51 protein-coding genes are annotated in these 53,087 nt (G+C 69.7%); 21 read left to right on the top strand and 30 right to left on the bottom strand.

Annotated elements, in window-relative coordinates:
* The 4 genes from C464_RS00835 to C464_RS00820 all read left to right on the top strand — a co-directional run.
* A partial coding sequence (locus C464_RS00835) for a SufD family Fe-S cluster assembly protein (protein WP_006111575.1) occupies nucleotides 1-218 on the top strand: 218 nt, incomplete at its 5' end.
* Nucleotide 219: 1 nt separating this feature from the next.
* The gene (sufD, locus tag C464_RS00830; RefSeq protein WP_006111574.1) at nucleotides 220-1,449 is read left to right on the top strand and encodes a Fe-S cluster assembly protein SufD; all 1,230 of its coding nucleotides are present in this window, start codon (nucleotides 220-222) and stop codon (nucleotides 1,447-1,449) included.
* A gap of 140 nt (nucleotides 1,450-1,589) precedes the next feature.
* Nucleotides 1,590-2,075 (top strand): ferritin family protein, encoded by a 486-nt coding sequence (locus tag C464_RS00825; RefSeq protein ID WP_006111573.1) that lies wholly within the window; start codon nucleotides 1,590-1,592, stop codon nucleotides 2,073-2,075.
* A 43-nt stretch (nucleotides 2,076-2,118) separates the two neighbouring features.
* Nucleotides 2,119-2,562 carry a metal-dependent transcriptional regulator gene (locus tag C464_RS00820; RefSeq protein WP_006111572.1) on the top strand — a complete coding sequence of 148 codons (444 nt, stop codon included), beginning with the start codon at nucleotides 2,119-2,121 and terminating at the stop codon, nucleotides 2,560-2,562.
* Between the two features lie 27 nt (nucleotides 2,563-2,589).
* Here the strand turns inward: C464_RS00820 and prf1 are convergent, their stop codons facing one another.
* Both prf1 and argS read right to left on the bottom strand, forming a co-directional pair.
* A complete protein-coding gene (gene prf1, locus C464_RS00815) occupies nucleotides 2,590-3,840 on the bottom strand; it encodes a peptide chain release factor aRF-1 (protein ID WP_006111571.1) in 1,251 nt (416 codons plus the stop codon).
* A 75-nt stretch (nucleotides 3,841-3,915) separates the two neighbouring features.
* A complete protein-coding gene (gene argS, locus C464_RS00810; RefSeq protein WP_006111570.1) occupies nucleotides 3,916-5,724 on the bottom strand; it encodes an arginine--tRNA ligase in 1,809 nt (602 codons plus the stop codon).
* A gap of 472 nt (nucleotides 5,725-6,196) precedes the next feature.
* Here argS and C464_RS19070 point away from each other — a divergent pair, with 472 nt between their 5' ends.
* Nucleotides 6,197-6,517 (top strand): hypothetical protein, encoded by a 321-nt coding sequence (locus tag C464_RS19070; RefSeq protein WP_006111569.1) that lies wholly within the window; start codon nucleotides 6,197-6,199, stop codon nucleotides 6,515-6,517.
* A gap of 24 nt (nucleotides 6,518-6,541) precedes the next feature.
* On the opposite strand, the gene C464_RS00800 is transcribed toward C464_RS19070, so the two are convergent.
* The 4 genes from C464_RS00800 to C464_RS00785 all read right to left on the bottom strand — a co-directional run bounded on the left by C464_RS00800 (nucleotide 6,542) and on the right by C464_RS00785 (nucleotide 8,940).
* Nucleotides 6,542-7,477 (bottom strand): NAD-dependent epimerase/dehydratase family protein, encoded by a 936-nt coding sequence (locus C464_RS00800; RefSeq protein ID WP_006111568.1) that lies wholly within the window; start codon nucleotides 7,475-7,477, stop codon nucleotides 6,542-6,544.
* 49 nt (nucleotides 7,478-7,526) lie between these two features.
* Nucleotides 7,527-7,967, bottom strand: a complete 441-nt coding sequence (locus tag C464_RS00795) for a DUF302 domain-containing protein (RefSeq protein WP_006111567.1) — start codon at nucleotides 7,965-7,967, stop codon at nucleotides 7,527-7,529.
* A 152-nt stretch (nucleotides 7,968-8,119) separates the two neighbouring features.
* On the bottom strand, nucleotides 8,120-8,692 hold the full coding sequence (locus tag C464_RS00790) for a DsrE/DsrF/DrsH-like family protein (RefSeq protein ID WP_006111566.1): 573 nt from the start codon (nucleotides 8,690-8,692) through the stop codon (nucleotides 8,120-8,122).
* A gap of 2 nt (nucleotides 8,693-8,694) precedes the next feature.
* The gene (locus C464_RS00785) at nucleotides 8,695-8,940 is read right to left on the bottom strand and encodes a sulfurtransferase TusA family protein (protein ID WP_006111565.1); all 246 of its coding nucleotides are present in this window, start codon (nucleotides 8,938-8,940) and stop codon (nucleotides 8,695-8,697) included.
* 237 nt (nucleotides 8,941-9,177) lie between these two features.
* Here C464_RS00785 and C464_RS00780 point away from each other — a divergent pair, with 237 nt between their 5' ends.
* The 4 genes from C464_RS00780 to C464_RS00765 are packed head-to-tail and all read left to right on the top strand — an operon-like array spanning nucleotide 9,178 to nucleotide 12,584.
* Complete coding sequence (locus C464_RS00780; RefSeq protein WP_006111564.1) at nucleotides 9,178-10,371, top strand: MBL fold metallo-hydrolase; 1,194 nt, start codon at nucleotides 9,178-9,180, stop codon at nucleotides 10,369-10,371.
* A gap of 8 nt (nucleotides 10,372-10,379) precedes the next feature.
* Nucleotides 10,380-10,937, top strand: coding sequence for a YeeE/YedE family protein (locus C464_RS00775; protein ID WP_006111563.1), 558 nt, complete (start codon nucleotides 10,380-10,382; stop codon nucleotides 10,935-10,937).
* Nucleotides 10,938-11,396 carry a YeeE/YedE family protein gene (locus tag C464_RS00770; protein WP_006111562.1) on the top strand — a complete coding sequence of 153 codons (459 nt, stop codon included), beginning with the start codon at nucleotides 10,938-10,940 and terminating at the stop codon, nucleotides 11,394-11,396.
* Nucleotides 11,397-11,408: 12 nt separating this feature from the next.
* The gene (locus C464_RS00765; RefSeq protein ID WP_006111561.1) at nucleotides 11,409-12,584 is read left to right on the top strand and encodes an inorganic phosphate transporter; all 1,176 of its coding nucleotides are present in this window, start codon (nucleotides 11,409-11,411) and stop codon (nucleotides 12,582-12,584) included.
* Nucleotides 12,585-12,612: 28 nt separating this feature from the next.
* On the opposite strand, the gene C464_RS00760 is transcribed toward C464_RS00765, so the two are convergent.
* Complete coding sequence (locus tag C464_RS00760; RefSeq protein ID WP_006111560.1) at nucleotides 12,613-13,458, bottom strand: universal stress protein; 846 nt, start codon at nucleotides 13,456-13,458, stop codon at nucleotides 12,613-12,615.
* 259 nt (nucleotides 13,459-13,717) lie between these two features.
* Here C464_RS00760 and C464_RS19065 point away from each other — a divergent pair, with 259 nt between their 5' ends.
* Together C464_RS19065 and C464_RS00755 are read left to right on the top strand one after the other, a co-directional pair.
* Nucleotides 13,718-13,882 carry a DUF7512 family protein gene (locus tag C464_RS19065; RefSeq protein WP_006111559.1) on the top strand — a complete coding sequence of 55 codons (165 nt, stop codon included), beginning with the start codon at nucleotides 13,718-13,720 and terminating at the stop codon, nucleotides 13,880-13,882.
* Nucleotides 13,883-13,931: 49 nt separating this feature from the next.
* Entirely contained in the window at nucleotides 13,932-14,945 is a 1,014-nt protein-coding gene (locus tag C464_RS00755) for a sulfite exporter TauE/SafE family protein (protein ID WP_049910737.1), read from the top strand.
* A 118-nt stretch (nucleotides 14,946-15,063) separates the two neighbouring features.
* Here C464_RS00755 and C464_RS00750 read toward each other — a convergent pair whose 3' ends face one another.
* The gene (locus C464_RS00750) at nucleotides 15,064-16,674 is read right to left on the bottom strand and encodes an ABC transporter permease (protein WP_006111557.1); all 1,611 of its coding nucleotides are present in this window, start codon (nucleotides 16,672-16,674) and stop codon (nucleotides 15,064-15,066) included.
* A gap of 149 nt (nucleotides 16,675-16,823) precedes the next feature.
* Between C464_RS00750 and C464_RS00745 the strand changes: the two genes are divergently transcribed.
* The 3 genes from C464_RS00745 (at nucleotide 16,824) to C464_RS00735 (ending at nucleotide 19,899) form a co-directional block, all read left to right on the top strand.
* On the top strand, nucleotides 16,824-17,384 hold the full coding sequence (locus C464_RS00745; protein WP_006111556.1) for a gluconate 2-dehydrogenase subunit 3 family protein: 561 nt from the start codon (nucleotides 16,824-16,826) through the stop codon (nucleotides 17,382-17,384).
* Nucleotides 17,381-19,024 (top strand): GMC family oxidoreductase, encoded by a 1,644-nt coding sequence (locus C464_RS00740; RefSeq protein ID WP_006111555.1) that lies wholly within the window; start codon nucleotides 17,381-17,383, stop codon nucleotides 19,022-19,024. Before C464_RS00745 ends, C464_RS00740 begins: the two co-directional genes overlap by 4 nt.
* A gap of 221 nt (nucleotides 19,025-19,245) precedes the next feature.
* Nucleotides 19,246-19,899, top strand: coding sequence for a dolichyl-phosphate hexose transferase (locus tag C464_RS00735; protein ID WP_239640158.1), 654 nt, complete (start codon nucleotides 19,246-19,248; stop codon nucleotides 19,897-19,899).
* A gap of 219 nt (nucleotides 19,900-20,118) precedes the next feature.
* On the opposite strand, the gene C464_RS00730 is transcribed toward C464_RS00735, so the two are convergent.
* From C464_RS00730 to C464_RS00715, 4 genes are read right to left on the bottom strand one after another with little or no spacing between them, the layout of a single operon-like run.
* The gene (locus tag C464_RS00730) at nucleotides 20,119-22,371 is read right to left on the bottom strand and encodes an ArnT family glycosyltransferase (protein WP_006111553.1); all 2,253 of its coding nucleotides are present in this window, start codon (nucleotides 22,369-22,371) and stop codon (nucleotides 20,119-20,121) included.
* Between the two features lie 13 nt (nucleotides 22,372-22,384).
* Nucleotides 22,385-23,512: an extracellular solute-binding protein gene (locus tag C464_RS00725; RefSeq protein WP_006111552.1), complete on the bottom strand. Its 1,128-nt coding sequence runs from the start codon at nucleotides 23,510-23,512 to the stop codon at nucleotides 22,385-22,387.
* A 39-nt stretch (nucleotides 23,513-23,551) separates the two neighbouring features.
* A complete protein-coding gene (locus C464_RS00720) occupies nucleotides 23,552-24,733 on the bottom strand; it encodes a hypothetical protein (protein ID WP_006111551.1) in 1,182 nt (393 codons plus the stop codon).
* A 30-nt stretch (nucleotides 24,734-24,763) separates the two neighbouring features.
* Nucleotides 24,764-25,897: a lysylphosphatidylglycerol synthase transmembrane domain-containing protein gene (locus C464_RS00715; RefSeq protein ID WP_006111550.1), complete on the bottom strand. Its 1,134-nt coding sequence runs from the start codon at nucleotides 25,895-25,897 to the stop codon at nucleotides 24,764-24,766.
* Between the two features lie 122 nt (nucleotides 25,898-26,019).
* Here C464_RS00715 and C464_RS00710 point away from each other — a divergent pair, with 122 nt between their 5' ends.
* Nucleotides 26,020-26,310 carry a hypothetical protein gene (locus C464_RS00710; protein ID WP_006111549.1) on the top strand — a complete coding sequence of 97 codons (291 nt, stop codon included), beginning with the start codon at nucleotides 26,020-26,022 and terminating at the stop codon, nucleotides 26,308-26,310.
* A 71-nt stretch (nucleotides 26,311-26,381) separates the two neighbouring features.
* Nucleotides 26,382-26,942, top strand: coding sequence for a rhomboid family intramembrane serine protease (locus tag C464_RS00705; RefSeq protein WP_006111548.1), 561 nt, complete (start codon nucleotides 26,382-26,384; stop codon nucleotides 26,940-26,942).
* 113 nt (nucleotides 26,943-27,055) lie between these two features.
* Here the strand turns inward: C464_RS00705 and rpsJ are convergent, their stop codons facing one another.
* From rpsJ to C464_RS00685, 4 genes are all read right to left on the bottom strand, one after another.
* Nucleotides 27,056-27,364 (bottom strand): 30S ribosomal protein S10, encoded by a 309-nt coding sequence (gene rpsJ, locus C464_RS00700; protein ID WP_004048854.1) that lies wholly within the window; start codon nucleotides 27,362-27,364, stop codon nucleotides 27,056-27,058.
* Nucleotides 27,365-27,367: 3 nt separating this feature from the next.
* Entirely contained in the window at nucleotides 27,368-28,633 is a 1,266-nt protein-coding gene (tuf, locus tag C464_RS00695; RefSeq protein ID WP_006111547.1) for a translation elongation factor EF-1 subunit alpha, read from the bottom strand.
* 225 nt (nucleotides 28,634-28,858) lie between these two features.
* Entirely contained in the window at nucleotides 28,859-29,842 is a 984-nt protein-coding gene (locus C464_RS00690; RefSeq protein WP_006111546.1) for a homoserine dehydrogenase, read from the bottom strand.
* Nucleotides 29,839-30,444, bottom strand: a complete 606-nt coding sequence (locus C464_RS00685; protein ID WP_006111545.1) for a hypothetical protein — start codon at nucleotides 30,442-30,444, stop codon at nucleotides 29,839-29,841. Before C464_RS00685 ends, C464_RS00690 begins: the two co-directional genes overlap by 4 nt.
* A gap of 426 nt (nucleotides 30,445-30,870) precedes the next feature.
* Here C464_RS00685 and C464_RS00680 point away from each other — a divergent pair, with 426 nt between their 5' ends.
* On the top strand, nucleotides 30,871-31,353 hold the full coding sequence (locus C464_RS00680; protein ID WP_006111544.1) for a DUF3592 domain-containing protein: 483 nt from the start codon (nucleotides 30,871-30,873) through the stop codon (nucleotides 31,351-31,353).
* 92 nt (nucleotides 31,354-31,445) lie between these two features.
* Here the strand turns inward: C464_RS00680 and C464_RS00675 are convergent, their stop codons facing one another.
* Nucleotides 31,446-33,635: an elongation factor EF-2 gene (locus C464_RS00675; RefSeq protein ID WP_006111543.1), complete on the bottom strand. Its 2,190-nt coding sequence runs from the start codon at nucleotides 33,633-33,635 to the stop codon at nucleotides 31,446-31,448.
* Between the two features lie 193 nt (nucleotides 33,636-33,828).
* Between C464_RS00675 and C464_RS00670 the strand changes: the two genes are divergently transcribed.
* Nucleotides 33,829-34,473: a bifunctional 4-hydroxy-2-oxoglutarate aldolase/2-dehydro-3-deoxy-phosphogluconate aldolase gene (locus tag C464_RS00670; RefSeq protein WP_006111542.1), complete on the top strand. Its 645-nt coding sequence runs from the start codon at nucleotides 33,829-33,831 to the stop codon at nucleotides 34,471-34,473.
* A 114-nt stretch (nucleotides 34,474-34,587) separates the two neighbouring features.
* Nucleotides 34,588-34,740, top strand: coding sequence for a hypothetical protein (locus C464_RS18860; protein ID WP_161781653.1), 153 nt, complete (start codon nucleotides 34,588-34,590; stop codon nucleotides 34,738-34,740).
* A 36-nt stretch (nucleotides 34,741-34,776) separates the two neighbouring features.
* Here the strand turns inward: C464_RS18860 and C464_RS00665 are convergent, their stop codons facing one another.
* The 13 genes from C464_RS00665 to rnz all read right to left on the bottom strand — a co-directional run bounded on the left by C464_RS00665 (nucleotide 34,777) and on the right by rnz (nucleotide 51,435).
* Nucleotides 34,777-38,331 carry a DNA polymerase II large subunit gene (locus C464_RS00665; RefSeq protein ID WP_006111541.1) on the bottom strand — a complete coding sequence of 1,185 codons (3,555 nt, stop codon included), beginning with the start codon at nucleotides 38,329-38,331 and terminating at the stop codon, nucleotides 34,777-34,779.
* A gap of 40 nt (nucleotides 38,332-38,371) precedes the next feature.
* Nucleotides 38,372-38,791, bottom strand: coding sequence for a PPC domain-containing DNA-binding protein (locus tag C464_RS00660; protein ID WP_006111540.1), 420 nt, complete (start codon nucleotides 38,789-38,791; stop codon nucleotides 38,372-38,374).
* Between the two features lie 236 nt (nucleotides 38,792-39,027).
* The gene (locus C464_RS00655) at nucleotides 39,028-39,408 is read right to left on the bottom strand and encodes a NifU family protein (RefSeq protein ID WP_006111539.1); all 381 of its coding nucleotides are present in this window, start codon (nucleotides 39,406-39,408) and stop codon (nucleotides 39,028-39,030) included.
* 76 nt (nucleotides 39,409-39,484) lie between these two features.
* On the bottom strand, nucleotides 39,485-39,814 hold the full coding sequence (locus C464_RS00650) for a DUF5783 family protein (RefSeq protein WP_006111538.1): 330 nt from the start codon (nucleotides 39,812-39,814) through the stop codon (nucleotides 39,485-39,487).
* A 281-nt stretch (nucleotides 39,815-40,095) separates the two neighbouring features.
* Nucleotides 40,096-42,231: a catalase/peroxidase HPI gene (gene katG, locus C464_RS00645; protein ID WP_006111537.1), complete on the bottom strand. Its 2,136-nt coding sequence runs from the start codon at nucleotides 42,229-42,231 to the stop codon at nucleotides 40,096-40,098.
* Nucleotides 42,232-42,557: 326 nt separating this feature from the next.
* The gene (lpdA, locus tag C464_RS00640; protein WP_006111536.1) at nucleotides 42,558-43,985 is read right to left on the bottom strand and encodes a dihydrolipoyl dehydrogenase; all 1,428 of its coding nucleotides are present in this window, start codon (nucleotides 43,983-43,985) and stop codon (nucleotides 42,558-42,560) included.
* Nucleotides 43,985-45,646 (bottom strand): dihydrolipoamide acetyltransferase family protein, encoded by a 1,662-nt coding sequence (locus C464_RS00635; RefSeq protein ID WP_006111535.1) that lies wholly within the window; start codon nucleotides 45,644-45,646, stop codon nucleotides 43,985-43,987. Before C464_RS00635 ends, lpdA begins: the two co-directional genes overlap by 1 nt.
* A gap of 68 nt (nucleotides 45,647-45,714) precedes the next feature.
* Complete coding sequence (locus tag C464_RS00630) at nucleotides 45,715-46,701, bottom strand: alpha-ketoacid dehydrogenase subunit beta (protein ID WP_006111534.1); 987 nt, start codon at nucleotides 46,699-46,701, stop codon at nucleotides 45,715-45,717.
* A complete protein-coding gene (pdhA, locus tag C464_RS00625; protein ID WP_006111533.1) occupies nucleotides 46,702-47,805 on the bottom strand; it encodes a pyruvate dehydrogenase (acetyl-transferring) E1 component subunit alpha in 1,104 nt (367 codons plus the stop codon). It lies immediately after the preceding gene.
* Nucleotides 47,806-48,122: 317 nt separating this feature from the next.
* Nucleotides 48,123-48,527 (bottom strand): hypothetical protein, encoded by a 405-nt coding sequence (locus tag C464_RS00620; protein ID WP_006111532.1) that lies wholly within the window; start codon nucleotides 48,525-48,527, stop codon nucleotides 48,123-48,125.
* Nucleotides 48,528-48,651: 124 nt separating this feature from the next.
* Nucleotides 48,652-49,284 carry an RPA family protein gene (locus C464_RS00615; RefSeq protein ID WP_006111531.1) on the bottom strand — a complete coding sequence of 211 codons (633 nt, stop codon included), beginning with the start codon at nucleotides 49,282-49,284 and terminating at the stop codon, nucleotides 48,652-48,654.
* 1 nt (nucleotide 49,285) lies between these two features.
* Complete coding sequence (locus C464_RS00610; RefSeq protein WP_006111530.1) at nucleotides 49,286-50,212, bottom strand: replication factor A; 927 nt, start codon at nucleotides 50,210-50,212, stop codon at nucleotides 49,286-49,288.
* A gap of 290 nt (nucleotides 50,213-50,502) precedes the next feature.
* On the bottom strand, nucleotides 50,503-51,435 hold the full coding sequence (gene rnz, locus C464_RS00605; protein ID WP_006111529.1) for a ribonuclease Z: 933 nt from the start codon (nucleotides 51,433-51,435) through the stop codon (nucleotides 50,503-50,505).
* A 106-nt stretch (nucleotides 51,436-51,541) separates the two neighbouring features.
* Between rnz and C464_RS00600 the strand changes: the two genes are divergently transcribed.
* Complete coding sequence (locus C464_RS00600; protein WP_006111528.1) at nucleotides 51,542-51,820, top strand: DUF7538 family protein; 279 nt, start codon at nucleotides 51,542-51,544, stop codon at nucleotides 51,818-51,820.
* 196 nt (nucleotides 51,821-52,016) lie between these two features.
* Nucleotides 52,017-53,087: ABC transporter ATP-binding protein (locus tag C464_RS00595; protein WP_006111527.1), on the top strand; the 1,071-nt coding region annotated here is incomplete at its 3' end.

Raw genomic sequence — 53,087 nt, 5'->3', positions numbered from 1 at the left:
TCAACGAGTCGAAGGTCGACGTCGCCCACGAGGCGACCGTCGGCAAGATCGGCGACGAGGACATCTTCTACCTCCAGTCGCGCGGTCTCGATGACGACGACGCAAAGCAGATGATCGTCTCGGGGTTCATCGAGCCGATCACGGAGGAGCTGCCGATCGAGTACGCCGTCGAGCTGAACCGGCTCGTCGAACTCGAGATGGAGGGTTCGCTCGGATAACATGAGCACGCAAGCAATCGAGAGCCTCTCGGAGGACACGGTACGACGCATCGCCGACGAACGCGACGAGCCCGAGTGGCTCTTGGAGACCCGCCTGAACGCGCTGGCCGCCCTAGAGACCGCTGAGCTGCCCGACGTCATCCAGACGCCGGGCCGCCGCTGGACCGATCTCGAGGCGCTGGACTTCGAGGCGCTCGTCGACCCGCTGAACCAGGCGGACGAGACCGAGCGGAGCGCGGGCGACGACGAGGTCGTTGTCCTGCCGTTCACCGAGGCGATCGCCGAGTACGGCGACGTCATCGAGGCGAACTTCGGCTCCGTCCTCGACCCCGAACACAACTACCTCACGGCGCTTTCGGTCGCGCTGTTCACCACCGGCACGTTCGTCTACGTCCCGAAGGGCGTCGACGTCGAGGACGTGACGGTGCGCGCGGAGATGAACTCCCGCTCGCTGTTCAGCCAGACGCTCGTCGTCGCCGAGGAGTCGTCGTCGGTGACGATCCTCGAGTCGATCACGTCCGGTGACGGCGAGGCCGCCGCCCCGGAGGCGAGCGGCGACCGGTACTTCTCGAACCTCGTCGAGGTCGTCGCGGGCGAGAACTCGAACGTCCAGTTCGGCTCGCTCCAGAACCTCGACGACGACGCGTACACCTACTCGCTGAAGCGCGGCGTGACGGACACGTACGCGACGGTCGACTGGATCGAGAGCAACTTCGGCTCGAAGCTCACCCGCTCCGACATCGAGACCGAACTGAACGGCGACGGCTCCGAGAGCCAGATCGTCGGGACGTTCTTCGGGACGGACGACCAGCACTTCGACATCAACGCCCGCGTGTGGCACCAGGCGGAGCAGACGACCGCCGACCTCGTCACCCGCGGCGTGCTCGACGACGTCGCCCGCTCCGTCTACGAGGGCGTTCAGGACGTCGGCGGGGACGCGTGGAACACCTCCAGCTACCAGCGCGAGAACACGCTGATGCTGTCGGACGACGCCGAGGCGGACGCGTCGCCGAAGCTGATCATCCACAACCACGACACCGAGGCCTCCCACTCGGCGACGGTCGGACAGGTCGACGCCGAGGACCTGTTCTACCTGGAGAGCCGTTCGATCGACTCGCGGACCGCACGGAACATGCTCGTCGAGGGCTTCTTCGTGCCCGTCTTAGAGGAGATCGCCGTCGACGAGTTCCGCGACGACGTCGAGGAACTCGTCTTCGAACGGCTCCAGTAAGCCGTCGACACTGGAACGGATTTTTTCAGGCCCGCCCGTAATGGCCGAGCAGCCGGCGAGCGAGGGGAACCGCTTAAGACCGACGACGCCCGAGTCGTTCGTATGCGAACCCGCGTATCGTGCCGTCTCGGGTGGTCGCGGTGAGCGTGAGCCAGCGGGTCACCTCCGACGACCAACTCGCGCGGCTGCTCCAGATCGGAATCGTGCTCGAAGAAGTCGTCGAAGCGCGAGCGCACCGCCACTACCGGCAGCTGGACGCCGAACTCGACGAGGCGGTGGAGACGCTGCTCGCGGACGCGGCCGAGGAGTCGGCGGACCACCGCGAGCGGCTGGAGGCCATCATCGACGGGCTCGGCGTCGACAGCGTCCCGTTCGACGAGATCGAGTCGCTCGTCGACGCCCGCTACGGGCGGACGCGGCCGGAGGACTTCGACGACGTGTTGTACGACCAACTGTGTAACGAGGAGACGGCGTACAAGTTCTACGACGACCTCATCGAGGCGGTCGAGGGCTCCGACGCGGCGTTCTCGGTCGACCGCGAGGAGCTGATCGCGACCCTGACGACGATCCGCGACGAGGAGGCCGAGGGCGTGCGCGAGGTCACGGAGGTCATGGAACGACGATGAACCGGACAGACGAGCCGCCGACGAGCGTCGACGGAGGAGCACCGTGAACACCGCAGATCAGTACCTCAAGACCATATACGTCGTACAGGACAGCGAAGACGGTCCCGCCTCGACCGGATCGATAGCCGACGCGCTCGGCGTCAGCCCGGCCAGCGCCAACGAGATGATCGGCAAGCTCGAAGATCGGGGGCTCGCCGAACACGAGAAGTACAAGGGCGTCACGCTCACCGACGACGGCATCGTGCGGGCCCGAGACGCGCTCCAGACCTACTGTATCATCGAGCGCTTCCTCGCGAACGTCCTCGCGGTCGAGGACTTCCAGGCGGAGGCCCGCGAGCTGGAGGCCGTCATCGACGACACGGTCGCGGAGCGGCTCGACACGATCATCGACCGCCAGCCGGAGTGTCCGGACTGCTTCGACCCCGAGTCCGACGCCTGCGCGTGTCTCGAGATCGCGGCGACGCCGGTCGAGCCGGAACAGCAGTAGGAGCAGTCGAAGAGAGATTTCGGCCGCTTAGACGCCGGTCGAGTACCGAAGAATGCCGGCGATGCCGCCGAACGCGTCGAGCAGCTGTTCGCCCTTCTCGAAGTCCGTGGAGATGAACCGCGTCTCGGTGCCGCGCTGCTCCGCGATGGCCATCAGGTGTTCGATGACGTCCTCGCGCTCCTCGACCGCGGCCTCGTCGCCGCACTCGCTACACTCGTGGTCCGGCGTCGAGTGGCGGGCGTCGACGACCTCGTACTCCTCGTGGCCGTTCGGGCACTCGTACACGATGACGTCGGAGCGGAGGTCCTCGGAGATGAGCAGGCGGTCCACCGAGCCCATGATCAGGTTGCGGCGGGTCTGTTCGAACCCGTAGGTGGCCTCTTGGCCGGTGTTGAGCTTCTCGAAGAACTCCTCCATGTCGTTTTTGTCTTGGACGATCTCCTGGTCAGAGAGCGCCTCTTGGCCCGCGTCGACGAGGTCCTTCAGCCCGGACTCGTCGGTGTACGCGACGTCGAACTTGCCGAGGACCTTGTCCTGGAGCTCGTGGTGGAGGTAGTCGCCGTCGAGGAACTCGTCCTTCGTCGGGGAGGGGCCGCCGACCAGAATGCCGTCGATCTCGTGGCGCTTGTCGACGAAGAGGTCGTTCGCCATCCCCGCCACCTCCTGATAGAAGTTGTCGATGGCCTCCAACCGTAGGCGGGCGAACCGCTGTGCGGACTGGCCGCCTTTCCGCTGTTTGCCGGGCACGAGCGAGGAGGCGGACTTGACGGGGACGACGCGTTTCCCCTTCAGCCAGCCGACGTTCGCCTCGCGGCGGTCCAAGACGATGAGCCCGAACAGCCCGGAGTCTTCGAGCATGTGTTCGAGCGGCTCCGTGAGGAACTCCGAGTCGCAGTGGTAGCGGAACGACTGGACGGGCTGCGGGGGCGACTCCAGCGTCCGGGTGACCATGTCGGTCTGCCCGCCGCCGGTGTCGATGGCCCCGGAGAAGATCACGATCCCGTTGTCGGGCGGGAACGTGTCGTAGTAGCGCAGGCGGTCTTTGATCGACGTGAGCGCGTCCTGCACGGCGGTCCGCGTCTGCTTTGACTTGATGTTCGACGCCTCGCTGTGTTCCTGCGTGACGTGGGCCACCACGTCGGAGATCTGCCTGTCCTCGGGGATGTAGATGGTGACGAGCTGGGTACCGGAGCCCTCGTACTCCGTGAGTTCCTCGATGACCTTGCGGAACTCGTACTTCCGGCGGTCCGCGTTCGCCTCCTGTGCGTCGCTACTCATTGTTCCGAATACGGTCGCGTGCGTGTAAGTAATCTTTGACCTGTCGATACCGCCGGAAGCGTCCGTCTCCGCGGCTTACATCGACTCCGGGGCCTCGACGCCCAACACGTCGAGCGCGTTCGCCATCGTGTGTTTCGCGGCCGCGACGACCGCGAGCCGGGCGTCGCGCAGGTCCGCGGTCTCGGCGGTGACGACGGGGCACTCGCGGTAGAAGGCGTTGTACGCGTCCGCGAACTCGCGGGTGAACGTCGCGATCGTGTGCGGCTCCAAGTCGTCCGCGGCGGCCTCGATCGCCGCGGGGAAGCGCGCGACCTCGCGGAGGAGCTCGCGGGCCGCGTCGGTCTCCAAGGCGCTCGCGTCCACGTCGAGCGCATCGGGGTCGACGTCGCCGTCGGCGTCCGCCGTCACGCCCGGCACGTCGATCCCGGCGGCGGCGGCCTCGCCGAGGATGCCGGCGCAACGAGCGTGGACGTACTGGACGAACGGAGCCGACTGCGCCTCGAAGTCGAGCGCGTCCTCCCACTCGAAGGTAATCGCCTTCGCGGGCTGTTTCGAGACGATGTCGTACCGGACCGCGCCGATCCCGACCTGGTGGGCGATGCGCTCGACGTCCTCGTCGGTGAGGTCGTCGTCGCGGATGCGGTCGTCCATCCGCGACTCGACGGCGTCGCGGGCGCGGTCGATGGCCTCGTCTAACAGGTCGTCGAGCATCACGCCCGTCCCCCGCCGCGTCGACATCTTCCCGTCGGGGAGGTTGACGTACGAATAGATGACGTGGCCGAGCCGGTCGGCGTCGTTGCCGAGCAGTTCGAGGGTCGCGTCGAGCTGGTCGGCCTGGAGCTTGTGGTCCTCGCCGAGGACGGTGACCGCGCGGTCGTAGTTCGCGAACTTCCACTCGTGGTGCGCCAGGTCGCGGGTCGTGTAGAGGCTCGTGTCGTCCGACCGCAGGAAGACGAGGTTCTTGTCGATCCCCCACTCGTCGAGCTCCAGCTGCCAGGCGTCCTCCTCGTAGACCGCGTGGTCGGTCTCCTTGAGCCGGCCCGCGACGTCGTCGGTGGAGCCGTCGCGCATGAACCGCGTCTCCTTGACGAACTCGTCGAACTCGGCGGGGAGGCGGCCGAGGCACGCTTTCATCCCGCCGAGGACGGTGTCGACGACCTCGCCGACGCGCTCGTACGTCCCCTCGTCGCCCGCTTCGAGTCCCTGGAGGATCGACTGGATCTCGGCCTCCGCGGCCTCGACCGCGTCGTCGTCCGCCTCCTCCAAGAAGGCGTTCCCCTTGCGGTAGTAGCGCACGAGGTCGTACTCCGCGCGGTCGCGCGCGGGCTCCGAATCGAGGTCGGCCTCGTCGAAGCGCTCGTACGCCCACGTGAACACCGCCATCTGCCGGCCGGCGTCGTTGACGTAGTAGTGGCGGTCCACGTCGTAGCCGGCGTACGACAGGAGGTTCGCGACCGCGTCGCCGACGATCGGGTTGCGAGCGCGGCCGACGTGGACGGGGCCCGTCGGGTTCGCGCTGGTGTGTTCGACCACGACGCTCGTGTCGCGGTCGGGCAGCGCGCCGTAGTTCGCGTCGACCGCGGCCGCGTCGAGCGTGTCGGCGAGGTAGCGCTCGTTCGCGTGGAAGTTGACGTACGGCCCCGCGGTGTCGACGCTCGCCACGTAGTCCGCGTCGTCGACCGCGACCGCCTCGGCGACCGTCGCCGCGACGTTCGGCGGCGCGTCGCCGACCTCGCCCGCGAGTCGGAAGGCGACGCTGGAGGCGAGCGTCGCGTCCATGTCGTCGGGCGGGCGTTCGATGCCGAGGTCGTCGGTCGGGAGGTCGAGCGAGTCGAGCGCGTCCGCGAGCGTCGCCTCGACCTCCGACCGGAACTGCCGGAACATACCGTCCGTTCGACGGGCGGGTTAAAAGGCCCTTCCGAAGCGGCTCGGCGGCGAGAGCCGGTGACCCGGGGCGGAGCGACCGGCGGGCGGAGGGAGGCGGTGTGCCCCCGAGCGGCCGCGGAGCACGGGTCCCGTCCGCCGAGGGATCGCGCCCCGCACCGGAGCCTCCACGCGAAACGCAGCACGTTGTGCTCAATAGCGGTCCGTACCGCTCCGTCGACGCCGACGCAGTCGAGCGATTAGCGCCGGGGGTTCGGCGATCGCCTCGGTTCGGCCGCGTTCGGCAACCCCCCGAGTTCGCCTGCGGAGGCGGCGTCGGCCGGCCCCCCGACCGCGGTGCGGGCGGACCGATCGCGGCGATCTCGTCGGGGAGTCCGCGAGGCGAGCGGCATCCTCGGAAAACTGCGCCCTCGCAGCCCCTACTCGGTGCTGAGCCGAGAATACAAGTGCGCGTGTGCCCATTATTCAGTTGATGTTCGGTGGAAAACGCAAGTCCTGTCCGTTCAGCTCCGACGACGGCGACGATCGACCGACCGCTCGGACCGCGGCGAAGATCGGCGCGCGAGTCGGCGCGGCGGCCGGGTCGCGAGCCGGTCCCTTCGCCGCGGGGATCGCGTCCGGCCTCGGCGGCGCGACCGGGTACCTCGCCGGTGCCGTCGTCGACGACGTCGAAGCGAGCTTCGACGGCCCGAAGATGCTGCCCGACGGGGGACGACCGGTGGACGGCGCGGAGGCAGAACGGGAGCGGGTCGCCGTCCCGGTGACCGAGTCGGACGAACCGGTGGACAGCTGAGGGGGCGGCGCGCTCCGGGGTGCGCTACTCGACGATCTCATCGATCAGTTCGCGCGCGCTGCGTCTGACGGCCTCGTCGCTCTCGACCGACGGCTCCCAGCCGAGGTCGGCGAGCTTCCCGATCGACAGCCGCATCTTCGGCACGTCGCCGGTCCAGCCGCGGTCGCCGCCGGTGTAGGCGTACTCCGGGTCGACGCCGAGCTCCTCGCTCACGATGTCGGCAATGTCGGTGACGGAGGTCGTCGTCCGGGTCCCGAGGTTGTAGACGTTGTACGCGTTGTCCGCGCCCTCGACGACGTGCCGGATGGCGTCGACGCACTCCGAGACGTGCATGTACGACTTCTCTTGGCGGCCGTCGCCGAGGATCTCCAGTTCCGTCGGGTCGGCGTCTAGCTTCTCGATGAAGTCGGGGATCACGTTGCCGCGCTGGCGCGGCCCGACGATGTTCGCGAACCGGAACACCCACGACCGGATCCCGTACGAGTGGGCGTGCGTCGAGATGAGCGCCTCGTCCGCGAGCTTCGCGGAGCCGTACACCGAGATCGGTTCGAGCGGGCCGTAGTCCTCGGGCGTCGGACGGGGAGCCTCGCCGTACACCGTCGACGAGGAAGTGAACGCGAGGCGGTCGACGCCGACCTCGCGCATCCGGTCTAAGACGTTGTACGTCATCCCGGTGTTCTCCTCGAACAGCGTGCGGTCGTCGTCGTAGTTCGTGTCCGTGTACGCCGCGAAGTGGAAGACGATATCGAGGTCGTCGGTGACCGCGCGCGCCACGTCGTCGGCGTCGGTCATGTCCGCTTCGACGAACTCCGCGCCGCCGGGGACGCGGTCGCGGGTCCCCTTCGAGAGGTCGTCGGCGACGCGGATGGTCGCGCCGCGGTCGAGCAGGTCGGCCGCGAGGTGGCTCCCGACGAGCCCCGCGCCGCCGGTCACGAGGACGCGCATATCGGCGAGGTTCATATCGGTCCGTCGGCGGTCACGGATAAGTAGGTGTGGGCTCGGACCGCGACTAGAGGTTCTCGAACGCGGCGTCGACGAGCTCGCCGGTGTCGGCGATGATCGACGCCATCTCGTCGTCGTCCACCGACATGTCCAGGAGGCGGGCGATGCGCATGATCGAGACGTGGTAGACGCGCTGGCGACCGGGTTCCTCCTCCCAGATGACCACGTTACAGGCCATCAGCGCGCCGATCTTGTTGTCGGTCGCTTTGAGGGCGCGGTCGGCGACCTCGGGGTTACACGCGCCCAGCACGTAGTAGGGGTCGCGCCCGGCGTCGATCTTCTCGTTGAGCATCTCGGAGGGCGAGAACTCGACCGGCACCCCGAAGCCGGCGTCGGTGAAGACGTCTCGGACGTGTTCGATCGCCTCCTCGTGGCCCATCTCGAGGGTCGTCTGTGCCTCGCCGATGTCGTCGGGATCGATCTGGCTCGGGTCGATTGGAAGCACCATTGTGTACAGTATTGGGTGTGAAATAAAATGTCTTTGGGTACGGCGGCGAGAGACCGCGAATCGAGGGTCGACGTTCGGCTATCGATCGGCGTTCGGCCGTCGGTCGGTGTCCGGAATGACTGGATCCGTCGAGACGCTCGACGGGCGGGCGGTCACACCAGAAGCTGGATGTCCGCCTCGGCCATGTCCTGGAGGGCGGTCGCGGCTCCGACCCCGGTGGTCACGCCGTCGTAGAAGTCGTTCTCGTCGTAGTCCATCAGGTCGATGGTCATCTGGCAGGCCTGGAACTCCACGCCCATGTCCAGGCTGGTTTCGAGGAGCTCCTCGATGGTGGCGGTGTCGTTGTCCGCGATCCGCCGCTCCATCATCCTCGTCGTCACGCGGTCCATGCCGGGGAGCGCGGCGACGGCGTTCGGGACGGGCATGTTGGGGTTGCCGACGGAGCTGAGCTTGAGATCCTTCGAGCGCTCCTCGTGGAGGATGTCGAGCCCCCAGAACGTGTGGAAGACGGTCACCTCGTAGCCGAACGCGGCCGCGGTGCTGGCGAGGATGAGCGGCGGATACGCCATGTCGAGCGTGCCCTTCGTCGCGATGATGCTCATCTTCTTCCCGTCGTCCTCGTCGGTGGCCGCGGCGAGCGCGTCCTCGAGCTCGTCGATCCGCGCGGCCAGTTCCGCGCGCGAGGGAGCGTCGCCGGCCGGCGCGTCGGGCGTGTCCGTGCTCATCGTCACTCCGTCTTGCGGACGTAGTGTTTGTACACGTCGTCGCCCTCCTCTTGACCGAGGAGCTCGACGCCCGCGGTCCCGTCCGCCCAGCCGTCGAGGTCGCTCATGCTGCCCGGGTCGGTCGCCAGCACTTCGAGGACCGCACCCGCGTCGAGGTCGTCGATAGCGGACTTCGTCTTTACCACCGGCATGGGGCACGATGCGCCTTTCACGTCGAGCGTCTCCGCGATGTCGAATTCGGCACTCATTGTGTATCTGCTCCGTTGGTCGTATTGGAGCTATCACACAATATCCCGGCGAAGGTTAAAAGAATGTTGTTTCTTGGGTATACTGCGAAGAACCAGTATCACCGTACTTGCCTATAATCGCTCTATACACGTGTTTAGACCATTATATGCGCCTCGCTGTCGGTGCTATATTGCGTATTTGTTGAATTACTATCCGAACGTTTTTCTATATCCAACCGGTACGATGGGGTGTAGAAGATGGACGCCAACGACTTCCCGACGCCGGACGCCGACGTGGAAACGATCGCACCGGACGAACTGAAGAGTCGAATCGACGCGGGCGAGGACGTGACGCTCCTCGACACGCGGATGCGGTCCGACTACGAGGAGTGGCGCATCGACGGCGAGAACGTCACCTCGATCAACGTGCCGTACTTCGAGTTCCTCGAAGACGAGATCGACGACGACGTCCTCGACCGGATCCCCGACGACCGCGAGGTGACCGTCCTCTGCGCGAAGGGCGGTGCCAGCGAGTACGTCGCCGGGACCCTCGTCGAGCGGGGGTACGACGTCGACCACCTCGAAGACGGCATGAACGGCTGGGCGAGCATCTACGAGACCGTCGAGGTCGAGGACTACGACGGGGCGGGCACGCTCCTCCAGTACCAGCGCCCCTCCTCGGGCTGTCTCGGGTACCTCCTCTACGACGACGGGGAGGCCGCGATCGTCGACCCGCTCCGCGCGTTCACCGACCGCTACCTCGCCGACGCCGACGACCTCGGCGTCGACCTGAAGTACGCCCTCGACACCCACGTCCACGCCGACCACATCTCCGGCGTGCGCGACCTCGACGCGAACGGCGTCGAGGGGGTCATTCCGGCGGCCGCCGTCGACCGCGGCGTCACGTACGCCGACGACCTGACGACCGCCGCCGACGGCGACGCCTTCGCGGTCGGCGACGCGACGATCGAGACCGTCCACACGCCCGGCCACACGACCGGAATGACCTCGTACCTCGTCGACGAGAGCCTGCTCGCGACCGGCGACGGGCTGTTCATCGAGAGCGTCGCCCGTCCCGACCTCGAGGAGGGCGACGAGGGCGCGCCCGACGCCGCCCGTATGCTGTACGAGTCGCTCCAAGAGCGCGTCCTGACGCTCCCCGACGACACCCTGATCGGCGGCGCGCACTTCAGCGACGCCGCGGAGCCGGCCGCCGACGGGACTTACACGGCACCGATCGGCCGGCTCGTCGACGAGATGGACGCGCTCACCATGGACGAGGCGTCGTTCGTCGACCTGATCCTCTCGGACATGCCGCCGCGGCCGGCCAACTACGAGGAGATCATCGCGACGAACCTCGGTCAGAACGCCGTCGACGACGACGAGGCGTTCACCCTCGAGCTCGGCCCGAACAACTGCGCGGCCAGCCAAGAGTCGCTCGCGGGTGACTAACGTCCCCGATGGCGACTTCCCTCGTACTGCTTCAGGCGGTCGCCGAGCTGTTCCCCAACGGGATCAGCCGGTACGCCGTCGGCGGGCTGCTCGTCGGGCTCGGGACCGTCGTGATCTACGTCGGCACGGGCATCCCGGCGGGAGCGAGCACGTTCCTGGAATCGACGCTGTCGTACGTCTCCGATCAGTCGCGGTTCCAGCGGTACGTCGGCTCGCGGGACTGGCGGGTCGTGTTCACGGCCGGGATCGTCCTCGGCGGACTGGCGTTCGCCGCGACGGTCCAGTCGGGCGTCGTCACGACCTCGCTGTACGAGCCCGGAACGACCGGCACGCTGTACGAGGTCGCCGGCGTCACGCTGTGGGCAACCGACGTCCAGCCGTGGCGGCTGTTCTTCGGCGGGATCCTCGTCGGGATCGGGACCCGCATCGGGAAGGGGTGCACGTCCGGCCACGGCGTCTGCGGCGTCGGCTCGGCGTCGAAGACCTCGCTCGTCGGCGTCGCGACGTTCCTGACCGTGGCGATCGGGACGGCCCAAGTCGTCGCCGCGCTGGGGGTGAGCCCGTAAATGGCTGACCGACATCCCCTCTTCAAGCCGCTGGTGTTCGTCGGTGGGCTGATATTCGGGTTCGGGCTCGGCTTCAGCCACATGGCTCGTCCGGAGGTCGTGGTGAACTTCCTCCTGTTCGAGGACCTCGGGCTCCCGTTCGTCATGTTCGGGGCCGCGATCGTCTCCGGGGTCGCGTTCGCGCTGCTGCCGCGAATCCGGGACGCGGCCCCCCTCACGGGCGACCCGTACGAGCGCCGGCTGAAGCCGTTCGACCGGAACGTGCTCGTCGGCGGCGCGGTGTTCGGCGTCGGCTGGGGGCTCTCCGGCATCTGTCCGGGGGCCGCGTACGCCAGCCTCGGCGTCGGCAACGTCACGATCCTGTGGGCGCTCGGCGGCATGTTCCTCGGCGCGTACGCGCAGGGCTACTGGCGGAGCCGCAGTCGAGCCCCCGAGGCCGCCGCCGCGGGCGCGGACTGAGGCCTCGACGCGATGGACCCCGCTCTCGTCGCCCTCTTCGTCGGCGCAGCGCTCGCGAGCCTCTTCATGGCGTGGGTGATCGGTGCCGGGTCGAGCGGCGCGACCCCGTTCGCCCCCGCCGTCGGCGCGAACGCGATCGGGACGATGCGCGCCGCCCTCCTGGTCGGCGTCTTCGGCTTCGCCGGCGCGGTCACGCAGGGCAGCAACGTCTCCGAGGCCGTCGGGAGCGGCCTCGTGGGCGGCATCAGCCTCCCCGTCGCCGGCGTCATCCTCGTGCTCGTGCTGGGCGCGGGGCTGATGGCGGTCGGGATCACGACCGGGATCCCGATCGCGACCGCGTTCACCGTGACCGGCGCGGTGATCGGCGTCGGGCTCGCGCTCGGCGGGACGCCGGTCTGGGCGAAGTACCAGCAGGTCGCCGCCGTCTGGGCGCTGACGCCGCTCGTCGGCGGCGGACTCGCGTTCGGGATCGCGAGCGTCCTCCCGCGGCCCGGCGCGCCCGAGCGGTGCTGCGTCGCGGTGCTCGCCGGCCTCGTCGGTGCCGTCCTCGCGAACGTCCGGTTCAGTTTCCTCGGCGCGGGGAGCGCGTCCGGCACGGTCCGCGGGCTCGTACAGCGCGCCCTCGCGCTCGACGGCACCGCGTGGGGCGTCGCGGTCACCGCCGGCGCGGCGCTGGCGATTGGAGCCGTCGTCTGGTGGGACGTGCGCCGCGACGAGGCGGGCGGACTGCGGCGCGTGCTGCTCGCGCTCGGGTCGCTGGTGGCCTTCTCCGCGGGCGGGAGTCAGGTCGGGCTCGCCGTCGGGCCGCTGCTCCCGCTCCTCGACGAGGTGGGGATGGTGTCGACGACCGCGGTCCTCGTCGGCGGCGGGCTCGGGATGCTCGCCGGGTCGTGGACCGGCGCGCCCCGGATGATCAAGTCGCTCGCGCAGGACTACTCGTCGCTCGGCCCGCGGCGCTCCATCTCCGCGCTCGTCCCGTCCTTCTTGATCGCGCAGCTGGCGGTGCTGCTCGGCGTGCCGGTCTCGTTCAACGAGATCGTCGTCAGCGCGATCATCGGGAGCGGGGCCGCGGTGGGCGGGCGGAGCGCGGTGGACGCGCGGAAGATCGCCGTGACGGTCGGCGCGTGGGTGGGCTCGTTCGCCCTCTCGTTCGGGCTCGCGTACGCGATCGCCGCCCTCGTTTTATAAACGCCGCACGCCGCGACGTCGGCCGTTTTTAAATTGCGCGGGGCGGCGGGACGAGGAAGACGTTGGCCGTCGCGCGCGCGACCACGTCCTCCGAGACGCTACCCAGCAGGAGCCGCCGGATGCGGCTCCGTCTCTTCGACCCGACGAGGACCGTCGAGGGCGTCACCGCCGCCTCGACGGCGAGGATCTCCTCGGCGGGGTCGCCGCGACGGACCTCGATCTGCGTCTCGATCCCCCACGCTTCCAGCGTGTTCGCCCGCTCGGCCAACCGCTCTGCCGGGTCGACGCCGCCGGTCGACCCGTCGTCCTTCGGCGACCGGACGTGGACGAGCGTCGCCTCCTCGGCCGCGTGCCGGAGGTACGAGAAGGCGTCGAAGGCCCGGTCGGCGTGCTCGGAGAAGTCGGTCGCGAAGAGGATCCGCCGGAAGAGGTGTTCGCGGAGGACGTCCGGGTCGTCGGCCGCGCGCTCGACGCGGTTGACCAACAGCGGCACGACGGTGGTCCGCGCGAGGTTGCGCGCGGTCGAGCCGATCACCCGGTTCTCGAGCGGGCTCTGTCCCCGCGACCCGACGACCGACAGGTCGGCGCGGACCGTCTCGGCGAGGCCGTTGAGGCGTCGGTACGGCGTCCCGCGGACGACGTGCGTCTCGACGGCGAACCCTGCGTCCTCGATCACCGACCGGTACCTGTCGAGCCCCCGCCGCCGGCGCTCCTCGAAGTCGACGCCGGGCATCCCGGCGTGGACGTTCGCCGGGACGACCGTGACGAGGTGGATCGTCCGGACGCCGATGCGACCCAGACAGTCGAGACAGGTCTCGTTCTCGATCGTCGCCTCGCTGGCGGCCGACAGGTCGGTCGCACACAGGGCCCTCATACGGACACGTTCGTCGAGCGACGACAACACGGTTTTGTTCGGTGAGCGACACGTCCGGCGAGTCGGGCGTCGGCCGACCGATCAATCGGGATCGGACCGCGTACCTTCGCCGTAAGTTATCGGTACTCCGACCGAGGTTACCGGAATATAGTCTTGTACGACTAGCCCAAAACCGTTATACCCTCGAAGCAGGTAGAGAGAACTGAGCAGAAATGTGCCAAAGTCGAATTACCGCGCGCGGCAGTCGGAGGGTGAACCGATGGCAGGACTAGAGATTCCGACTTGGGACCCGGAGACGGCCCTCCTCATCGGAGTGATCCTCTTCGAGGCGTTCGTCCTCTACGCCGGCTACGGCGGCCTCGAACGGCTCGTCGGGCCGTACCTCATGGACCTCGTCGTCGGGGGTGAATCGAGTGCTCGATAGCGTTATCGGTGCCCTCGGCGGCCTCGGCATACTGGACACGAGCCCCGAGATGCTCGCGCTGTTCGTCGGGTTCGGCCTCGTCGTCGGGGTCCTGTTCGGGTTCTTCGGCATGGGCGGGTCGTTCCTCGTCACCCCGGCCCTGCTAATGTTAGACTACCCGGCGCCCGTCGCGGTCGGGAGCGGGATGGCGTTCGTCTTCGGGACGGCGGTCATCGCGACCCTGAAACACCACGACCTCGGGCAGGTCGACTACAAGCTCGGCGTGATCATGATCACCGGCACGACGATCGGCATCGAGGCCGGGCGCGCGAGCGTCTACTACCTCGAATCGATGGGGCTCGCCGGCGGGGTCATCAGCGTCGCCTACGTCGTCCTGCTCGGCGGCGTCGGCGCGATGGTCACCCGCGACGCGCTGAAGGGAGACGACGGCGACGGCGGCGGCGTCGACCACGAGGCGGCCGACAAGGACTTAGACGAGTACGAGATCCCGGAGGTCGCGAAGAAGATCCAGCGGACCGTCCGGATCCCGCCGATGGTGACGCTCCGCGGCGACGTCCGCGTGTCCGCGTGGGTCATCACGGCCGTCGCCTTTGCGACCGGCGTCCTGTCCGGGTTCCTCGGCGTCGGCGGCGGCTTCATCCGGATGCCGGCGATGATCTACGCGATCGGCGTGCCGGTGCCCGTCGCGGTCGGGACGGACCTGTTCGAGATCGTCTTCTCGGGCGGCCTCGGGAGCTACCTCTACGGGCAGGGCGGCGGCGTCGACCTCGGCATCGTCGCGCCGCTGCTGTTCGGCAGCGCGCTCGGCGCGCGCGTCGGCTCCGCCGCGACCGCGGTCGTCGACTCCGACGAGATCAAGGTGTACTTCGGCGGGATGCTGCTGGTCGGCTCCATCGCCGTGGGCATCGGCGAGGTCGGCTCCTTCCTGGGCAACTCGACGCTCGAACTGCTCGGACTGGTGCTCGTCATCGGCGCGGCGGTCGTCGTCGCCTTCGCGGTCCTCTACACGACGGTCACCTCGCTCCGCGTGACGCGTCGACAGCAGACGTCCGCGGCCGACTGACCGACGGTTCCGTCGGTTCGCGGCGCGATATTGTTCTTCCGTGGCAGTACGGTACACGAAGAGGCGATCGTCGCGGTGAGCCGCGTCGGACGATCGTCCAAGCGGTCGGGGCCTATCTTCACAGCCCCTCTTGACCGCCCTCCTGCGCGAGGAGGACGACCATCGAGAGCCCGGAGATGAGCAGGAGGATGAGCGTCGGCACCACGGCGTACTGGTACAGCGCCGACTCCTGCGCGCGCCAGATCTGCGTGACGATCGTCTCGAAGCCGGAGGGGCGGAGGATGAGCGTGACGGGCAGCTCCTTCATCGTCGTGAGGAAGACGAGCGCGGCGCCCGCGACGATCCCCGAGCGCGTGAGCGGGAGCGTGACGCGCTTGAACGTCCCCAGCGAGGACTCGCCGAGCGTCCGACCCGCCTCCACCAGCCGCGGGTCCACCTGGAGGATCGACGTCCGGCTCGACCCGACGGCCTGCGGGAGGAAGCGCACGACGTACGCGAAGACGAGCAGCGGCAGCGTCTGGTAGATCCACGGCAGATAGCCGGAGCCGAAGTAGACGAGCGCCAGCGCGAGGACGATGCCGGGCACCGCGAAGCCGACGTACGTCGCGCGCTCGAACAGCGTCGCGAGCCGGGAGTCGTGGTTGGCCGCGAAGTACGCGATGGGGATCGCCGCCAGCGCGGCGACGACGGCCGCGGCCGCGGAGACGGAGACGGAGTTGACGACGTAGATCGGCTCGAACGCCATCGAGGGGCGGCGGCCAGCCTCCGAGCGGACTAACCACAGGCCGAGGATCCACAGCGGCACGAGCAGCGCGGCCGCGGACACCCCCGCAGGCAGCAGCGTCGCCGGCCACCGCCACCGCCCCAGCGACACGCGGTCGTCGGTGCGGCCCGCGTCGTCGCCGTGCGAGGACGCGTCGGAGCGGACGAGCCACTCCAGCGCGAGGACGAACAGCACGACGACGAGCAGCTGGAGTGAGAGCAGCGCGGCGTAGTCGCTCCCGAACGAGCGGTACTCGACGTAGATCTGGCGGGTGAACACCGACAGCCGCATGATCGAGGGCGTCCCGAAGTCGGAGACCGCGTACAGCGCCGCGAGCAGCGAGCCGGCGGCGACGGCGGGCCGGATCGCGGGCAGCGTCACCTTCCGGAACGACGCGAGCCGCCCGTGGTTCAGCGTCCGAGCCGCCTCCAGCAGCGTGGTGTCGAACGACAGCAGCGCCGCCCGCGTCGTCAGGTAGACGTACGGGTACGTGTACAGCGTGATGACGAGTATCGACCCGGAGAGGCCGTATATCTCGGGGACCCGCTCGATGCCGAGCGGGGAGAGGATCTCGTGGAACTCGCCGCGGGGGCCGAACGCGGAGACGAACGAGAAGGCACCGACGTAGCTCGGCACGACGAGGGGGAGCGCGGCCGCGACCGCCCAGAACCGGCGGAACGGGAGGTCCGTCCGGGCGGTGAGGTACGCGAGCGGGACGCCGATCGCGATCGACAGCGCCGTGACGCCGAGCATCAACAGCAGGCTGTTGAGGACCGTCTCAGCGGTGCGGACGCTGAGGGTGAGGTCGATCGCGCGGGCGGGGTCGACGGTGACCGCCTCGATCACGAGCCACCCGAGCGGGAAGACGAGCGTCGCCGCTATCGCCGCGGAGAGCAGCGTCAGCCCCAGCGGTAGGCGGTCCTCTCCGTCGGTCAGCCGGTCGCGGATCCGGGATATCGGGCTCATGGTCCGGGCGTGGTCGCTTCGGTCGGAGGATGGTCGCAACCGCCGTTAGGGGTTCCGATCCGGCCGCGGGTCCGGTTCGAGGGTGCGCCCTCGGCGAGGGGCGACCGCGCTCCGACGGATATATTAGTTTAGGGTTGCCTAAAAAACGCATGGAACTGACGCGGCGCGACGCGGCGGCGGCGCTGGCCGCGCTCGGCGCGAGCGGCGGGGTCGCGCTCGGCGCGCGGGTCGCCGCCGACCGGAGCCGCGACGGCGATCCGGGCGAGGACCCCGAGGCGGACGGGACCGCGAGCGACGACGAGACCGTGCGCGAGACGCTGACCGCCGTCGCGTCGGTCGTCTACCCCTCCGACCTCGCCGGCGTCGACGCGTTCGTCGAGACCTTCCTCGCCGGGCGGCTGGACGACTCCGCGCACGCCGCGGGAGTCCGCGAGACGGTCGCGGAGCTGAACCACCTCGCGAACTCGTGGCACGGCGCGCCGGTCGCCGACCTCGACGCGGCCGACCGCGACCGGCTCCTCCGGGAGGTCGGGGCCGACGCCGCCGACGAGGACCCCGACGGGACGACGGCCGAGCGGGTCCGGTACTACGTCGTCAACGAACTGCTGCTCGCGCTGTACGCGTCGCCGACCGGGGGCGAGCTCGTCGGCATCGAGAACCCGCAGGGACACCCGGGCGGCGCGGAGAGCTACCAGCGGGGGCCACCGTGAGCGGCGCGGGGCTCGCCGGCGACGAGCGGTCGGACGTCGACGCGATCGACCGGACGCCCGTCCCCGACGCGGACGTCTGCGTCGTCGGTGCCGGGCCCGCGGGGGCGCTGGTCGCCGACCGGCTCGCGGGCGACCGCGACGTGGTGATCCTCGACGCGGGACCGCGGTTCGACCCGGCGGACCGCCTCGCCAGACAGGAGCGAGCGATCCGGCCGTCCTACGGCCGGCCGGACGTCTGGGACGTGGGCGGCGAGCGCGACGCCCACGAGAGCGCCGGCGACCGGTACTACCCGCTGAACCACGCCCGGGTGAAGGGGGTCGGCGGGTCGACGCTCCACTGGCAGGGGATGGTGATGCGGCTCCACGAGGACGACTTCAACTCCGGGAGCGAGCGCGGCGTCGGCCCCGACTGGCCGATCGACTACGCGGACCTGCGGCCGTACTACGCCGCGGCCGAACGCGAGCTGGGCGTCGCGGGCGCGTCGGACAACCCCTACGCGCCGCCCCGCGAGGAGCCCCACCCGATGCCGCCGTTCGAGCCCTCCTACAGCGACTCGCTGTTCGCCGAGGCCTGCGAGTCGCTGGGGATCGACATGCACTCCGTGCCGAACGCGCGCAACTCCGAGCCGTACGAGGGGCGGTCTCCCTGCGTCGGCTACGGGACCTGCCAGCCCGTCTGCCCGAGCGGCGCGAAGTACGACGCGACGGTCCACGTCGAGCGCGCCGAGGAGCGGGGAGCGACCGTGATCGACCGCGCGCCGGTCGAGCGCCTCGAACACGACGGCGACGACCGGGTGACCGCCGCCGTCTACGCGACGCCCGACGGGGAGCGACACCGGCAGACGGCCGACGCCTTCGTCGTCGCCGCGGGGGGCGTGGAGACGCCGCGGCTCCTCCTGCTGTCCGCCTCCGACCGGTACCCCGACGGGCTCGCCAACGGGAGCGGGCACGTCGGGGAGTTCTTCATGGACCACCTGTTCGCGGGGGCGGGCGGCACGCTCGACGAGCCGACGAGGCAGAACCACGTCGGCTTCTACACCAGCGCCTGCGACCAGTTCTACGACGAGGCCGACGAGTCGCGGGCCCCGTTCAAACTGGAGTTCTTCAACTACGCCGGCCCCTCGCCGGTCGAGTCGGCGCTGTCGGGCGACGACTGGGGCGATCCCCTCCGCGACCGGCTGCGTAGCGAGTACGGCAACCACGTCGCGATGGGCGGCCTCGTCGAGCAGCGCCCCGACGCCGACAGCCGCGTGACGCTCGCCGGCGACCGGACCGACGACCGCGGCAACCCGGTCCCGCGGATCGAGTGGACCGTCGGCGACCGCGCGCTCGACACGATCGAACGCGCGAACGAGATCCAGGTGTCGATCCTCGAAGAGCTCGGGGCCGACGTGGAGTGGGTCGCCGGGCCGGACGCGACCGGACCCGCCTACCACCACATGGGCACGACGCGGATGAGCGACGACCCCGACCGCGGCGTCGTCGACGCCGACTGTCGCACGCACGACCTCGGCAACTGCTGGATCGCCTCCAGCTCGGTGTTCCCGACGAGCGGCGCGATGAACCCGACGCTCACTATCGCCGCGCTCGCGCTCCGCGTCGCCGACGGCGTGGAGGCCCGCCTCTCGCGGGGGACGTGACGGCTCGCCGCCACTATTTTAGGCAAACCTAAAAACTCAAGTGCGTGCGAACGGAGATGCGGGTAATGAGCGACTCAGCACACGCGACGAACGGGTCCGCGAGCGCCGTGGACGCGGCAACGGACGAGGAGAGCGAGACCGCGATCACGGCGGACGGGGAGGCCGCGAGCGCGGCGGACGCCGAGAGCGAGGAGTACACCTTCGACGACCTCAGCGTCGTGATGGGGACGTACAACGAGGAGGAGGCGATCGCGACGGTCCTCGAAGACGTCGACGAGATCACCGACGGGAAGGCGGAGGTCGTCTGCGTCGACGGCTCCTCGGACCGTACGGCGGAGATCGCTCGCGAACACGGCGCGCGCGTCGTCGAACAGGAACCGCAGGGCTACGGCGTCGCCGTCCGCGAGGCGGTCTTGACGCCCGACCGCCCCGTGGTCGTCACGACCGACTGCGACGACACCTACCCGATGGAGGCGTTACCGGAGTTCCTCGCGGCGATCAACGACGGGGCCGACGTGGTGAGCGGCGACCGGCTCTACCACGGCGCGGACGCGATGCCCGCGTTCAACCGCTTCGGCAACCACGCGTTCGCGGCGGTCGCCTCCCTGCTGATGGGCGAGCGCGTCCACGACACCACCACCGGGATGCGCGCGTACCGGCGCGAGGTGGTCGAGGAGATCGGCTGGACCGAGAACACCGGCCTCTCCGCCGAGCTCCTGATCCGCCCGCTGATGCGCGGCTACGACGTGCGCGAGCGCCCGATCGCCTACGCCGAGCGACTCGGCGACACGAAGCTCGACCCGATCGGCGGCGGGGCCGCCATCGCGAAGTCGATCGTCACCGTCTGCCTCGAAGAGCAGCTCCGGCGGTTCTGAGGGCGCTTCTCTCCTCGACGCAGTCGTCGGACGGCGGTCCGGACGTATACTGTGGGCACAGTGGACCGCCGCCGGCGACGTTTTGATTTTGTGAGTGACGACGCCGATCGGTTACGAACAGACGACCACCGCGGCGGCGTGTGCGGACGAGCGCCTGCGCGACGCGAGTCGCACGCGCGAGGTTGTCGGGCGACGCCCGACTGTCAGAGAGAGCCCCGGTCACTCGCTGGAATCGCTCGCCTCGACTTCCGTCTCGAAGACCACCCACTCGGCGTGTTCGCCGGGGCGGTCGGGCAGGTACGTCCCCTCGCTCCCGCAGTCGGTGACGAGCCGGCACACCGACCGCTCCGGGGGCCAGACGACCTCGACGTCGCCGGCGCTCCCGGTCGCCTCGCCGTCCCCCACTGACTCGCCGCCTGCGGTCCGGATCGTCGCCTCCTGCCGGTAGGTGAACGTCGAGCCGTCGGGCGCGAACAGCGTCACGGTGAGGACCGCCACGTCGCCCGCGGGGTCGACGGACACCGACTCGTCGGGCGCGCCCGCGAGCCGGACCCCGTCCTCACCGATCGACCACTCGACCGCGAGCGGGTCGCCGGCCTCGGGGTCGGCCACGTCGTACGCCGCGCGGTCCTCGCCGCGGCGCGTCTCCAGTCGGATCCGGGCGCTCTCGACGCGCTCCGGGACCCCGACCGTCGTCTCGGCCGCGAGCCGCGAGCCGGAGCGCACGTCGATCGGTTCCAGCTTCGGCGTGACGCGCGACTCGGGGTCGGCGGTCCACGCGCCGCGGTAGCCGTAGCGGTAGAGCGTGCGGTTCGGGTAGGCGTCGAGGACCGCGAAGTCCTCGACCGGGTCGCGGTCGAGCGCGTACACCGCGTCGCCGTCGAGCCCGGGGCCGTTCCGGAGCCGCTGGAAGGGGTGCGCGAGCCACTCGCCGTACGGCGTCGGGACGAACACCAGCGCGTTCGCGAGCTCCGCCTCGTCGAACGGCGCGTACGCGGCCTCGTGTTTGGCGTCGATGGCCGCGTTGCGCTGGACCGGGTCCGCCGCGGTCGCGACAGCGGCACCGGAGGCGACGACGAGCGCGACGGCGACGGCGACGGCGACCGCGGCGCGCGCGTTTCGATCAGATCCGGTCTGCGCGGCGAGGCGGGCGCGGAGCCGCGGCAGCGCTCGAACCGCGGCCGCGACGGCGACCCCGCCGAACACCGACAGCGGCACGAGCAGGTCGAAGTGGTAGAACGGCCCGAACAGCGCGGCGAGCCCGTCGGTCGGGTCCGACAGCGTCGCGAGCGCGTTGTGCGTCCCCCAGAAGAACAGGTTCCCGACGGCGACCGAGACCGCGATTCCGGCGACGATCAGCGCCGCAGTCCGGCGGAACGCCGGCGAGCCGTCGGTCCGAGCGCTGGCCGCTCGGGGCGCGAGGTCGGCGCCGTCGCGCCACCGTCGGACCGCGACCGCGCCGCCGGCGGCGGCGAGCAGCGCCCCGAGCGGGCCGGCCGCGACCCAGCGGGTCGCCAGCTCCCACAGCGCGTACCCGTTCGATTCGAGCGCCAGCGCCGGGGTGTACTCCGCCGAGTGCCCCAGGATGCGTCGCTCGCCGAACCCCGGCCCGTCCGTCGGCGCGAAGGCCTGGTACGGGAACGTGAACGCGGACCCGGTTATCCGGAGGTTATACGCGAGCGTCACGCCGACGAACAGCATGCCGAACAGCGCCGTCAGCCCGTGTCTGCGGACCGGGTCCGGGAGCGACGAGGGGGACAGGCCCTCGGCCGCGACCGCCGACCCGATCCGCCACAGGGCGTGGAGGATGAACGGCGCGGCGAACAGCACCGCGGTGAACGGGCGCGCGAAGAAGGCGAGCCCGATAGCGACGCCGGCGACGCCCGCGGCCGCGGTCGACCCGTCGCGGACGCTTCGGAGGTACGCGACCGCGAACAAGAGGTTGAAGAAGGTCGTGGGCGCGTACGGGAGGAACGCCGCGCCGGTCAGGACCGCCATCGGCGACGCCGCGAACAGGACGGCCGCGGCGAGCCCGGCGCGACGCCCGGCGACGGTCCCGCCGAGCAGGTAGACGAGCGCGGCGTTGCCGGCGGCGATCGCGCCGAGCGTCACCCGCGGCTCGTCGAACAGCGCCATCGACACCGCGTACGTCGCCGCCGGGACCGGGCTGTACTTCGGGTAGAGCCGGCCGCCGTCCTCGACGAAGAACCACGGGTGGACGGCGTCGGCGAGCGCGCCGGCGTGGAACTCGAGCTGGCCGCCGAGCAGGAGCGCAGCCTGCGTGAGGTAGACGCCCTCGTCGTGGTTCGCGGAGTGGTGCGAGAAGACGGTCGCCGCGACCGCGAAGGTCAGCAGTCCCGCGGCCAGCGAGACGAAGACCGCGGCCGCGGCGGTCCGGTCCGCGCGAGCGAGGCGCTGACGGGACCGGGCCGCGAGCCGCGAGAGGATCGAGGGGTCAGAGCGGGACGACACGGGGCGGGGCGGATCAGACGTCGACGCCGGCCTCGCGCATCAGGTCGACGGTCGCCTCCAGGTCGGAGAGCTCCGTCAGGTCGACGTCCGGGACGTCGAGCTCGTCGATCGTCGGGAGGTCGCCGATCGGCTCCACGTCGGGGATGAGCGGGTACTCGAACGTCGAGCGCGCGAAGTAGTCCTGCGCCTCCGCGGACAGGAGGTGCCGGACGAAGTTACCGGCGAGCGTCGCGTCGGCGGCGGTGTCGACCACCGCGGCGCCCGCGACGTTGAACACCGCGCCGGCGTCGCCCTCGGTGAACCCGGTGTCGATCGTCGCGTCCGGACTCCCGTCGAGGACGCGCTGGATGTAGTAGTGGTTCGTGAACCCGGCGTCGACGCTCCCGTCGGCGATCTCCTCGCAGACGCGGAACTCGTTGTTGTACGCGGTCGCGCCGGAGGCGACGACGGCTTCGAGCCACTCGAGCGTGGCCTCGTCGCCCTCGAGGATCCGCATCGCGGTGACGAACGCCTGACAGGAGCCGTAGGAAGGGGCCCACGCGAGGTCGCCGTCGAACTCCTCGGGGAACGCCATGATGTCGCTCGGCACGTCCTCGGCGTCGTACTCGCCGCTGTCGTACGGGACCGTCCGCGCCCGGCCGGAGGTGCCGATCCACTGGTCGGTCCGGAACTCCTCGCGGACCAGTTCGGCGACGTCGTCGGGGACCGCCTGCGTGCGTCCCTCGCTCGCGAGGGCACCGAGCGACCCCGCGTTCACCGAGTAGAACACGTCCGCCGGCGACCCCTCCCCCTCGTTGAGGATCGCGTTCACGTGGTCGGTGGAGGAGGCGTACCGGACCGTCAGGTCGAGGTCGGGGTACTGCTCGTCGATGTACTCGACGAGCGGCCCGACGAGGAACTCGTTGCGGCCGGAGTACACCGTCAGCTCGCCAGACAGGTCGGGCATCTCGGAGATCGGCGTCCCGCCCGGGAGCCCGCGCCCCTCGCGGCCGGAGCCGATCTGTCCGATCGACGACTGCGCGTCGCCGTCGTCCGTCTCGTCGCCCGTACAGCCCGCGAGCGCGGCCGCGCCGACCGCGCCTGCGCCCGCGAGGAACCGTCTCCGGTTCACGTCCGTCTCTGTGAGATCGTGGTTCGTCATGTGTTTTAGGCTTACCTAAATAGGTTTAGTCGTGTCGGTTCAATCGTCCGCGACCGCCGGCGTCCGGCGGATCGCGTCGAGGCAGTCGAGCCAGTCGCGCATGTACTCGCCGCAGTGGTTGAGGAACGCGCCGTTGTTCCAGTCGGCGAAGTCGCCCTCCGCGAGCGCGTCGGCCATCGCGTCGAAGACGGCCGCGTACGAGTCGGCGTCGTCGCCCTCTCCATCAATTACCTCCCAGACGTGCTCGTTCAGCTCCAACCCCGCCACCTCGTTCGCGAGGTCGTCGAACGTCGACCGCGGGGCCTTGTTGTGTTCGCACAGCGGGTCGCCGTTGTAGATCCGCTTGCCCAGCACGTCGCAGGCGCGCTTCAAGAACAGGCCCGACCAGATGTCGTCGAACCGGCCCACGTCCCACTCGTTGTCGTCCATCGGCAGCTGGTAGAACGCCGGGATCACCTCGCGGCGGAACGCGAGGTTCATCGAGCAGACCGTGAGGTAGTTGCCGCGCGCGGCGACGAAATCGTCGCCGAAGTCGTCGGCGCTCGTCCGGGTCTGCGCCTGCCCCTCCAGGTCGCCGTCCATCAGGATCCGGACCGCGTCGAGGTCGGGCACGTTCGTCCACAGCCCCTGCGAGGCGACGACCTCGCCGGACTCGACGTCGACGGCGTCGGTCTCCACCGTCTCGTCCATCGCCGAGTAGGGGTAGCCGCGGGGGTAGAGCCCGTGCTCGTCGGCGTCGTCGTAGAGGACGTTCACCCAGTCCTCGTCGGAGCGCACGCGTTCGACCTCGCCCCCGAACGCGAGGTTCTCCATGTGGCGGCCGAAGTAGTCGACGTCGTCGTGCGGGAGCGTGTCGTCGTCGATGAACACGCCGTAGTCGAACGACTCGTCGGCCCACATGTACAGCAGGCCGAAGCTCGTCTCGGCGTGGCTCGCGGCGGGGACGACGTGGCCGTACTCCGCGACGCCGTTGGCCGCGTACCACGCCTCGCGGCGGCTGCCGTCGAACACCTCGCCGGAGACGTCGAGGTCGTCGAGCATCGCGCGCATCTCGTCGACGTCGCAGAAGTCCTCGGTGACGAGGACGAAGTGAAGCCGCGAGACGTCGAACCCGTGCTCGCGGGCGTTCGCGACGTACGCGCGGAGACACTCGTACTCACGTATCGTCGGGACGATGACGCAGACGTCGGGACCGTCGCGGTCCGAGGCTGTCGCATCCATACCCGCCATTTTTTAGGCTGGCCTAAAAGCTTAGCGGTCCGTCGTCGGCCGCGTCGCGGCCGCGTCCGGTTCCCGCTCCGCCTCGTCGGAAGCGCCCGTCAGCGAGAGGTCGAACGCGGCCGCGACGACGCCGCCGCCGACGAGCGTGACGGCGTTCTTGAGCGCGTGGTCGAGCGCCGCCGCCGCGAGCGCGACCTCCGCCGAGATCGGCGTGGCCGCGACGACGATGCCCGTGAAAGCCGCCTCGTACAGCCCGATGCCGCCCTGCGAGAGCGGCAGCACCTTCGCGAGGTTCCCGGCTGAGACGGCGAGCGTGCCGACGACGACGAGCGCGGCCGGGTCGACGGCTCCGCCGAACCCGCCGACGAGCGCCGCAAGGACGAAGACGGCCGTCACGACGTCGAGCGCCCACACGACCCCGCTCGCGAGCGACACCCGGACGACCGCGCCCGCGTCCGCCGCGACGACGCGGACGGCGGCGCCGAACCGGACCGCGGCGTCGACGACCCGCGAGAGCCGCGACCCGTCGGCCCGCTCGCGGAGGCCCGGTCCGAACCGCCGGTCGCCGCGAGCGACCGCGACGACGGCGACGGAACACAGCGCGGCGGCGAGCGCGGTTCCGGCGGCGGCCGCGGCCGCCCGCTCCGACCCGGCCGGGGCGACGGTCCGCCCGTCGGCGAGGAGGGCCGCGAGCGCGGCCCCGCCGAGCGCGCCGAGCGCGACCAGGTCGAAGGCGCGCTCGACCGCCAGCGACGCGACGCCCGTCGGATAGGGCACGCCGCGTCGGTCGTTCAGGAGGTACGCGCGCACCCCGTCGCCGGCCCGCGCGGGAACGATCAGGTTCGCCGTCTGGCTCGCGAACACGGCCGCCGTGAGGAACGCCGTGCGACACCGGTACCCCATCGGCGCGAGGACGTCGCCGTACCGCCGACCGCGGACGGGCCACGAGAGGAGGTACGCGACGAGCGCCGCGGCGAGCAGCGCCGGGTCCGCGGCGGCCGCCGCCGAGACGACGGCCCCGACGTCGAGCGTCCGCGTCAACACCGCGCCGCCGACCGCGAGGACGAGGACCGTCCCGGCGACCGCGAGCGACCCCCGAGGGAGGCGCTCGCGGAGCCCGAGGAAGCGCTTGCGGAGTCGAGCGGCGGCGACGCGCGGGTTCATGCGATTATTTAGGTCGCCCTAAAGAATATAACACTGGCGGTTCGGGGAGGCGAGGCGAGGGCGGAAGCGCGCTCGACACCGTCCCCGCAACGCGTTTGTTCGTAGCACGTGAATTACCACGCATGAACGCGAACGAGACCGCCGACGAGGACGTCCGGATGTGGCTCGTCGAGCGCACCTACTCCGACGACGAGCAGAACGTGGTGATCCTCACGTACGCGACGCCGGACGGCGAGCGCTACTTCCGCAAGGAGCGGGCGCTCACCTCCTTCACGGACGTGCGCGACACCACGGCGGCCGTCGACGCGGCGGCGTCGAACGTCGGGAGCGTCGACGATCCCGACGACCGCGAGCGGTACGCCGCGGAGGCGACGCGGATGTCGCGCGCCCACGACCCCGACGACGTCATCTGAGCCGCGCCGGCGGCGAGCCGCGAGCGACTCGGCCGCACAGCCTTTCACCGGCCGGCCCCAACGCTCGGCCGATGCGTGCCACCCTCGAAACGCTCGGAATCACCCTCCTCGTCGGCGTCGCGCAGGCCCTCCTCGGTGTCGTCGGCCTCGCCGGGCTGTTCGCGCTGTCGACCCCCGTCGCCGTCGCTCCGTGGACCCTCGTCACGAGCGTGTACGCGCACGGCTCCGTCGGTCACCTGTTGGCGAACGCCCTCGCGCTGCTGCTCGTCGGGCCCCTCGTCGAGCGCCGGACGACCCGTCCGCGCTTCCACGCGTTCGTGGTCACGACGGGCGCGCTCGCCGGCCTCGCGCAGGTGACGGTCGGCGGGCTGCTGGGTCCGCCGGCCGCGGTGTTGGGGATCAGCGGCGCGGTGTTCGCGCTCGGCGGCTACCTGCTCGCCGGCAACGTCGTGAGCGAGACGCTGTTCGGCCGCCTGCGCCTCCCGCCGCGGGCCCAACTGCTCCTGTTCGACCTCGTCGCCGTCGTCCTCACCGCGACGACGGCCGCGCCGGGCGTCGCGCTGATCGCGCACGCGACCGGCGCGTTCTGCGGTCTCGTGGCCGGCCGCGTCGGCCTGCTCGACGCGCACTGACCGAGAACGGATCGCACGGCAGACGGGAGTCGAGGGGACGCGAGACGCGACCGACGGAGCCGCGGCTAGGTGGGACGAAAAACGAAAGGGGTGAAAGAGAAACGCCCTAGCGCTCAGTCTTCGAGAACGATCTCGATGCTGACGTCGTTCGGCACTTGGACGCGCATGAGCTGGCGGAGCGCGCGTTCGTCGGCGTCGATGTCGATCAGACGCTTGTGGACGCGCATCTCCCAGTGCTCCCACGTCGCCGTCCCCTCACCGTCCGGGGACTTGCGCGACGGGATCTCGAGCGTCTTCGTCGGCAGCGGGATCGGGCCCGACAGGGCGACCCCCGTCGAGTCCGCGATCTCGCGGACGTCGTCGCAGATGTCGTCGAGGTCCTCGGGGCTCGTGCCGGCGAGGCGGACGCGTGCCTGCTGCATCGATTATCGCTCGTTAACGTCGAGCACCTTGCCGGCCGCGATGGTCTGACCCATGTCGCGGATGGCGAAGCTGCCGAGTTCCGGAATCTCGCCGGACGGCTCGATGCTGAGCGGCTTCTGGGGACGCACGGTGACGACCGCCGCGTCGCCGGACTTGATGAAGTCCGGGTTCTCCTCGGCGACCTCACCGGACGAGGGGTCGATCTTCTGATCGATGGACTCGATCGTACAGGCGACCTGCGCCGTGTGGGCGTGGAAGACCGGGGTGTAGCCGGCCGTGATGACCGACGGGTGCTGCATGACGACGACCTGGGCCTGGAACGTCTCGGCGACGCTCGGCGGGTCGTCGGCCGGGCCACAGACATCGCCGCGGCGGATGTCGTCCTTGCCGATGCCGCGGACGTTGAATCCGACGTTGTCGCCGGGCTCGGCCTTGGGCACCTCTTCGTGGTGCATCTCGACCGTCTTCACCTCGCCGCCCACGTCGGACGGCTGGAAGGAGACGTTGTCGCCGGTGTTGAGGATCCCGGTCTCGACGCGTCCCACGGGGACGGTCCCGATGCCGGAGATGGTGTAGACGTCCTGGATCGGCAGGCGGAGCGGCGCGTCCGTCGGCGGCTCGGCCTCCGGCAGGTTGTTAAGCGACTCCAGCAGGGTGGGGCCGTCGTACCACGACGTGTTCTCGGACTCCTCGGCGACGTTGTCGCCCTCGAAGGCCGAGATCGGCACGAACGTGGTGTCGTCGGTCGCGAAGCGGACCTGGTTGAGGAGGTCCTCGACCTCGCCGATGACCTCCTTGTAGGAGTCCTCGCTGTAGTCGACGATGTCCATCTTGTTGACGGCGATGATGAGCTCGTTGATCCCGAGCGTGCGGGCCAGGAACACGTGCTCACGCGTCTGGGGCGCGACGCCGTCGTCGGCCGCGACGACGAGCACCGCGTTGTCGGCCTGCGAGGCGCCCGTGATCATGTTCTTCACGAAGTCACGGTGGCCCGGACAGTCGACGATGGTGAAGTAGTACTCGTCGGTGTCGAACTCCTGGTGGGCGATGTCGATCGTGACGCCGCGCTCGCGCTCCTCGGCGAGGTTGTCCATCACGTAGGCGAACTCGAAGCCACCCTTGCCCTTCTCTTCGGCTTCCTCGCGGTGCTGCTCGATTACGTGCTCGGGGACGCTCCCCGTCTCGAAGAGGAGGCGACCCACGAGCGTACTCTTGCCGTGGTCGACGTGGCCGATAATGGCCAGGTTCTGGTGCGGTTTGTCACTCATGGGGTAATCACGCGCTAAGGCGCTCTGTGAGTAAGTTTCGGTAGATTCCACTAAAACGGTTTCGATACGGCCCACAGAGTATCGCACCGCCGTCCGGCGATTCTCGACAACGCGGGGCACGCCACGCCGGCGCACGGGTGGCGGGACCAAGCGGCGACGGACGTGACCGGTGAAAGACGGGGCGAAACACGCGGGCCGTCGGGAGGGCGTCGCCCGACGATCCGACTACTCCAAGCGGCCCACGTCGCCGAGGACCGCGCTGGCGGTCTCGGGGCCGCCGGCGCCGCGTCCGGAGATGTTGAGCCGGCCGGCGTGGGAGGTCTCGATCTGGACGATGTTCTGCGTCCCGGAGACCGCGAGCGTCCCGTTCTCGGGGACGAGCCGCGGCGCGACGCGAACGGTCTCGCCGGTCGCCTCGCCGATCAGCCGGACCGTCTGCCCGTCCTCGGCCGCGAGCCGGAGCGCGGAGCCGGGGACGTCGCGGATCCCGGCGACGTCGGCGTCGTCGAGCGTGAACTCCCGGGCGTCGGCGGGGTCGTCGGCCGCGCCGAACGAGAGCACGTTCGCGAGGATGACGCATTTCAGCGCCGCGTCGGTGCCGTCCACGTCGAACGAGGGGTCCGCCTCGGCGACGCCGAGGTCCTGCGCCTCCGCGAGCACGTGGTCGTAGTCTAACCCCTCCGCGGCCATCCGCGTCAGGATGAAGTTCGCCGTCCCGTTAAGGACGCCCCGGACCGCGGTGACGTGGCCGGGTTCGATGTCCTCGACGGTCGACACGGCCGGTATCGCGCCGCCGACCGTCGCCTCGAACCGGATCGCCCCGTCGCTGTCGTCGACCGCCGCCCGCAGGTCGCCGTAGCGCTCCGCGACCGGGCCCTTGTTCGCGAGGACGGCGTGGCGGTCGCGCTCCAGCGCGGTCGTCACGTGCGAGAAGCCGGGTTCGGCGTCGCCCAGCGTCGTCGGGGTCGCCTCCACGAGGACGTCGTAGTCGGCCGCCAGCGCGTCTTCGGGGTCGTCGTCGCCGACGATCCCCCGTTCGGCCTTCCGGGCCACGACCGCGTCCGGGTCGACGCCGACGGCGTCGCTCCCGCCGTCCGCGACGACCGCCGTCGAGGAGTCAGCGACCGCGACGACCTCGTGGCCGTGTTCGCCCGCCAGCTCGACGACGGAGCGCCCGACCGCGCCCGCGCCGATCACGGCGAGTCTCACGCCTCCACCCCCGTGAGCGGCTCGACGACGCGGAGGTCCTTCTCCGCGGCCAGGTCGCGGACCGCCGCGAGCGCCGCGTCCGTCTCGCCGGCGCGGGCTTCGAGCCGGAGGCGCGCGCTCGACACCTCCTCCGTGCCCTGCGGGGCCGCGAGCGACACGTCGGCGACCGACGCCGACTCGCAGGCCTCGATCCGCGAGAGCGTGTCGGAGAGGTCGGTGTCGATGAGGTGGCCGAAGAGGAGCAGCGTCACCTCCTCGGCGTACCGCTCCGTGCCCGCCTGCATCACGTTCACGCCCTCGCTGCGGAGCGCGTCGACGACCTCCTCGAAGCGCTCGGGGGTCGCCTCGAAGTCGACCTCGACCGGGATCCGCCCGCGGGGCGTCTTGTTCCCGCGCTCGTGGTAGATCGACAGCAGGTTCCCGCCGTTGTCGGCGATCGGGTGGAGCGCGGCGAGCAGCTGTCCGGGCTCGTCGACCAGCTCCAGCCGGACCGTGTGCGTCGAGGGAGTCGCGGCCGCGTGGCCGCCGTCCGGGGCGGTGCCGGCGTCCGCGTCGGCGTCGGCGAGCGAGGCCTCCGGCGTCCCGTCGCGGCGGTCGCTCACGCCGTCACCTCCGGCGTCTCGCCGCGGTCGGCCCCGTCGCGATCGGTACGACCGATCGCGCGCGGTCGGGGGCACGGTCCTGTCCCCGGCGTGGAGCGGTCGCTCGGTGGCTCCGTCGCGGTGCGCCGGGGGGGAGTCGTACCCGTTTGCATACCCGAACGGAGTCGGACGATCCGGTATAAGCCTTCGGCGGGGGCAGGCGTTGCCTCGCTCCCGCGCCTGTCAACGCGGCGCACGGTCCGCGGCGAGTCGTCACCGAGCGAGCGAGACCGGCCGACTCCGAGGTGCTAGCGCGCGGGGATGCCCGCACAGTTATGTGTCGGGGGGCTGTCGAGTCGGTGTGAACTCCCTCCCCGCCGTTCGACGACGGTCGCGACGACGCCGCCCGTTCGGAACCGGACCCCGCAGCCCCGCACCGAGGTAACGATGGGGGACGACGGACTCACCGTCAGCGGTCCGAAGACGAGGCGCGGTGCGGTGATCATGCTGCTGGTCGGGCTCGCGGCGACCGGCTACGGCGCGTACGACTACACCCAGCAGTCGAACGCCGTGGCCGACGCCGTTACGGTCGACGCCGAGATCACCGACCTCGCCGTGGAGTCGACCTCGTCCGGAAGCAGCACTGACGTCGACTACCGCCCGGTCGTGCGGTTCACCTACGAGTACGAGGGCACCGCGTACGCGAGCACTAACGTCTTTCCGGCGTCGATCTCGCCGACCTACGACACCGAGTCGGCGGCCCGGTCGGTGATCGAAGGGTACGCCGTCGGCGATCCGGCGACCGCCCACGTCGACCCGGCGGACCCGGACGGGGCGTTCCTGACGGACCGCACGTCGAACGCGCCGCTCGTCGCGGTCGCGGTCGGAGTGGCTTTCGTCCTCGTCGGCGGTCGGTCGGCGATCCGGTAGGGCCGTCGCTGTGGGGGCGAACGCGCCGAGAAGACAGAGAGACCGCAGTAGACCGCAGACGGCGACCGCGGGGCCGAGACCGCGTCGTCGACTTAGAAGTAGTCGATCGACTGCGGCAGTTCGAGCTTCATCCCCTTGCGCTCGCGGATCTCCATGATCTTCTCGCGCTGGAGGTTGTCGACGAGCACGCGGAAGCCCGCGTTCTCGGTGTTCCACGAGGCGCGGCCCTCGGTGGCCGAGCGGATGTCGGAGGAGAACCCGATCATCTCCTCGACGGGCGCGATGCCCTCGACGACCATCAGGTCGCCCTCCTGGTACATGTCGTCGACGCGACCGCGGCGGCCCTGGATCTCGCCGGAGGCCGCGCCCATGTGCTCCGAGGGGACGTCGATACGGACGTCCTGAATCGGTTCGAGCAGGCGGACCTCGCCGTCGATCAGCGAGCGGTGGACCGCGTCGCGGACCGCCGGGATGACCTGCGCCGGACCGCGGTGGATGGTGTCCTCGTGGAGCTTCGCGTCGTGGAGCCGGAACAGCGACCCCTGAACGGGCTCGGCGGCCAGCGGGCCGTCGTCGAGCGCTTCCTGAAGCCCTTCGAGGACGAGCTCCATCGTCTCGTTGAGGTGCTGAATCCCCTTCGTGTCGTCGATGAGGATGTTCGTCCGGTGGATGTCCTCGACGTTCTGGGAGGTGTCCTTGTCCATGCCGGCCTCCTGTAGCGCCTCGCGGCGCTCCAGTTCGGGCATGTCCATCGAGACCTCGCCGAGCTGGATGGCGTCGACGATATCCTGGGCCATCGGCTCGACGGTGATGTAGAACTTGTTGTGGCGGTTCGGCGACTGCCCCTCGACCTCGCGGGACGACTCCTGGGGCTGCTCGCGGAACACGACGATCGGCTCGCCGGTGATGACCGGGATGCCCTGGTTGTCGCGGATCCGCTGGGTGATCACTTCGAGGTGGAGCTCGCCCTGCCCGCTGATGAGGTGCTCGCCGGTGTCCTCGTTGATCTCGATCTGGATCGTCGGGTCCTCCTTGGCGACCTGCTGGAGCGTCTCGATGAGCTTCGGCAGGTCGTCCATGTTCTGGGCCTCGACGGACTTCGTGATGACCGGCTCGGAGATGTGCTCGATCGACTCGAACGGCGTCATCTCCACCGAGGAGACGGTGGAGCCGGCGATGGCGTCACGCAGTCCGGTGACCGACGCGATGTTCCCCGCCGGGACGCGGTCCACCTCCTCGCGCTCGGACCCCATGAAGAGGCCGACGCTCTGGATGCGGTTCTTGCCGGCGGTGCCGGAGACGTACAGCTCCTGCCCCTTCTCCAGCGTGCCGGAGAAGACGCGGCCCGTCGCGATCTCGCCCGCGTGCGGGTCCATCGAGATGTCGGTGACCATGAAGACGACCTCGCCGTCCTCGTTGACCATCCGCATCGTGTCGGCCAGCTCGCTCTCCGCGTCGCCGCGCCAGATGCGCGGGACACGGCGGGGCTGGGCATCGACCGGGTTCGGGAAGTGCTCGCAGACCATGTCGAGCACGACGTCCGACAGCGGCGTCCGCTCGTGGAGCTCCTCGCGCTTGTCGTTCTGCTCGAGCTCCATGATGTCGCCGAAGTCCATGCCGGTCCGCTGCATCGAGGGCATCGAGACGCCCCACTTGTACAGCGCGGAGCCGAAGCCGACCGTGCCGTCCTCGACGGAGACGGTCCAGTCCTCGGGGATGTCGTCCATGTTCTCGGCCATCCCGCGGATGAGCTCGTTGACGTCGGCGATGACCGACATCAGCCGCTCTTGCATCTCTTGGGGCCCCTCCTGGAGCTCGGAGATGAGGCGGTCGACCTTGTTGATGAACAGCGTCGGCTTCACGCCCTCGCGGAGCGCCTGCCGGAGCACCGTCTCGGTCTGGGGCATCGCGCCCTCGACGGCGTCGACGACCACCAGCGCGCCGTCGACCGCGCGCATCGCGCGGGTGACGTCGCCCCCGAAGTCCACGTGGCCCGGGGTGTCGATGAGGTTGATGAGGTGGTTGGTGTCCTCGTACTCGTGGGTCATCGAGACGTTCGCCGCGTCGATGGTGATCCCGCGCTCCTGCTCGTCCTCCTTCGTGTCCATCGCGAGCTGCTCGCCCGCGGTGTCCTCGGAGATCATGCCGGCACCGGCCAGCAGGTTGTCGGAGAGCGTCGTCTTCCCGTGGTCGACGTGGGCGGCGATGGCGATGTTCCGGATGTGCTCCGGGTTGTCCATCAGCCGCTCACATTCCTGAACGATCTTCTTGCGTCGGCCCATTATACCGAGTGTTACCGAAAGGAGGGTCAAAAGGGTAGTGTTTCGTCGCGGCCGATTCGCCGGGGATCACCCCCGATCGCCGCCGATTTCGTGTCGATCCGTGTCACGGAACGACCGCCGCGGTCGGGCGGGCGAGCCGCGAGCGGAGCGGGCATCGGCGCGGTTTTAAGGGCCGACTCGGGAAACGGGGAGTATGAACGAGACGCTCTCACGGCTCGTCGACAGCGGCGTCGTCGCGGTGCTGCGCGGGGTGCCCGCCGACCGGCTCATCGAGATCGCGGAGGCACTCCGCGAGGGCGGCGTCACCGCCGTCGAGATCACCGCGGACACGCCGAACGTCGCGGACCTCATCGGCGAGGTCGCCGGCTCCTTCGACGACGAACTGGTCGTCGGCACGGGGACGGTCCTCGACAGCGAGACGGCCCGGACGACGCTGATGGCCGGCGCGGAGTTCGTCGTCTCGCCGAGCCTCCACGAGGACGTCATCGAGACGTGCAACCGCTACGGCGCGGTCAGCGCGCCCGGCGTGATGACGCCAACCGAGGCGGTCCGCGGCTACGAGGCCGGCGCCGACTTCGTGAAGGTGTTCCCGGCGAAGACCGTCGGTCCGGACCACCTCGGCGCGATGAAGGGACCGCTCGGTCAGATCCCGATGATGCCGACCGGCGGCGTCAGCCCGGACAACGCCGCGGACTACGTCGACGCGGGCGCGTTCGCGGTCGGCGCGGGCGGGGCGCTCGTCGACTACGACGCGGCCGAGCGCGGCGACTACGAGGTCATCACCGAGACCGCCCGGGAGTTCACGCGCGTGGTCGAAGAGGCGCGCGGTGACGCGTAACGGGACCGAGCGCCCGGGATCGTTGCCCCGGTCCCGACCGGTCGGACGTGACAGCGAAACGTGAGTATCAGGTTATCTCGTCGGCCGACGTACGAAGGGTATGAGCATGATCCGATGACCGCCGGAGCGGGCGGCGTCTGCGTTCGCTGCGGGACCTCGACCGCGACGGACCTGCTCGTCGTCGTCAATTCGGTGGACGACCCCCTCCAAGTGTCCGAGTGCGCCGGCTGCGGTGCCGTCGTGCGGATCGCCGGTCACGACTGGTGAGACCGGGCGACAGATCGCCGCCCCCGCCGCAGCCGCTCACATGAAGTCCGCGATGCCAGACTGCTTGTTCGTGTCGTCCTCGAAGATCGACTCCAGCGACTGGTCTAACACCTTCAGCCGCTGTTTCGTGTAGGGGCGACAGTCGAACCGCTCCGCCACCTCGATGGCGGTGTCGACGTACTTGCTCACCGACCCCTCGTGGACCGTGAGGTTCACGCGGCCGCCGCACTCGCGGCACTCGCCCGTCAGCGGCATCCGCCGGTACTTCTCGCCGCAGTCGAGACAGCGCGTCTCCTGCCGCGAGAACGCCCGGAGGTTCCCGATGATGTCCGGCAGGAAGTGGTACTCGATCACCCGCTCGGCCACGTCGGTCTCGTCGACCGCGCGCAGCTTCCGGGCCAGCTCCAGCTGCGCGTCCATCTTCTCCATCATGTCTCCGAGCGTCTTGTACGCCGACAGGTCCGGCCCCATCGCGATGTCGGTCGTGTCGTGGGTGTGGTCGAACCCGTGGTACTCGTCGTCGGTCCCGAGCGTGTCCTCGCCGATCTGGATCAGCGCCTCGACCTCCTCCGGGTCCGCCAGCTCCCGCGACGCCTCGTACAGCTCCAGCGGGTACTCGCGCACGATGTCGACGTTGTGCGCCTCGTCGTCGATCTCCGAGGGGTCGATCCGCGAGGACATCACCAGCGGCGCGTCCATCCGGCCGCCTCGTTGGTCCGGCAGAAATTCTTTCGAGAAGTTGAGAAGGCCGTCCATGAGCAGCATTACGCAATCCTCGTCTCCGTCGCAGTTGCGCCTCTTGGCGGCGTGAAAGTACGGATGCGCGTATCCGACTGCGGCCGAGGTAAAACCTACCACTCTTCCGACAGTCGCGGCGCTCGTGTGGGGGGCCATCCCGAAGACGAGCTCGCCGACGAGGTCGTCGCGCTCGTTCACCTCGTAGAAGCGGTCGAGCCCGTAGAACTGTTCGAGCAGGTCGTCGACGAAGTCCGCGGTCTTGAGCATGTGCTCGGCCGCGCCGTCCGAGAGGACGATGTCCTGGACGCGGAGTTCGACCACCTGGTCGTCGTGGCGCAGCGGCTCGCCGTCGACGTCGGTCTCGTAGCCGAGCTCGCGGAAGTGGTCCGCGGTGACGTCGAGCTCCTCGGGCCGGACCGCGGTGACCGGGAGGTCGGTCATGTCGTAGCGCACCGTCCCGTCCTTGAACGACGTGACGCCGTTCTTCGCGCGGAGGACGCCCTTCTCGACTGGTTCCGGCGTCTTGTTCCGCGAGGTGAGCCCCTGAACGCCCTTCAGGATCTCGAAGGCGGACTCGCGCTCGCCGACCGTCTCCAGCGCGGAGCGGTACGCGTCGTTGACGTCGACCTCTTGGTACGTCGCGGCCGTCACCTCCCACTCGCAGTTCGGACACTCGACGCGGCCGGCCTCGTCGGGCTCGCAGACCGTGCCGCAGTCGTTACACTCGTAGTGCGGCTCCGTGTGCGTCTCGCAGTCGGGACACAGCGCGGCGTAGGTGTGCTCGCCGCAGTCGGGGCAGACGCGGTCGGAGACCTCCAGTTCGTGTCGCCCGCGGCGGCCCGTGTCGTCCATCACGTTCGCGGCCTCGGCGACGTCGCGCTGTGGTCCGCCCGCCTCGTTGATCGGGAAGAGCGTGTGGACCGCCGGCGAGAGGTCGCGGCTCTCCGACTTCTCGGGGCGGCCCATCCGGTTGCCGATCCGGGTCGGGGCGCGCTCGCGCACTTCGAACGGCGCGACCTCGTTGACCGCGCGGATCGCGTTCTCGCCGTCGGCGTACTCCCGGGCCGCCGCCGAGAGGTCGTCGGCGTCCCACTCCTTGCGGAGCCCGTCGTCGATCCCGAGCGACCGCGCGAGGGGCCGCCACGTGGAGATCCGGAGGGCGTCCGGGGTCGCGGCGTGTTCGATCAGCAGCGACTCCAACGCGTCCTGTACCGGGTCGGTGCGCTCGATCGCGAGGACGCCCTCGACGACGTCGCCCGCGGCGACCGCGTCCGCGAGCGCCGCGAAGGCGTCGACCGACACGTCGTGCCAGAGGTACGTGTACTCCGGATGGAGCGGACAGTCGTACTCGCGCGCCCACGAGAGCGCCCGGTCGACGCCGGGGTGTTCGAGGTCGACGTGCGGGTCGTCGCGGAGCGCGCGGACGTCGGCCCCGGCCGCCTCGAACTCTTGGACCCACCACTCGGGGGCGTACGACGCGGGCGCGAGCGGGTGGTTGTTCTCGACGAACTCCCCGTAGTTGACGAGGTACTCGCCCAAGTCGAGGACCTTCTCGACGCCGTTCCGGAGCTCCTTCGCCTCCTCGGGGTCGTCGATCCGGCGGACTTCGCCGTTCGCGAGGCGGACGGTCGGCCCCTCGATGGAGTCGACCGGGACGACGCCGTGGGCCTTCCCCGGCCGCTCGGTCTTGATCTGCGTGCCGGCCGCGAGGAAGTCGTCGACGATGTGCATCGTCGCGGGGTGGACGCCGCCGGTCGCGAAACCGTGGTTGCGGGCGCGACCGTACCGGAGCCGGAACCCACCCGCCTCGCTGGGGTGGGTGAACACCGGTCGACCGGCGATGAGGTCCCGGAGGAACTTCTGCGAGGGGTCGGCGCGGACCGGGCCGTCGACCCCGGTTTCGGCCGGGCCGTCGGCCTCCGGTTCGCTCTCCGGCGCGTCGGGGTCACCGTCCTCGTCCGCGCCGTCGGCGGGCTCGGCGTCCGGCTCGTCGCCGTCGCCCGCCCCGTCCTTCCCGATCGTCCCGTCGATCAGATCCTGGAGCCACGGCCAGTCGACCTCCTCGAGGTCGCGGGTGTAGCGCTGGATCTTCGGGGCCTTCAGCGCGATCCCCTCGGCGGCGACGAGGCACATCCCGCCGCGCGCGGAGTTGGTGTCGACGCGTTCGAGGTCGCGGAACCCAGAGACCTCTTCGTCGCTCGTCGCCTCCCCGTCGAGCATGACGGGGATGTGCTTGGCGATGAACTTCGACTCCTTGTCCTTCGGCGTGTACTGGAGGCCGGTGTCCTTGTCGTAGAGGGCGATCTCCTCGGCGTAGCGCTCGACCTCCACGTCGCGGGGCTTGTACTCGTCGACGTCGAGCAGCGCCCGGGCGTAGTCGGCGACGAGCACGGACAGCGCCTGCGCGGTCCCGCCGGCCGACCGGATCGGCCCGGCGTAGTAGACGTTGACGAACTCCGTGCCGTCGTCGTTCTCCAGCAGTTCGACGCGGTCGATCCCCTCGATCGGCGCGGCGACGACCCCCTCGGTGAGCAGCGCGACCGCGGTCCGGACCGCCCCCTCGATCTTCCCCTCGCGGGAGTCGTAGTCGCCGACGTTTCCGTCGACGAAGTCGGTGACCAGCTCCAGGGCCGCCTCCTCGCGGGACATCTCGCCCTCGAGGTCGCGGACGCGCTCCGCGACGCCGTCGATGCCGAGGATGTTCTCGACGCGGTCGGCCATGTCGCGGGCGATCGGGATCTCGATCTCCGGCTCCGGGTCCCGCCCCTGCCCTTTCGCCGTCTCCGCGACGTCCCACGCCTCGTCGAGCCGCTCTTCGATCCGCGCGAAGTAGCGCTCGTCGTCCGGTCTCATCGGGGCTCGGTCGCGGGGTTCGGACGGCGCGCTCGTCGGGTCACAGCCACAGGTCGAGGTCGGTAGCCTCGTCGTGCGAGCGCTCCAGCGGCTCGGCGAACGCGCGGAGGTGACACTCGCCGGCCCAGACGGTCGCCGAGTCGAGGTGGCCCGCGAGCGCCTGACCGCTCGGCCGGGAGAGAACGACGTGGGTGTGTGCGAAGACGTCGCCCTCTAAGAGCGAGACGTTGCCCACGCAGGCGGCCACCTCCAGCGGTTCGTCGAACGTGACCGAGCGGTACTCGGTCTCGTCCTGGTCGTAGAACCAGACGTCCGCGTCCTGAACCGCTCCGAGCGCCGTGAACCACCCGGCCTCGACGTCCTCAGCGCGGGCGAGGGACTCGATCTCCTCGCGCCAGTCGGCCCCCGTTTCGAACCGCGCGACGTACTCCGCCGTGGGTTCGACTTCGCGATGGTACATAGCAACGTGCCACGGCGGCCGGGGAGAAAAAGGCTTCAGTCGGACCGAGTTGGCCGGATGAATTGAATTCGATATAGCGCTATACGATACATTCAACGATCACAGGAGGAGGTTCGTGGAACGACGCTAGACGCGAGCGACGGCGTCTCCGCCGTCGAAACGGCGGATCAGCACAGAATGGCGTCGCGACTCGCGGAGCGGAAAGAGAGAGAGAAGGCCGGGTCGCCCGGATCAGCTCAGAACGGGGCCTGCGGGCCTTCGTCGTCGCCGCCGTCGTCGGTCGTCTCGCCGGGGAAGGAGGGGGACATCCCGCCGCCGCTGCTGGTGCCGCCGAGGTCGCCGTCCGCGCCGGCGGCCGCGCCGGTGTCGGCGTGGACCGTCTCGATCTCGGGGATCTCCTTGACCATCCGGGACTTGATCGCCTGAATCGTCATCGGGGAGATGCCGCAGCCGGAGCAGGCCCCACCGAGCTGGACCGTCACCTCGCCCTTCTCGCGGTCGAGGTGGGCGATGGCGGCGCTGCCGCCGTGCATCTGGATCTGCGGGAAGTTGCGCCGCAGGAAGTTCGTGATCCGCTCGCGGAGTTCGTTGTCCCCGTCAGCCGTGTCCGTGCTCATGCCCGCGAGTTGGCGGGCACCGGGCTTATGCCTTTGGTTCGGCCGGATCCGGCGGAGAGACGCGCGCCGCGTCGAGTCACTCCGGTCGGTCGACACCCAGTGTCCGGTACAGTTCGGACTCGATCCGGTCGACGTACTCCTCCAGCGTCTCCTCGAACGTCTCGTCGTCGACCGGGACCGCGCCGCGGATGCGCTCGCGCGGGTTCTCCGGGAGTTCGACGCGGAACTCGCCGTCCTCGTAGAACGGCTCCGACTCGTTGAGCACGGTCTGGTCGATGCCGTGGATCAGCTCCGAGTCGTACCGGTCGTTCATCTGGTTGAACGCGTTCTTGTACGCCCGTTGAAGCTCGTTGAAGTAGTGCGCGTACTTGTCCTCGAACTTCTCCGGGTCGAACTCGTCGGCCATGTCGCAAGCGTGGGCTCGGCGGGAAAAAAGCCGGTCGATCGCCGCCGAGACGCCGAAACGGACGGGACGTTCGGGATCGCGGTCAGCGGAGGAATTCGGGCGTGGAGGACAAAATAAACCACATGTCGCGATATAGAATCTGATCGGCGGGGTGATCGGACTCGAGGCGCGAGTCACGGGTTCGACGGCGAGAGACGCGAACCGCGAGCGACGGCGGATCGACGCACCGCCGCCCGCGTTCGGCGAAAACGGACAAAAAAGCCGGGAGGGCGGCGACCGCGTTACTCGAGGTCGAAGCGGTCGAGCTTCATGACCTCGCTCCACGTCGCGGCGAAGTCCTCGACGAACTGCTCCTCGTCACTGGCGTACACGTCGGCGATGGTGCGGAGGCGCGCGTTCGAGCCGAAGATGAGGTCGGCGCGCGTCGCTTCCCACGCGACCTCGCCGGTCTCGCGGTCGCGGATCTCGTAGACGTCCTCGTCTTCGGTGACCGCGTCCCACTCGTACTCCATGTCGAGCAGGTTCGCGAAGAAGTCGTTCGTGAGCGTGCCGGGCTCGTCGGTGAAGACGCCGCGGTCGGAGTCGCCGTAGGTCGCGCCGAGCGCGCGCAGGCCGCCGGCCAGTACGGTCATCTCGCTGGCCGTCAGGTTCAGCAGGTCGGCCTTGTCGACCATGAGGTCCTCGACGTCCTCGTCCGTGTCGCCGAGGTAGTTACGGAAGCCGTCGGCCTCGGGCTTGAGCGCCTCGAAGGAGTCGACGTCGGTCTGCTCCGCGGTGGCGTCGACGCGACCGGGCTCGAACGGCACCTCGACGTCGTACCCTGCGTCGGCCGCGGCCCGCTCGACGGCCGCGGTCCCGCCGAGGACGATGAGGTCGGCGAGCGAGACGCGGACGTCGTCGGAGCGCGACTCGTTGAAGTCGGCCTGAACGGCTTCGAGCGCGGAGAGGACGTCCGAGAGCCGCGCGGGCTCGTTGGCCTCCCAGCTCCGCTGCGGTTCGAGGCGGATGCGAGCGCCGTTCGCGCCGCCGCGCTTGTCGCTGTCGCGGTAGGTGGACGCCGCCGCCCACGCGGTCTTGACGAGCTCGTCGACCGACAGCTCGGAGTCGAGCAGTTCGGACTTGAGCTCGGCGACCTCCTCCTCGCCGACGACCTCGTAGTCGGCCTCCGGCAGGGGGTCCTGCCAGATCATCGTCTCCTCCGGGACCTCGGGACCGAGGAACCGCTCCGGCGGGCCCATGTCGCGGTGGATGAGCTTGTACCACGCCTTCGCGAACGTCTCCTGGAACTCGTCGGGGTCGTCGCGGAACTCCTCTAAGACAGCCCGGAAGTCGTCGTCGTACTTCAGGGCGACGTCCGTCGTGAGCATCATGACGTCCTCCGTGTCGTCGGGATCCGCGACGCCGGGCGCGGCGTCGTCAAGCTCGTCGTTCTCCGTGGTCCACTGCCACGCGCCGCCGGGGCCCTTCTCGGGCTCCCAGTCGTAGCTGAGCAGGTTGTTGACGTAGCTCATGTCCCAGACGGTCGGGGTCGCGTTCCACGGTCCCTCAATGCCGCTGGTGATCGCGTCGGGGCCCATCCCCTCGCCGAACTCGTTGTCCCAGCCGAGTCCCTGGAGGTCGATGGGTGCGTCCTCGGGCTCCGGACCGAGGTTGTCGCCGTCGTCCGCGCCGTGGACCTTCCCGAAGGTGTGGCCGCCGGCGATGAGGGCGACGGTCTCCTTGTCGTTCATCGCCATGCGGCTGAACGACTGCCGGATGTTCTTCGCGGAGCCCTCGAGGTCGGGCTCGCCGTTCGGGCCCTCCGGGTTCACGTAGATGAGGCCCATCACGGTGTTCCCGAGCGGCGCTTTGAGGTCGCCGTCCTCGTCGAAGCGCTCCTCGGAGGTCGTCTCGAACTCGCTTTCGGGGCCCCAGTCGACCGCGTCGTCGCCTCTGAAATCGTCCTCGCGGCCGCCCGCGAAGCCGAACGTCTCGAAGCCCATCGATTCGAGCGCGACGTTGCCGGCGAGGATAATGAGATCCGCCCACGAGAGCTTCTCGCCGTACTTCGTCTTCACCGGCTCCAGCAGCCGTCGGGCCTTGTCGAGGTTGACGTTGTCCGGCCAGCTGCTGATCGGGGGGAGCCGCTGGTGGCCGCCGGCCGCACCGCCGCGGCCGTCGAGCGAGCGGTACGTGCCCGCGCTGTGCCACGCCATCCGGATGAACAGCGGGCCGTAGTGCCCGTAGTCGGCGGGCCACCACTCCTTCGAGTCTGTCATCACGTCTTCGAGGTCGGACTTGACCGCCTCGAGGTCGAGCTCTTCGAACGCCTCCGCGTAGTCGAACTCAGAGCCGTACGGACCGATGTCGGCGGAGTTCCGGTCGAGCAACTCCAAGTCCAACTGGTCGGGCCACCACTCTTGAGTGTTACTAGCCATCAAAAAGTGGTGGCCCCTCGGTACTGATAATATTGTCCAATTCGGAGAGAGAATTATCGGTATAACGGAGGGTTTCTATCGAAATAATGAAGTTCTATTTGTTAATGTGCGAAGTCGGCGTCGCGGACCGCAGCGCCGCTCCACGGGGAGTTCGGAGTCGAACGGCGAGGGTCGAGCCGGCGACGCCTCGGCGTGCCGGGAGATCAGTGGTCGTGCGGGGAAGTCGCAGCCGCAGATCGCGGCGGCGCATCGGTTTGCGCCGCGGGGACCGCGCGTGACCGGAGAGCCGGGGTCGAGAGCGGCCCGGAGTCTCCGAGGGGAGGCGCTCAGCGGTTCAGCGTGTGGATCGCCTGTCCGCGCGCGTTCTCGGCCGCCTCCATCACGGCCTCCGCGAGGGTCGGGTGGGTGTGGACGGTGGCGGCCACGTCCTCGAGGGTCGCGCCCATCTCGATCGCCAGCGCGACCTCCGCGATCAGCTCCGACGCCTCAGGTCCGACGATCTGCCCGCCGAGGACGAACCCGGTCTCCTCGTCGGCGACGATCCGGACGAACCCCTCGGTGTGGCCGGTCGTCATCGCGCGACCGGAAGCGTTGAACGGCATCTCGCCGACGACGGCGTCGAAGCCGGCGTCCGCCGCCTCGTCCGCGGTCATCCCGACCGTGCCGATCTCGGGGTCGGTGAACACCGCAGCCGGGACCGCCTGCCGGTCGAGCGCGGCGGGTTCGCCGGCGATCACCTCGGCGGCGACGATCCCCTCGTTCGAGGCCGCGTGCGCGAGCATCGGGTCGCCGGCGACGTCGCCGACGGCGTGGATGTGCTCGACCGCCGTGCGGGTCCGGTCGTCCGTCTCGATGAAGCCGCGGTCGTCCGTCTCGATCCCCGCGTTCTCGACGTCGAGCCCGTCGGTAACGGGCTGGCGGCCGACGGCGACGAGGATCCTGTCGACGCCGTACGTCGACTCCTCGCCCTCCTCCGTCTCGGTGTGGAGAAGGTAGCCGCCGTCGGGGGCCTCGGCCCACTCGCTCGCGCCCTCGCCGAACTGGAACTCGACGCCCAGCTCCGCGGCGCGTTTGCGGACGACCCGCTTCACGTCGTCCTCGTAGGGGTCGAGGATGTCGTCGAGCATCTCGACGACCGTCACGTCGGCCCCGAGCTTGGCGTACGTGGTCGCCAGCTCCATGCCGATGTAGCCGCCGCCGACGATCCCGAGCCGGTCCGGGACGGTGTCGGCGTCGAGCGCGTCCGCGGAGCTCCAGACGTGGTCCTCGGCGAACTCGAAGCCCGGGATCTGGATCGGACGCGAACCGGTCGCGACGACCGCGTGTTCGAACGAGAGGGTCTCGGAGCCCTGCCCGTCGCCGCCGTGCGCGACCCGGACGGTGTCCTCGCCGACGAACGAGGCGGTGCCCTCGATCAGGTTCACGCCGTTCGCCTTACAGAGCTTCTCGACGCCGCCAGTCAGCCGGTCGACGACGCCGTCCTTCCACTCGACCATCTTCCCCATGTCGACGGCGGGGTCCGCGTGGACGCCCATGAACTCCGCGTTGCCCGCCTCGTGCGCGAGCCCGCTGCCGGTGATGAGCGCCTTCGAGGGGATGCAGCCGCGGTTGAGACACGCGCCGCCGTAGGCGTCCTTCTCGACCAGCGTCGTGTCGAGCCCCTCCTGTGCGGCGCGGATGGCGGCGACGTAGCCGCCCGGCCCCGCGCCGATGACCAGTACCTCCGTTCCCGTGGTGACGTCTCCGACGACCATTATTGGTTGAGTAGCAGCAGCGGGTTTTCTAAGTGTTCCATGACGGTGTTCGCGAACCGGGCCGCGACCGCGCCGTCGACGACCCGGTGGTCGATCGACAGCGACAGCGGCAGCGTCGGAGCCGGAACGACCTCGCTCGCGCCGTCGCGCTCGCGCACGACCGGGCGCTCCTCGATGGCCCCGAGCCCGAGGATCGCGGTCTCGGGGTAGTTGATGATCGGCGTCGCGTACTCGCCGCCGATGGCGCCGAAGTTGGTGATCGAGAAGGTCCCGCCCTTCATCTCCGCGGGTTTGAGCTTGCGCTCGCGGGCGCGGGCGGCGAGGTCGTTCACCTCGTCGGCCAGCTCGAAGAGCCCCTTCTCGTCGACGTTCTCGACGACGGGAACCATGAGGCCGGCGTCGGTCGCGACGGCGATGCCGAGGTTGTACTCGCCCTTCAGGACGATCTCCTCGTCCTCCTCGCGGAGCTCGCTGTTGAGGTACGGGTACTCCTTCAGCCCCGCGACGATGGCCTTCATCACGAACGGCATGTACGTGAGCTTCACGTCCCGCGCCTCGGCCGTCGGCTTCAGCTCCTCGCGCGCCTCCACGAGCGCGTCGACCTCGGCGGTGTCGTGGTGGGTGACGTGCGGGGCGGTGTACTTCGACCGCTCCATCTGCTTGCCGATGGTCCGCCTGACGCCGCGGTAGGGGACGGTCTCGTCGCCGTCTGCGGGCGCCTCCGTCTCCGACGCGTCGGCGGTAGTGCCGGCGGCGGTCGAACCGTCGGCGGCGTCGGAGACGGCGGGTTCCGTCCCCGCGCCCACGTCGACCGGCTCCGGGTCGGGCGTCGGTTCGGCGGCCGACTCGAGCGCGTCGGCGTACGCGTCCACGGCCTCGGCCGTGACGAACGCCTCGCCGTCGCGGGTCTCGTCGGTCGGCACGTCGTCGACGTCGACGCCGCGCTCGCGCGCGGCCTTCCGGGTCGCGGGCGTCGCGAGCGTCGTGTCNCCGCCCGCCGCGGATCCGGCGGACGCCGTCGCACCGTCCCCGTTCCGCTTGCTGACCGCGACCTTGCGGTCGCCGGAACCGGCGTCGGTCGGCGTCGGCGCGGGACGCGGCTCGGGGGCGTCGTCGTCGCCGCTCGCGTCGGCGGACCCCGCGCCGCCCTCGGCGTGCGCCCGGACGTCCGACTCGCTCACGCGGCCGCCCGGGCCGCTCCCGTCGACGGCCGCGACGTCGACGCCGAGCTCGCGGGCGAGCCGGCGGGCCGACGGCGGCGCGAAGGTGCGCCCCGAGGGCGTGTCTGGCTCGGCGTCGGCGGCCTCGGCGTCGGCCTCCTCGGCGACCGGCTCCGCCGCCGACTCGTCGGCCGAGTCGGGCTCCGGTGCCGTTTCGGTTCCCGCGTCGTCGGCGGCGGCCGCCTCGGCGTCGCCCTCCTCGTCGACGCGGAAGGAGATGATTACGTCGCCGACGGGGACCATCTCCCCCTCCTCGGCGAACAGCTTCTCGACGACGCCGTCGTAGCTCGACGGCACCTCGACGAGCGCCTTGTCGGTCTCGACCTCGGCGACGGGCTGGTCCTCCTCGACGCGGTCGCCGGGGGCGACCAGCCAGCTGACCAGCTCGCCCTCCGCGACGCCCTCGCCGACGTCCGGCAGCTTGAACTCCTCGACGGTCATGCGCTCTCCTCCTCGGCGGTCATGCGTCGGCCTCCGCGACTGTCATGAGTGTATCTCCGGCGGTCATCTTAAAATTCGACCGCCTCCAGGATGCCGTCCTCGATGCGCGCCGCAGACGGGAGGTAGTAGTCCTCCAGCGCGTACAGGGGGTACGGCACGTCGAACCCGGCGACGCGGCCGATCGGCGCTTCCTGGTACAACAGCGCCTCCTCTTGGAGGATCGCGGTGATCTCGCCCGCGAGGCCGCCGGTCTTCGGGGCCTCGTGGACGACGACCGCGCGGCCCGTCTTCTCGAACGCCTCGACGATCGCCTCGCGGTCGAGCGGGGAGACCGTGCGGAGGTCGACGACCTCGCACTCGATCCCCTCCTCGCCGAGCGTCTCGGCCGCCTCCAGCGTGGGACGGGTCATCGCGCCGTAGGTGAACACGGCGACGTCGTCGCCCTCGCGCCGCGTGGCCGCCTCGCCGATGGGGACGGTGTACGGCTCCTCGGGGACCTGCTCGCGGAACGCCCGGTAGATCAGCTTCGGTTCGAGGAAGACCACCGGGTCGGGGTCGCGGATCGACGCCGCGAGCAGTCCCTTCGCCTCGTAGGGCGTCGAGGGGATGACGACCTTCAGCCCGGCCTCGTGGGCGTAGAACGCCTCCTTCGACTCGGAGTGGTGTTCCGGCGCGCGGATGCCGCCGCCGTAGGGGGCGCGCAGCGTCATGGGGAGCGTGAACCGCCCGCGGCTGCGGGTCCGGAACCGCGCCATGTGCGAGACGATCTGGTCGAATCCGGGGTACATGAACCCGGAGAACTGGATCTCCGGGACCGGCCGCATCCCCATCGCCGCCATGCCGACCGCGGTGCCGACGATGCCGGACTCGGCCAGCGGCGTGTCGATCACCCGGTCGCCGCCGAACTCGTCGTACAGGCCCTCGGTCGCGCGGAAGACGCCGCCGTTCTTCCCGACGTCTTGGCCCATCACGACGACGTCGTCGTCCTCGCGCAGTTCGGAGTGTAGTCCGTCTCGTACCGCCTGTACCAGCGTGAGATTCTGTGTGTCAGTCATTCAGTCCTCCAGGAACGCGGCGTCGCCGCGCTCGTCGCGCAGCGCGGCGAACTCCTCGTACTGTCGCTCCAGTTCGGGCGGGAGCTCCGCGTAGGCGTGTTCGAACAGCTCCCGCGGGTCGGGGCGCGCCATCGACTCCGCCGCGTCGATCGCGTCCGCGACCTGCCCCTCGACCGACGACTCGATCTCGGCGACGCGCTCGTCGTCGAGGATCCCCTCGCCGCGGAGGTACGACTCCAGCCGGTCGATCGGGTCCTTCCGCTTCCAGCGCTCGACCTCGTCGTCGTCGCGGTAGACGGTCGGGTCGTCGGCGGTCGTGTGCGCGCCGAACCGGTACTGGACCGCCTCGATGAGCGTCGGTCGCGGGCGGTCGGCGTCGGGGTCGCGCGCCTTCTCTAAGGCGGCCGTCGTGACGCTGTACACCGCGAGCGGGTCCATCCCGTCGACCTGGACGCCGTCGATCCCGTACGCCTCCGCCTTCTGCGCCAGCGTGGCGCTCCGGGTCTGCCGCTCGCGGGGGACCGAGATCGCCCACTGGTTGTTGTTACAGAAGAAGACGGTCGGCGTGTCGAACACGCCGGCGAAGTTGACCCCCTCGTGGAAGTCGCCCTCGCTCGTCGCGCCGTCGCCGAAGTAACAGAGAAACGCGTCGTCCTCGCCGCGGAGCTTCGAGGCCCACGCGGCGCCCGTGGCGTGGGGGATCTGCGACGCGATGGGGACGGCGACGGGGAAGACGTTGACGTCCGGCGGCGCGTTGTTGCCGTCCTCGTGGCCCATCCAGTAGAGCAGCGTCTGTTTCAGCGGGAGCCCGTGGACGAGGGCCGCGCCGTGCTCGCGGTACGACGGGACCATCCAGTCGTCGTCGTCGAGCGCGTACGCCGACCCGATCTGGGCCCCCTCCTGGCCGGAGAGCGGGGGGTACGTCCCCATCCGCCCCTGTCGTTGGAGGCTCACGGCGCGCCCGTCGAAGTGACGCGCCAGCCGCATGTGCCTGTACATCTCGACGAGCGACTCGTCGTCGAGGTCGGGGACGTCGCCGACGGCCTCCCCGTCCTCGTCGAGGACGCGAACCGTATCGTCGTACGCCCTGTCGAACACGCTCACGGTCGAACCCACCTTCGCATGTCCGATCCGTCCAGCGCCCGGGTAATATCGTTTTCGTAAATAATTTAGTATACCCAGAAATAGCGGCTTCGCGATGAGAAACCGTCCATCAGACGGGGAGAGAATCGGACATTTTTGAACAAACTCGGAGTGGTACGGCAATATTTTCGTCAAGATGGGCGTTTCACCGGTCAGTAACGGACGAACAGGAAGGTTTTCGCGCGCGAGTCGGCCGGGCGACTGCGGGGCGAGGGTCGCGGCGGCGCGACTGAGCGGTGAAGCGGACGCCGAACCGAGAAAGGGGCGAAGTCGAGCCGCTATCCGAGTCGGAAGGACGGCTCGTCGGGCTCGCCGTCGAGGTCTTCGAGGTGGATCACGTCGTCGTCGTCGCCCTCGTCGAGCTGTTCGCGGAGGTAGTTGACGTACCGTTTGTGCTCTTCGAGCTGTTCGCGGAGGTGTTCGGCCTCGAGTTCCAGCCGCTCGTGCTCGCGGACGAAGCTCTTCGGGACCTCGATCGTCGGGGGGAACGGCTCGTCGTCGTCGGCCCCGGCCAGTTCCGACTCCGGAACGACCCGGACCTGACCGTCGTGGGCAACGAGCGCCTCCACGTAGTCACGGAAGACCGCCGACAGCGAGATGTCGCGCTCCTCGGCGATGTCGCGGAGCGCCTCGAAGGCGTCCTCGTTGACGCGGAACGAGATCGTCTTGTTCTTGTTGCCCATCACCCGAGCGGTCCGCGCGCGAGTTACTTAAGCGTTTGTCAGACGGTCGCAAGAAACGGCGAAAAGTCGGTCGTTGCGGGGTGACGCGCCCGTTCGGTTCACCGGAACTGCCGAGCGTCGCCGGTTAGGGCTCGGGCGTCCCGGCCGGGTCCGGCTCGTCGCCGGCGTCACCGGCGAGCTCGTCGCCGCTCTCGTCGAGGTCCGCTAACGCCGACAGCGCGGCGGACTTGTACGTCTCGGGGTCGAGGTCGTACTCCTCGCGGGCCATCCGCGCGTACTCGTTGCCCTCGTCGTCGAACGCGGCGACGCGCTCGACGGTGCGGCGGGCGGTCTCCGCGACCCAGCGGTCGCGGGTGGCGGCGTCGACCTCGGTGATCGACTCGGGGCGGACGGAGACACGGACCGTACCGTCGTCGGTCTCGTAGGTCCGGGGTTTCCCCACGACTGCGACGTACGCCGGGGGCTCCAAGTCGCGGAGTTTGGAAGCGGCCTCGGGCTGGTACTGACCGGCGTACACGAAGAACGTGCCCGTCGGGTCGACGATGCGGCCGCGCCAGTACTCGCTGTCCTCGCCGACGTCCTCCTTCTCCGTGAGCGTCCCCACGAAGAACACGCGGTTCGAGGACTCGCCCGTCGGCAACAGCGCGTAGACGGGGGCTCGCTCGTCGTCGGACTCGGTGAACGTGTAGCCGGCGTCGTTGAACTCGCTCGCGAACACGCGCCGGGCGACTTCTCGGGTGGGTGCGGACTGGCTCATGTTAGATCGACCTCGCTTCGATCAGCGCGCTTTCGACGTCGACTGTGCCGGGGTCCTCCATCTCGTCGACCAGGACGTACCGGCCGAAGGTGGGCCCGGTGACGCGGTAGTAGCGCCCGAGCACGTCCTCGCCCATCTCCTCGGCGACGACGGTGGTGTCGAGCGCGTCCATCGCCATGTCCTTGGCCTCCTCGAGGGTCATGCCGGTGAGGTCCTCGGTGGCCTCGCGGTCGAAGATGACCTCGGTGACGGTCTCGCCGTCGTCTAAGACGCCCTTGATCCGCAGGTCGAACTCGCCCTCGACCTGGCCGTGTTCGGAGCAGCGCCCGTTCTGGAGGACGCGCGTACAGTCCTCCTCGGGGCAGCGCTTGATCAGCCCGGAGCCGGACTGGATGTCGACCAGCGCGCCCTCGACGGTGTCGGCGTTGTCGCCGACCTCGATCTCCTCGTCGATCTCGGTGATTCCGGTGGTCCGGTTGAGCTTCACCGAGTAGCTCCCCTCGTACTCGTCGGTGACGACGTTCGAGAGCTCGTACGCCTGCCCCTCGGTCAGCTCGGGGAGGTCGGAGGTCTCGAAGGCGACGAACTTGATCGTGCCCGACTCGTCGCCGAGGAGGCCGACCTGCGAGATGGAGTCGCTGCGGGGCTCCCACAGGTCGACTAGCTCCACGCGCAGGTCGACCCACTGCTCGTCCTCGTCGATGTCGTTGACGAGGACCTCCTCGCTGCCGCCGCGGCCGAGTTCGTCGCGCTCCATCCCGGCGTCTTCGAGGTAGCTGTTGGTGACGCTCCGACTCGCCTCGTCGAGCGGCACGCGGTACTCGTCGACGAGTGTCGTCAGCCGCTCCTCGACGTCGTCGGGATCGACGTCCGTGTGGTCCGAGAACTGTTCCGCTATCGCTTCCGCTTCCTGTCGCAGTTCGCTCATGGGGTGTCTCCGCCTCCGGTCTTGTTTCACTGGGAGGCGTACGAGGGTTGGTTCCTCACCGTATTAAAACGCCCGTGACCGCGGTGAAAGTGAACGGATCCGGCGGGAGCGCACCGCTTCCCGTATTTCGGTGGATCGGCACGGGATCGGATCGCGGGCGAGGACGGGACGCCGGCGACCGCGTCAGACTCGCGTCAGCCGTGCGCGGGCTTCGTTTCGAGTGGAACGCTCCCACGGTTCGAGGTGCCACGGGTCGATCCGAGGGTGAGAAGGGGAGACGCTCGGGGAGCTCAGTCGTCGGCGTCGGGGAACGGCACCTCGATCAGGTCGCCGTCGTCCGGGAGCAGGCACTCGCCGTCGAACGCCTCGCGGGCGTCGCGGCGGATCGGGCGCGGGTCGGCGGCGTACCGCGAGGAGATGTGGACCAAGGCGAGCCGCTTCGCGTTCGCGCGGTCGGCGATCGACCCCGCCTCGCGGCCGGTCGAGTGGGCCGTGTCGCGGGCGCGGTCGGCCATGTCGTCGGCGAACGTGGCGTCGTGGATCAGCAGGTCGGCGTCCGCGGCGGCGTCGACGGTGGCCTCTCGCGGCCGCGTGTCCGCGGTGTACGCCAGCTTGCGGCCGGGGCGCGGCGGACCGACGACCTGTTCCGGTTCGACGACCGTTCCGTCTTCGGCCTCGACCGTCTCCCCCTCGTGGAGCCGACCGAACTTCGGGCCGACGGGGACGCCGAGCTCCTCCGCCCTCGGGCGGTCGAACCGGCCGGGCCGGTCGGCCTCCTCCAAGACGTACCCCTGCGAGACGGTGCGGTGTTCCGTCTCGAACGCCCGGACCTCGTACTCGTCGGTCTCGAAGGCGACCGCGCCGGGTTCGACCGGCTCGACCCGGACCGGAAACGCGGGGTCGTGGCCGACCGCGTGGACGAGGTCGTGGAGCTGTCCGCCGGTTCCGGGCGGGCAGTGGATCGTCAGGGGGTCGGTGCGGTCGTTGAAGCCGAGCGTCTGGACGAGCCCGGGGATGCCGAGGACGTGGTCGCCGTGGAGGTGCGAGACGAACACCCGGTCGACGGCGAACCCGGTGCCGCTGCGCATCATCTCGCGCTGGGTGCCCTCGCCGCAGTCGAAGAGGAAGCGGTCGCCCTCGCGGTTGACGAAGACGGCGCTCGCCGCGCGCTCGACGGTCGGAACGGCCCCGCCCGTCCCGAGGAACGTGACGCGAAGAGACATGGCGAGTGCTCGGGGCGGCGGTTGTAAACCGGTGTCGATGCGGGTGAGCGGAGCGGCCCCGCCCCGCTGCCGACACTCACATCAGGCCGGGGGCCCGAACCCGGCCATGCGAGAGCCGATCGCCGCCTTGGTTCGACAGGAGGGGTGGCGCGCCGAGGGCGCGGCCGCCCGCGTCCACTACGAAGGGGGCAACGACCGGTACGCGGTGGAGTTCTACGCGGACAGCGCCCGCGTCCTCTACTGGTCCGTTCCGACCGACGACGACGAGGGCGGGACGGCCGCGCCGGTCCCGCGCGACGACGTTCCGGATCCGCTCCGGCGGCGCGTCCGGGGCGACCTCGACGAGGCCGGGATCGACACCGGCGTGGAGCGACGCGAACTCTGAACCCGGCGCGCGGTCGGCGGGGCCGAGGTCGCCGTGCGCGCCGGACTGATCGTCCGGTCGACCGGGGCGCTGACGCCGGTGACCGCGGTCGTCGCGGGAGAGATCACCCGATCGAACGGGTGTTACCGGTGTTTTCTGCCGATGTATTTCGGTTCGAAGGAAACCTATTTGCCCGCCTACCTGATACGAATGCGTGATGAGTGGCGTCGAATGGGAGGACGACGATCCCTTCGAAGAGCAGCGGGACAAGATCGAGAATCCGATGAAGCGGCTGTTCGTGGAGTACGGCCGCGACTACGTCCCGCAGGTGACGGTGGGAGTGTTCGCGAGCGTCTTCGCGCGGCTGCTCGACCTGCTACCGCCGCTGATGCTCGGGATCGCCATCGACGCCGTGTTCTACGAGGACGCCCTGTTCAGCGAGCAGATCCCGCTGGTCGTCCTCCCCGACGCGTGGCTACCGGCGGGACAGACCGAGCAGTTCTGGTTCACGATCGCCGTCATCGGGGGTGCGTTCGGGCTCGGCGCCGGCTTCCACTGGATCCGCAACTGGGGGTTCAACGCCTTCGCCCAGAACATCCAGCACGACGTTCGGACGGACACCTACGACAAGATGCAGCGGCTCAACATGGAGTTCTTCTCGGACAAGCAGACCGGGGAGATGATGTCCATCCTCTCGAACGACGTGAACCGGCTCGAACGGTTCCTCAACGACGGGATGAACTCCCTGTTCCGGCTGTCGGTGATGGTCGTCGGGATCGGCGTCCTCCTCTTCTGGATCAACTGGCAGCTCGCTTTGGTCGCGCTGCTGCCGGTCCCGATCATCGGCGGGTTCACCTATCTGTTCATCAGGATCATCCAGCCGAAGTACGCCGAGGTGCGCTCGTCGGTCGGGAAGATGAACTCCCGGCTGGAGAACAACCTCGGCGGCATTCAGGTGATCAAGTCGTCGAACACGGAGCCGTACGAGTCGGACCGCGTCGACGACGTCTCGATGGACTACTTCGACGCCAACTGGGACGCGATCACGACCCGGATCAAGTTCTTCCCCGCGCTCCGGGTGCTCGCCGGCATCGGCTTCGTCCTCACGTTCGTCGTCGGCGGCCTCTGGGTGTTCCAGGAGACGCCGCCGGGGCCGTTCACCGGCGAGCTCTCCGTCGGGATGTTCGTCGTCTTCATCCTCTACACGCAGCGGTTCATCTGGCCGATGGCGCAGTTCGGGCAGATCATCAACATGTACCAGCGCGCCCGCGCCTCCTCGGCGCGGATC

Source organism: Halorubrum coriense DSM 10284 (genome assembly GCF_000337035.1).
Lineage (GTDB): Archaea > Halobacteriota > Halobacteria > Halobacteriales > Haloferacaceae > Halorubrum > Halorubrum coriense.
Note: the sequence above shows the minus strand (reverse complement) of the source record. Positions and strands in the feature narration are given on the sequence as shown.

What these genes read in the sequence shown, in the direction of transcription:
- C464_RS00615 (WP_006111531.1), bottom strand. Translation starts at nt 49,284, where the DNA reads ATGAGCCAGTCCGCACCCACCCGAGAAGTCGCCCGGCGCGTGTTCGCG.
- C464_RS00675 (WP_006111543.1), bottom strand. Translation starts at nt 33,635, where the DNA reads ATGGGCCGACGCAAGAAGATCGTTCAGGAATGTGAGCGGCTGATGGAC.
- katG (WP_006111537.1), bottom strand. Translation starts at nt 42,231, where the DNA reads ATGGCTAGTAACACTCAAGAGTGGTGGCCCGACCAGTTGGACTTGGAG.
- C464_RS00790 (WP_006111566.1), bottom strand. Translation starts at nt 8,692, where the DNA reads ATGAGCACGGACACGCCCGACGCGCCGGCCGGCGACGCTCCCTCGCGC.
- C464_RS00785 (WP_006111565.1), bottom strand. Translation starts at nt 8,940, where the DNA reads ATGAGTGCCGAATTCGACATCGCGGAGACGCTCGACGTGAAAGGCGCA.
- C464_RS00750 (WP_006111557.1), bottom strand. Translation starts at nt 16,674, where the DNA reads ATGAGCCCGATATCCCGGATCCGCGACCGGCTGACCGACGGAGAGGAC.
- C464_RS00720 (WP_006111551.1), bottom strand. Translation starts at nt 24,733, where the DNA reads ATGGATGCGACAGCCTCGGACCGCGACGGTCCCGACGTCTGCGTCATC.
- C464_RS00655 (WP_006111539.1), bottom strand. Translation starts at nt 39,408, where the DNA reads ATGAGCACGGACACGGCTGACGGGGACAACGAACTCCGCGAGCGGATC.
- C464_RS00770 (WP_006111562.1), top strand. Translation starts at nt 10,938, where the DNA reads ATGGCTGACCGACATCCCCTCTTCAAGCCGCTGGTGTTCGTCGGTGGG.
- C464_RS00715 (WP_006111550.1), bottom strand. Translation starts at nt 25,897, where the DNA reads ATGAACCCGCGCGTCGCCGCCGCTCGACTCCGCAAGCGCTTCCTCGGG.
- C464_RS00745 (WP_006111556.1), top strand. Translation starts at nt 16,824, where the DNA reads ATGGAACTGACGCGGCGCGACGCGGCGGCGGCGCTGGCCGCGCTCGGC.
- C464_RS00735 (WP_239640158.1), top strand. Translation starts at nt 19,246, where the DNA reads ATGGGGACGTACAACGAGGAGGAGGCGATCGCGACGGTCCTCGAAGAC.
- rnz (WP_006111529.1), bottom strand. Translation starts at nt 51,435, where the DNA reads ATGTCTCTTCGCGTCACGTTCCTCGGGACGGGCGGGGCCGTTCCGACC.
- C464_RS00755 (WP_049910737.1), top strand. Translation starts at nt 13,932, where the DNA reads ATGCTCGCGCTGTTCGTCGGGTTCGGCCTCGTCGTCGGGGTCCTGTTC.
- C464_RS00620 (WP_006111532.1), bottom strand. Translation starts at nt 48,527, where the DNA reads ATGGGCAACAAGAACAAGACGATCTCGTTCCGCGTCAACGAGGACGCC.
- C464_RS00765 (WP_006111561.1), top strand. Translation starts at nt 11,409, where the DNA reads ATGGACCCCGCTCTCGTCGCCCTCTTCGTCGGCGCAGCGCTCGCGAGC.
- C464_RS00670 (WP_006111542.1), top strand. Translation starts at nt 33,829, where the DNA reads ATGAACGAGACGCTCTCACGGCTCGTCGACAGCGGCGTCGTCGCGGTG.
- C464_RS19065 (WP_006111559.1), top strand. Translation starts at nt 13,718, where the DNA reads ATGGCAGGACTAGAGATTCCGACTTGGGACCCGGAGACGGCCCTCCTC.
- tuf (WP_006111547.1), bottom strand. Translation starts at nt 28,633, where the DNA reads ATGAGTGACAAACCGCACCAGAACCTGGCCATTATCGGCCACGTCGAC.
- C464_RS00760 (WP_006111560.1), bottom strand. Translation starts at nt 13,458, where the DNA reads ATGAGGGCCCTGTGTGCGACCGACCTGTCGGCCGCCAGCGAGGCGACG.
- lpdA (WP_006111536.1), bottom strand. Translation starts at nt 43,985, where the DNA reads ATGGTCGTCGGAGACGTCACCACGGGAACGGAGGTACTGGTCATCGGC.
- C464_RS00705 (WP_006111548.1), top strand. Translation starts at nt 26,382, where the DNA reads ATGCGTGCCACCCTCGAAACGCTCGGAATCACCCTCCTCGTCGGCGTC.
- C464_RS00800 (WP_006111568.1), bottom strand. Translation starts at nt 7,477, where the DNA reads ATGAACCTCGCCGATATGCGCGTCCTCGTGACCGGCGGCGCGGGGCTC.
- C464_RS00725 (WP_006111552.1), bottom strand. Translation starts at nt 23,512, where the DNA reads ATGACGAACCACGATCTCACAGAGACGGACGTGAACCGGAGACGGTTC.
- rpsJ (WP_004048854.1), bottom strand. Translation starts at nt 27,364, where the DNA reads ATGCAGCAGGCACGCGTCCGCCTCGCCGGCACGAGCCCCGAGGACCTC.
- C464_RS00665 (WP_006111541.1), bottom strand. Translation starts at nt 38,331, where the DNA reads ATGAGACCGGACGACGAGCGCTACTTCGCGCGGATCGAAGAGCGGCTC.
- C464_RS00780 (WP_006111564.1), top strand. Translation starts at nt 9,178, where the DNA reads ATGGACGCCAACGACTTCCCGACGCCGGACGCCGACGTGGAAACGATC.
- C464_RS18860 (WP_161781653.1), top strand. Translation starts at nt 34,588, where the DNA reads ATGACCGCCGGAGCGGGCGGCGTCTGCGTTCGCTGCGGGACCTCGACC.
- C464_RS00610 (WP_006111530.1), bottom strand. Translation starts at nt 50,212, where the DNA reads ATGAGCGAACTGCGACAGGAAGCGGAAGCGATAGCGGAACAGTTCTCG.
- C464_RS00600 (WP_006111528.1), top strand. Translation starts at nt 51,542, where the DNA reads ATGCGAGAGCCGATCGCCGCCTTGGTTCGACAGGAGGGGTGGCGCGCC.
- C464_RS00630 (WP_006111534.1), bottom strand. Translation starts at nt 46,701, where the DNA reads ATGACTGACACACAGAATCTCACGCTGGTACAGGCGGTACGAGACGGA.
- C464_RS00680 (WP_006111544.1), top strand. Translation starts at nt 30,871, where the DNA reads ATGGGGGACGACGGACTCACCGTCAGCGGTCCGAAGACGAGGCGCGGT.
- C464_RS00795 (WP_006111567.1), bottom strand. Translation starts at nt 7,967, where the DNA reads ATGGTGCTTCCAATCGACCCGAGCCAGATCGATCCCGACGACATCGGC.
- sufD (WP_006111574.1), top strand. Translation starts at nt 220, where the DNA reads ATGAGCACGCAAGCAATCGAGAGCCTCTCGGAGGACACGGTACGACGC.
- prf1 (WP_006111571.1), bottom strand. Translation starts at nt 3,840, where the DNA reads ATGAGTAGCGACGCACAGGAGGCGAACGCGGACCGCCGGAAGTACGAG.
- C464_RS00650 (WP_006111538.1), bottom strand. Translation starts at nt 39,814, where the DNA reads ATGGCCGACGAGTTCGACCCGGAGAAGTTCGAGGACAAGTACGCGCAC.
- C464_RS00660 (WP_006111540.1), bottom strand. Translation starts at nt 38,791, where the DNA reads ATGTACCATCGCGAAGTCGAACCCACGGCGGAGTACGTCGCGCGGTTC.
- C464_RS19070 (WP_006111569.1), top strand. Translation starts at nt 6,197, where the DNA reads ATGTTCGGTGGAAAACGCAAGTCCTGTCCGTTCAGCTCCGACGACGGC.
- C464_RS00775 (WP_006111563.1), top strand. Translation starts at nt 10,380, where the DNA reads ATGGCGACTTCCCTCGTACTGCTTCAGGCGGTCGCCGAGCTGTTCCCC.
- C464_RS00710 (WP_006111549.1), top strand. Translation starts at nt 26,020, where the DNA reads ATGAACGCGAACGAGACCGCCGACGAGGACGTCCGGATGTGGCTCGTC.
- argS (WP_006111570.1), bottom strand. Translation starts at nt 5,724, where the DNA reads ATGTTCCGGCAGTTCCGGTCGGAGGTCGAGGCGACGCTCGCGGACGCG.